Genomic DNA, 55,396 nt, shown 5'->3' on the forward strand with positions numbered 1-55,396 from the left:
CCGGGGTCGCCCAGGCCAGCGTGAGGGTCACGCCGCGGCGGCGCCGGGCGTGTCGCTGCGGCGCCAGCTCGGCGGGACCGGGTGTGCGCCGGACGAGCTCACGACCTCCGAGCTCCTCATGCGACGTCATGAGCGTGCTCACGTTCTTCCACCTCACCTTTCAGGAGCCGCCAGATGTGGTCTTCGAGGGCGCCGAACTCGGCCGCCGAACGCGCGGCGCGGGTGCGCGGCCGGGCGAACGGGACCTCGATGTCGTCGAGGATGCGCCCGGGCCGCGAGGACATGACGACGACGCGGTCGGCCAGCAGCAGTGCCTCGTCGATGGCATGGGTGACGAACAGGATGGTGCGCCGGTGCGCCTCCCACACCCGCAGCAGCTCCTGTTGCAGGACCAGGCGCAGCTGCGCGTCGAGGGCGGCGAACGGCTCGTCCATCAGGAGGATCTCGGGGTTGGCCACGAACGCCCGGGCCAGGGCCACGCGCTGGCGCATGCCGCCGGAAAGCGTGGCCGGGTAGGCGGATTCGAAGCCGGAGACGCCGGCGCGCTCGATCCAGTCGCGGGCCACCTCGTTGGCCCTCGGCCGTGAGACGCCGGCGATGTCGAGCGGGAGCCGCACGTTGGCGAGCACGGTCTTCCAGGGGAAGATGCCGTAGTCCTGGAAGACCATGGAGCACAGCGGCGAATCCGCGTCCGCACGATCGATCACGATCTCGCCGGACGAGGGCGCGGCCAGCCCCGCGACGATCCGCAGCAACGTCGACTTTCCGCAGCCGGACGGGCCGACGATGGCGACGAACTGTCCTCTTTCGACGGTCAGGTCGACCGGGCCCAGCGCGTGGACCGCGTGGCCGCGGGAAACGAACGTCCGCTCGACGCCCGTCGCGCTGATCACGACGTCGGACATGCGGCCTCCTCCTGGTGGGTGTGGTCGAGGATCGTCGGGAAGGGTGCGTTCGCGAGCCACTCCCCCGCGGCCCGGTCGCCGTGCACGCGGTCGGCGAACGCCGTGGCGACCGCGGAGATCGCGGCCGCCGTCGGGCTGTTTTCGGTGTCGTGGCGTGGGATTCCGCCGAGCTGGTGGTCGCCGTCGTGGACCACGGCGAGGTGCTTGAACCGTGAGCGCGCCCGGTCGTACGGCTCGCGGCGCCACTCGACGCCCTCGCCGCGGGCACCGAAGTCACGCGTGCCCGTGACGACCAGCAGGGGCAGCTCGACGTCGTGCCAGGAGTCCGGCGTGAGCCCGCGGTCGCCGCTTCCCTGCGGTGACAACAGGATTCCGCCCGCGACGGCCGGGTGGGTGAAGGTCTCGTGGCCGGACAGGCGCGCGCCCAGGAGGAGCTGGGCGGTGTAGGCGCCGAACGAGTGCCCGGCGAGCAGTACGTGGTCGGGCCTCAGGTTCGGCTTGGCGGCGAGCGCGTCGAGCACCGCGTGCACCCGGCCGACCCGCGACAGCCAGTGTTCCGGGTCGAAAAGCAGTGCGTGCATCCGTTGCTTGGCCACGGGATCCGCGGGCCAGGTTCGTTCGTCCACACCGGACAGGCCGAGCTCCGGACCTGCGAGCTCGAAGGCATCGCGGAACTGCGGGTGCAGCACCGCGTAGCCGTGGGACGCGAGGTGGTGGCCGAAGCCCGCGTACCCGCGGTGGCTCCCGCCCAGCCCGTGACACAGGACGACAACCGGCTTTTCCCCGGTACTGTCCGGTTCTTGCGCGAAAACGGCGACCCGCTGCCCGTCCGCGGTCGCCCATTCGTCGACTTCACCCGTGACGACCCGATGGCGTCCCGGCCGGGCCCACCGGGGGTCCGGGTGCTCGTTGCAGCCCACGCTGGCTCCTAACTAGCGACTTGTTAGTAACGTAATGCTAGTTAGCCGGCGTTGACAAGACTCGTCGCGGAAGTGGCGGGGCGCGAGCACTCTCCGTGGCTGCGCAGTGACCACCGACCGGTCATGGACAACGCCTACCCGGAGCTCGTCGAGGCGCTCGACCGGCGGGGCGGCCCGCGGTTCGTGGCGGACAGGGAGATCGTGGCGTTCGACGGGGACAACACCAGCTTCGCCGCGCTGCAGCCGCGCATCCGCCTCACCACGGCGCAGCGCAAGCAACGGCTGGCGCGCAAGGCCGACCCGTGGCGGGACCTGGCGAAGCGCGCGGGTTCCGCGGAGGCGGCACTGGCTTCGCTGCGCTGACGCGCGCCGGGCGGACAAAACACCTGAGCCACACTGGCACCAGGTGGACAGATCTCGCCGATCGCGCCGACACTGGTGTCATGGTCAGCCCACGGCCAGGCCCGATCCGGTGGCTGCGCTACGTCTACGGCGCGCGGCTCCCCGATGAGTACCGCCCGTGGGTGCTGCACGACGCGACCGCCCGGACCTGGGTGCTGCGGTTCGCGCTCCGCGTGTTCTTCGAGGCACTGCCCTGGCTCACCGCCGGGTTCCTCCTGCTGGTGTTCCTCACGCCGCTGCCGGCGGGTCTGGTGCTGCTCGGGTTGCTGATGGCGCTGGTGCTGGGACTCTTCCTCACCCTCGGCAGCGCCGACGAGCTCGCCGAAGTGCGTCTCGCCAAGCACGGCTTCCCACCGAACACCGGCAAAGAAGTCCGGAAACGTCGCGGCGGTGCCGGAACATGGCCGTGACGCCGTGGCAGGACCCTGTCGCGCCACCGCACCGGCGCTGTGGAGAGCCACTCGGCCGATAAGGCCCAGGTGCCCTGCCGGCGTGGGCCTCGGTCGTCCGCGGGGTGGGCATGGTCTTCATCGCGCTCGTCGCCATCCTCGGCTTCGTCGCCACCGGCTGAGGCGCTACCCGCCGACGGTGACGGTGCGCCGCGCCGGGCCGTTGGCGCTGCGCGGCACGATCGGGACGACGCCGAGAGCACTCAGCACGGCGACGAAACCGTTTTCGATCTGCGTTTCGGTGCTGGGCCAGTAGCCGACGGTTTCGCACATGAACTCGTCGCACTGCTCGGGCGGCGGCCCGGCGCAACCGGTGGCGAGCAAGACGACGGCGGCGGCCGAGGCGGCCAGACGCAAACGTGACACGGCGGAACCCCTTCCCGGGCTCAGACGACGGCAGGCTGCCGGCGGCGGACGATCAGCGTGATCACGGCGATGGCCAGCACGATCGCCACCACGGCCTGGTAGTACCCGGTGATCACGCTGATCAGGGCGCTCACCACGCCGATCACCTCCATGGCCACCCCCAGCGTCGCCGCCCACGCGTGCCACGCCAGGAACGCCGCGGCCACGGCGACGAGCACCGCGATCACGGGGTTCAGCACGAGCACGAGCCACACCGACCCCGGCACGTCCTGGCCGTGGTCGAGGCGTTCGAGCACCGTGAGCAGCTGCACCACCCATATCCCGATCGACGCCACCGCCTGCACGGCCATCACCCACCGCGCGGTCCTGACCTGCCACCCGCCCACGACGCACCCCTCCTCCGGTTGATCACCGGGGACGGTAACCGCGGACGGCGGGAGCCCTCCCGAGCGTGTCCGCTACCTGCCGCCCGACTCCAGCACGTCGGCGAGGTACCGCACCGCCAGCTCCTCGGCCCGGTCACGCCGCTCGACGTCGCCGCGCCAGCGCCGGTACAGCTCGATGCTCGCCAGCACCGCAGCCCCGGCCTCCTTCGTGTCGTACCCGCAGACGGTGGCCCGCAGCTCACGCGCCTCTTCCGGAGCGGCGAACTCCAGCCGGCGCACGCCTCGAGGAGAAATGCCGGCGCGCGCGGCGATCAGCGGCCCCAGGACGGTTTCCCTCAGGAAAGCCAGGAATCCTAGGACGTCGAACAGCTCGCCGCGCCCGAGTTTCGTGGCCGCGTAGTGGACCCACACCCAGAACCGGTCTTCGAGCCACTGTTCGTCCAGCGGCTCCTTGGCGAGGGGCGCGGCGGCGAGGGCCCGGGTCAGCGCACCGTCGCGCTCCCAAAGTATCTTCGGGTCGCTCGTCCGCTCGCCGAAATCGGCCACTCGCACGAACTTGAAGTCCACGTGCAGCAAGCGCGGCCCGGTCAGGGTGATGACCAGCCGCGGCTCGCCGACGTGCTCGCCGGTGAAGCCCGCGACGAGGTCGACCCACGAGCCGATCAACGCGAACCTCTCGGCCATCACCGCGTTGAACGCTTCATCGGAAACGACCACGAGGACGTCGACGTCGGAGTAGACGTCGGGCTCGCCGTGGGCGATCGAGCCGCCGACGGCCACCCCGGCCACGCGTGGGTCGCGGCTGATCTTCGGGAGCACGTCGTCGAGGAACTCGCGGTGCTGCGCGGGAACGGTCATGACCTTCCTTTCGGCAGGAGCAAAGTCGGGCAAAGTAGCACGACACCGCTCCGGCCGGCACGCGAATAAGCGCTCAGCCCTCGTGCAGCGCCTCGACGATGCGGCCGGCCAGCGCCGCCATCTCGGGCGACCCGATGGTCACCACGACGTCGCCCCGCTGCACGCGCCGCACCACCTCCGCACACGCGACGGAGCCCGACCCGGCGTACACCTTGTCCTTCTCCGGCAACGGAATCGCGGCGGTGAGCGCCTCGCCGTCATAACCCGCCGCGACGGTCTCGCCGGGGCCGAACACCGGAAGCACCACCGCCTGGTCCGCCAGGCTCAGCGACTCGGCCATCTCGCCGAGGAACTGCCGCACGCGGTACGCGCGATTGGGCTGGCACACCACGACCAGCCGATGTTCCTGCGCGACCGACCGCAACGCCGTCAGCGAAGCGGCCATCGACGTGTGGTGGCAGGCGTAGTCGTCGTACACCCGAACGCCGCGCGCGACACCACGGAGCTCGAACCGCCTGCGGACGCCCGGAAAACGGCGCAAGCCGCGGGCTGCCCCCGGGATGCCCAGCCGCTGCGCGGTGAGCAGCGCGGCCGCGGAGTTGAGGCCGAGGTGCTTGCCCATCACCGGCACGTGCACCGCGCCGACGAGGGCGCCGTCGAGCACGGCGTCGTAGCGGATCCCCGTGGTCACCGACGAAAGCCCCACCACGACGAGGTCGGCGTCGTTGGCCTCGCCGTAGGTGTACACGGTCCGGCCTTCCGCCCGCAGCGCCGATGCGAGCCGGCGGCACCGCTCGTCGTCTGCGTTGGTCACCACGAAACCGCCGGGGCGCACACGGCGGCAGAAGTCGAGGAACGCCTGCTGCAGCCCCTCGACGTCGCCGTAGGTGTTGAGGTGGTCGGAGTCGATGTTCGTGACCACCGCGACCTCGGGCGTGTAGGCGAAGAACGAGCGGTCACTCTCGTCGGCCTCCACCACGAAGTACTCCCCCGAGCCGACGCCGCCGGAGCCGAGCGTGCGGACGTCGCCGCCGATCACGTACGACGGGTCGGCCCCGCCGGCGCGCAGCGCGACCGTGATCATCGCGGTGGTGGTGGTCTTGCCGTGCGTGCCCGCGACCGCGATCGCCCGGCGCCTCGCCAGCACCGCCGCGAGCGCCTCGGACCGGTGCAGCAGCGGCAGTCCCCGATCGCGAGCCTCGACGAGCTCCACGTGGTCGTCGGGGATCGCGGTGGAGTACACCACGGTGTCGGCGGTCCAGAGGTGCCCGGCCGAGTGCCGGCGGTGCACGGTGGCGCCCAGCTCCTCCAGCAACGCCAGGGCCGGCCGGTCGCCCACCTCGCTGCCGCTCACCGGCACCCCGTGGCGCAGCAGGATCTCCGCGAGGCCCGACATCCCCACCCCGCCGATGCCGATCAGGTACACGTGGCCCAGGTCCCGCACGGTCAGCTCGTTCATCACGCACTCTCTTGTGTCCGGTGAGGACTCCCTGTCCCCGGATTCGAGGGTGCTGCCGGCATGTCCTCGGACCGCGCGCTCTCTGTCGCGGCAAGGCAACAGCCGTGTGCCGATCCGTCAGCGCGGCACTGAGAACGGCTGCCGGTCCGGGTGCCCGGGCGCCGGCTGAGGCGCGGCGAGGACGACGGTCGTGGCGTCGGCGGGCAGCCGCGGACGGTGGCGCTCGACCACGCACGCCGAGGCCAGCGCGTAGCCGGCCGCCGCGAGGAAGAAGCCGCCGAGGCAGTCGCTGGGGCGGTGCCAGCCGACGGTGAGCGTCGAGACGCCGACCGCGACGATCCACGCCACGCCCAGTGGCGCCGCCACGAACCGCCCCACGCGCGGCAGCACGAGCAGCAGCGCGAACACGCTCATCGCCGCCACCGTCACGTGGCCGCTGGGGAAGCTGTTGCTGGTGGAGTGGATGCGCTCGGCCAGGTTCGGCCGGTCGAGGGCGACCTTGAGCAGCTGCGCGAAGCCCGCGACCACCACCATGAGCCCGACGGCCGCCGCCGTGCGCCGGTACGCGCGCCGCAGCAGGCCGATCACCACGACCAGCACGAGCGCGAGGGTGAACAGCACCGGCACCGGGACCTCCAGCGGCAGCGGCACCTCCCCCGACGCGCGGGTGAACGACGGGTCGAACGTCTCCAGGACCCGCTGGTCGGCCTCCTGGCCGGACTCCGTGCGGACCAGCAGCAAGTACGTCACCGCCGTCGCCACGACGAGGAGGACGGCGGCCACCAGCCGCCAGGCGATGCCGAGCACTCGGTTGTTCACCCCGTCCAGCCTGCCAACGCTTCGTCCGCGGTGGGCCCGGGAAATGTCATGGGTCTGCAACAACCGCGCATTGGTTCCGCACGGACCAGTCCCCTGTGGACGGACGGGGCCTTCCTCACCCCACCCGCAGCGTGGTCCCCCGCGGGATCAACGTCGGCGCGAACCGGCGCGTGGTGGCCGGCACCCCGGCGCCCGCGTCGATCAGCAGGTCCACGGCCGCGCCGGCGATCTCCGTGAACGGGACTCGGATCGTGGTGAGCGGCACCGGCAGGCGCGCGGCGAGCGGAATGTCGTTGTACCCCACCACGGACAGCTCCTCGGGCACGCGCACACCGGCGCGCTGCACGGCCGAGAGCAGCCCGACGGCGGTGTTGTCGTTCACGGCGAAGACGGCGGTGGGGCGCGGATCGAGGGCGAGCAGGGCACGCCCGGCGTCCTCGCCGCTCTCCATGCTGAACGTCGAGGGCAGGACCACTGCCGGGAGGCCGGCTTCGCGCAACGCGTCCTCATAACCGGCCCGGCGGCCGAGCGCGCTGGACGCATACGCCGGACCCGCGACCAGGGCGACGCGGCGGTGTCCGAGGTCCAGGAGGTGCCGGGTGGCGAGGTAGCCGCCGAGGCGGTCGTCGCCCACGGCCGCGGCGCTGTCGCCGAACGTGCGCATCGCCAGCACGTGCGGCACCCCGCGCTCCAGCAACTCCTGACAGAAGCCGCCTTCGGTGCGTGCGGTGGTGAGGATCAGGCCGTCGACGCGGCGCCCGAGCAGCATCCGGCCGTTCTCGCGCTCCAGCTCCGGCTCGTCGTGCGAGGTCGCGACCAGCGCGTGGTACCCGCGGCGCGTGCACGCCGTGGCGACCTCCTCGTAGAACATCGCCATCACCGTGTCGGTCAGCCGCGGCACGAGCACGCCGAACGTGTTGGTCTGCTGGCGTCGCAGGTTGGCCGCGACCGGGTTCGGCTCGTAGCCCACGCCCTCGGCGATCTCGCGGATCCGCGCCGCCGACGGGCTGCGGAAGAACCGGTGCTCGGGGTTGAGCGCGCGCGAGACCGTCGACTTGCTGACGCCGGCTGCCAGCGCGACGTCGCTGATCGTCGGGCGGGCCCCCGGCTCCCGGGTGATCTCCGGTGTTCGCTCGCTCATGCGGCTCCTTGACTCTCGGGCAACCCGCAGCCTACCGTTGTGCAACCGATTCCCTCATCGTTTGCACAGCCTGAAACAAGGGAGTGTCATGAAGTCTCTGGATCTGCGCGGCCTCGTCCCGGCGTGCGTCACCCCGTTCACCGAGAGCGGCGACGTCGACCACGAAGCCCTCGCGGTGCACGGGCGCTGGCTCGCCGGCCTGCCGGGCGTCAAGGGCATCGTGTGCAACGGGCACGCCGGCGAAGGCGCGAGCATGACCGAGACCGAGCGCGGCGACGTGGTGAAAACCCTGGTCGACGCCGTGGAGGGCAAGCAGCCCATCATCACCGGCGTGATCAGCGACGGCAGCCGCGTCGCGGGCGAAGAGGCCAAGCGCTACGGCGAGGCGGGCGCGGCGGGCGTGCTGCTCTACCCGGCCCACAGCTGGCTGCGCTTCGGCTTCCAGCCCGGCGCCGCCGCGGACCGCTACCGCATCGTCGGCGAGATCTCCGGCCTGCCGCAGATCCTGTTCCAGTACCCGGACGTGACGAAGGCGAGCTACAACCTCACCGAGCAGCTCAAGATCGCCGAGCTCGACTCCGTGTTCGCGATCAAGAACGGCGTGCGCAACATGCGCCGCTGGGACACCGAGGTCCCGGTGCTGCGCAAGGAGGTTCCCGACCTGCAGATCCTCACCTGCCACGACGAGTACCTGCTGCACACGATGTTCGACGTCGACGGCGCGCTCGTCGGCTACGGCGCGCTGGCGCCCGAGGGCATGTGGGAACTGCTGCAGGCCGGCAAGCGCCGCGACTACCCGGCGGCGCGCGCGGTGCACGACCGGCTGCTGCCGCTCACCAAGGCCGTTTACCACCGCGGTTCGCACATGGAAGGCAGCGTCGCGCTCAAGCTGGGCCTGGTGCAGCGTGGTGTCATCCCCAACGCCTACGTGCGCTCGCCGCTGCTGCCGCTCGCTCCGGAGGCCGACGACGAGGTCGCCGCCGCTCTCGCCCACGCCGGGCTCGGCAAGGTGCTCTGACGCTGCGTTTTCCTTCTCCACCGCTTCGCTTGGGAAGGCACACCAATGACTGCTGTGTCAGCAGAGGCACCACCGAGAACCGGGAACCGCCGGGAGCTGCGGTTCATCCTCGTGTTCGCGTTCCTCGGCTCGTTGTTCGACGGCGCCGAGATCAACCTCGTCGGCTACCCGCTCACCTACTTGTCCGGCTCACTGCACGTGTCCACGGTGGCACTGGTGAGCGTGGCGACGTTCCAGGGCTTCGCCTCGATCGCGGGCGGGTTCCTGTTCGGCTGGCTCGGCGACACCCTCGGTCGCCGCCGCACGTACGCGATCTCCGTGCTCGCGTTCGGCGTCGCCGCCGTGCTCGGCGGGCTGGCGCCGAGCTTCGGGACGTTCCTGGCCACCCGGCTGCTGGCCGGTCTCGGCATGGGCGGCCTGTTCGGCCTGTCGTTCTCGATGTTCACCGAGTGCTGGAAAACCACCCGCCGCGGCACGATGGGTGGCCTGATCCAGTCGATGTACTTCCTCGGCGAGATCGTGACGGTCGGCGTGCTCTACGCGTGCCTGTCCTGGTTCGGCAACGACCTTGGCTGGCGCACCGGCTACGTCGTGATCGGCGTGGTGAGCGTGGTGATCGGGCTCGCGGCCTTCCGGCTGCTGCCGGAGTCGCGCCACTGGCTCGAGTACCAACGGCGGCTGCGCGAGGGCACCGTGCCGCCCGAGCTGCGGCGCACGCGCGTGCCGATCCTGGACGTGTTCCGCTCGAAAGTGGTCTACGGCAGCGTGATCTTCATGGTGCTGTCCACGGCCATGTTCCTCACGACCAACTCCGTCGGCGTGTACCTGTCCACGTACCTGCTGAAGGTGCAGCACCTGCCGCTGGGCACGGCGAGCGGCGTGGTGCTGATCGGGTACGTGTTCACGATCCTCGCCTACTCGGCGACGGGTGCGGTGTCGGACCTGGTGCGGCGCAAGTACGCGTTCCTGGCCGCCTGCGTGTTCGGTGTGGCCGGCTTCGCCTGGTTCCTCGGACAGGTCTTGAGCGGCACAGACCACGTGAGCTCGTCCTTCTGGGGCGACGCCACGTTCTGGGCGCTGATGTGGTCGGCCGCGGCCTGCGGCGGCTTCGGCGTGCTGGGCGTGTGGATGTCGGAGTACTACCCGACGCGCATCCGGTCCACGGGCGCGAACAGCAGCTACTACGTCGGCCGCGGCCTCGGTGCCGGCGTGTACCCGCTTTTCGCGCTGACCCTGGCGGGCGGCGGCATTCCGCTCGCGTTGGCACTGGGCATTCTGGGCCCGTTGGCGGGGATTGTTTTCTCCGCGATAGCGCCGGACCGAACCGGACGCGACATCGTGGCCATCGAATAGGGCAGTGCCGTTCGAGAGAATTGCTGTTTTTCGGATAAAGATGGTTCCGGTGCCCGCCGGGGAATGGCCGGCGGGCACCGGGATCAGCTCACTGGCGCCAGTCGATGATCACCGCGATGCTGCCACCCATGCTCTTGACCCGGACCTGCGGGTTGGCGGCCATGTTGCCCCACGGCACCGTCATCTTGCCGCTCTTGCCGCAGCCGAGGCTGAACCAGCCGCCCTTCGGGTGCTTGGCGTCGAAACCCCAGCCCTGGACGCACGCGGACTGGTTGGTGCCTTCCTGCACGTTCCAGCCGTATCCCGCGCGGAAACCCGCGTGGCCGAGGATCGCGCAGTTCGACTTGCTGACCGGGCCCCACTTCCCGATGATGCCCGACGCCTGGTGCGGGTCGGTGCACGCATTGGCCGGCGCCGCGTTCGCAACGCCAGCGCCGGCCACCAGCGTGCCGGCCGCCGCGACCGCGGCGACGAGCGCACCGATCCGCGAAATCCGCTTCCCCATGTGTTCTGTTCCCTCCAGTAGGAGCGGCAAGATCATCTCGCCGCGAACCGAACGTACAACGGAACAGCCGAGTGGCGCACCTCGAAAGTGGCCATTTAGGAATGACTTAGGGTTGCCGCGAATTCCCTCGCAGAAAATGAATCGCATTCACGCCGGGGTCAGGGCCGCGCGCCCGCGGCTGATCCGCAGCACGTCGGCGAGGACCAGGTCGGCGAGCAGCCGCTCCTCCTCGTCCGGCAGGTCCGGCCGGGAGGGCGGCGGTGCACCGGTGGTCAGCGCCGCGGCGGCGTCGGCGGTGAAGCCGGCCAGCTCGGCCGAACCGGTGCGGCGCTGGAGCATCGCGCCGGCCGACGCCGCGAGGCCGCGCAGGCCTTCCACCGACTCGTCGAGAGCGTCGCGTTGAGTGGAGTCCGGGCCGCGGGTGCCGGGTTCGGGCGCGAGCAGGTCCTGGTGCGTGCGCACGGCCGTGCGGAAGCGCGGGCCGACCTCGCGCGCGTCGCCGCCCGGTTCTCCGCGCAGGCGCGCGGCGACGGATCCGAGCAGCTCGCCCATCGCGGCCGTCGCGTCCGAAAAGCGTTGCGCCACTGGGGGTTTCGGCACGCCCGGCACGGCGGCGAACCCGAACAGCAGCGCGATCGCGACGGCGAGCGCCACCAGCAGCACGTACTCCGCGAGCGTCGCGCCGGGGTCGAGATGCTTGGTCACCGCGTTGACGCTCACGCTCATCAGCACGATGCATCCGTTGAACACCAGGGGCTGCGCCTGCATGAACGGGAACCCGACGAGCAGCGCGACGAGCCCCAGCGGCAGCAGCGCCGAGTGCGGCAGCAGCCACAGCGCGAGCGCGAGCACCACGGCCCCGGCCACCGAGCCGGCCACGCGCTGCCAGACCTTCGCGAGCGTGTCGCGCCATTCGGGCTGCATGATCGCGAACGTCGTCATCAGGAACGACACCGTGAGCGGGTCACCCGGGCGCAACGACGCGATCACGACGGCCAGCAGCATGCCGAGCGCGCACCGGACGGCGTGGCGCAGCTGGGCCGAGCGCCACGACAACGCGCCGGCGGCCTCGCGGCGCAACGCCGTGCGCACGATGTGGCGCGGGAAGTCCACGAGGGACTCGTCGCGCGTCGAGACGGCCTCGCGCACCGCGGCGACCGCCGTCCACAGGTCATCGACGAGCACGCGGGTGTCGCCGGGCAGGCCGATCTCCGGGTCGACGCGCTCGACCTCGGGTACGCCGGCCGGGTCGAGGGTCTTGACGCGGACCGCGTCCGCGAGCTGCGTCAGCGCCGCCTCGACGGCCGCCAGCACCGCGGTGACGGCCGCCGCCTGGTCCGCGTCCAGTACGCGCAGCCGGTCGCGTAGCACCGCAGCTGTGCCGTGGCAGCGCAGACCCGCCGCGACCACACGCGCCTGCCAGCGCAGCGGCCGGTCGGCCAGCCACAGCCGAACGGCGCGTTCGGCGCTCTCGCGGTCCGGTCCGCCCAGCGCGTCGGCGAGCGCGGCGCGCGTCGGCTTGCCCGGGTCACCCAGGCCCGTCAGCAGCCGCAGCACGAACACCACGCCGATGGCCAGCGCGGGCGCGCCGAGGATCTGTCCGACGCTCGCCGCGCCCGTGAGCTGGAAGCCGTAGCCGAACACCGACGACATCCCGAGCCCTGGGCCCACGGTCACGTACCGCGCGCCCAGGGCCGGCAGCAGCGCCGCGCAGAACACCACGAGCACGAGCAGCGCGATCGCCGCGGCGTGCGACACCTGCCCGAGCAGCCGAGGCCCCGCCGCGCCGATCATCACCGCCGGCGCGAACGCCGCCAGCAGCTTGAGGTCCGGCAGCAGCGGGCCGCCGTTGGCCGCGATGAAGCAGAACAACGCGGTCAGCCCGGCGAGGATCATCGTGCCACCGAGGCCGAGCACCGCCCCGAGCCCGGCCGTGCCGCCGACCACCGCCAGGATCACGACGAGCAAACCGCCGCCGCGCGCCAGAACGTTCACCCGCACCTCACCGTCTTCGCGCTTCTTCCCGCGGAAGCCTCGCACCCCGGCAGCGGCGGCGCCACTCCCGGTCCGAGTCCTTTGTGGCTGAGTCCTTTGTGGATCCGGACCGGGAGCGCTCAGGCGGTGATCGTGGCCAGCAGCTCCGCCGCGCGGGTGCGGAAGGTCTCGACGTTGGCGAGCTTGATGTCCTCGTAGCCCCGCACGACGTCGGGCAGCGCGGCGAGCTCCTCGAACGCGTCGGCGGTCTTCGGGGTGAGGTGGGCGAGCCCGCGCTCCACGAGGTGCTGGTACTCCCCCGGCAGAGCCCGCTCGACGCGGCGGACCTTCGCGTAACCGAACACATCGGCCCGGGTGCCGCGCAGGCGGCGGGCACCCTTCAGCGTGCGGAAGGCCACCGTGGCGGTGCGGCCGCGCAGGCGGATCTTGCGCTTCATGCCCATCGCGCGCAGCACCGGCGGGTGCAGCAGCACGGCGACGTCGGCGTCCGCGCCGAACTCCGCCGCCCGCCGCGCCTGCTCGACCGGGTCCAGGTGCAGGCGCGCGACCTCGTACTCGTCCTTGTACGCCAGCAGTTTGTGCAGCCCGCGCGCGTACGCGGCGGCGATGCGGGCCCCCGTGTCGGCGTCCGTGCGCTCGGCCGCCTCCGCGGCCAGCTCCCGGACCTGGGTGGCGTAGCGGCGCGCGAGCGTCTCGTCCTGGAAACCGATCAGGTCGGCGACGCGCGGCGCCAGCACCTGCTCGAAGTCGCCGGCGGCGATCGTCGCGGCCACGGCGTCCACCGCCACTTCCGCGGCGGCCGGGGAAATCGCGGCGGCCCGCACGGCGGCCGGGTCGACGACCGCGGCGCGGCCCCAGCGGAACGCCGCCAGCGTCTTCTCCACGGCGGTGCCGTTGAGCCGGATCGCCGCCTCGATCGCGTCGGCCGAGATCGGCACCACGCCGTGCTGGTAGGCCGCGCCGACGAGCAGCATGTTGGCCGGCATGTGGTCGCCGAAGAGCTCCTCGGCCAGCTCGTTCGCGTCGAGCGCCACGAGGTCGCGGGTCACGGCGCTGATCTTCTCCAGCGCGTCGTCGTTCGAACCGGGCAGCACCACGCGGTGGGTGACCATCGCGGCCGTGGGCACCAGCGCCGTGTTGACCACGGCGACGGTGTGGCCCGCCCGCGCGGTGGCGAGGTTGCCCGCGTCGGCCGCGCCGAGCAGGTCGAATCCCACGAGCACGTCGGCGGTCGCGCGCGAGGCCCGCAGCGAACCGGTCACGGGCGACTTGGAGATCCGGATGTCAGAGACGACCGGGCCGCCCTTCTGCGCCAGGCCGGTCTGCTCCAGGCCGGCGGCGAACCGGCCGTCGAGGTGCGCGGCCATTTGCAGCACCGCCGAGATCGTGACCACGCCTGTGCCGCCGATGCCGGGCATCCGCATCAGCACGGTGTCCACTTCGGACAGCCGAGCCGCCGGTTCCGCCAGCGCCACGGGGAGCTCGGGTACCTCGCGGCGCGGTTTCTTCGTGCCGGGCGTCACGAGCAGGAACGACGGGCAGTCGCCCTTGAGGCAGGTGAAGTCGCTGTTGCACGAGGACTGGTGGATGCGCGTCTTGGCCCCGAACTCCGTCTCGACCGGCCGCACCGACAGGCAGGTGGACACGTCGCCGCAGTCGCCGCAGCCCTCGCACACTCGCTCGTTGACGACCACGCGCTCGGCCGGCGTCGGCAGCTGGCCGCGCTTGCGCAGCCGGCGTTCCTCGGCCGCGCACCGGTCGTCGTGGATCAGCACGGTGACGCCGTCGGTCGCGGCCAGCTCCGCCTCGACCTCGGCGAAGTCGTCGCGGTGGCGCACCGACGCGATCGGGTCGAGCGACACGCCGCGGTAGTCGGCCGGGCTTTCGGTCGTGATCACGATCCGCCGCACGCCCTCCACAGCCAGCAGGCGCGTGATGGAGGGGACGTCGAGGCGGCCCTCGGCGCGCTGGCCGCCGGTCATGGCGACCGCGTCGTTGTAGAGCAGCTTGTACGTCATGGTCGCGCCGCCGGCCACGGCCGCGCGGATGGCGAGCGAGCCGGAGTGGTGGAACGTGCCGTCGCCGAGGTTCTGCACGAAGTGGCGGTCGTCGGTGAACGGCGCGAGGCCGAGCCACTGCGCGCCCTCGCCGCCCATCTGCGTGAGGCCGATCTGGTGGCCGCGGCCCGCGCCGTCGATGGCCACCATCGCGTGGCAGCCGATGCCGACGCCCACGAGCGTGTCGTCGCCCGTACGCGTGGAGACGTTGTGCGGGCAGCCGGAGCAGAAGAACGGCGTACGCGGTGCGGTGGCGGTGGGCAGCGCGATGCGCGGCGGGCGCGGCGGCGTGATCGCGTCCAGGTGCACGGCGGCGGTGCGCGGCAGCCGGTCCGGGCCGACGACGGCTTCGATGCGCTTGACCAGCGCCTTCGCCACGTCTTCCGCGACGAGCTGACCCCGGCCGGTGAGCAGCGGCCGGCCGGTCTCGTCGCGGCGGCCGACCACGTTGGGCGCCCCCGGGCGGTGGTAGAGCGCCTCCTTGAGGTGGCCTTCGAGGAACGGCACCTTGTCCTCGACCACGAGCACCTCGTCGAGGCCCTCGGTGAGCTCGGCCAGCACGTCGGCGTCGAGGGGGTAGGGCATGGCGAGGCGGATCAGTCGCAGGCCGAGCGCCTCCATGGCGGCCTCGTCGAGCCCCAGGTCCTGCAGCGCGCGCTGCACCACGGCGTAGCCGGTGCCCGACGCGAGCACCCCGAGCTTGGCCGCGCGGGCGGTGAAGGTGACGCGGTTGAGGCCGGTCGCGCGGGCGTACGCGCGGGCCAGGTCGAGGCGGCGGGTGAACATATCGTGCTCGGCGTCGAGCGCGGGCGCGCCGACCAGCGCGCGCCCGGTCGGGCGCAGGGTCTCGGGCGGCATCGGGATGCCGTGGGCCAGCGTGTGCATGTCGACCGTGGCCGACGCGTCGGCGATGTCCGCGACGATCTTCAGACCGGTCCACAGCCCGCTCGCCCGCGAGAGCGCCACCGCGTGCAGGCCGAACTCGATGATCTCGGCGACGCTGCCGGGCGCGAGCAGCGGCATGGCCAGGCTCTGCGCCATCGGCTCGCACGAGCTGGGCACCGTCGAGGACTTGCACGCCGGGTCGTCGCCGATCCACGCCACCGCGCCGCCGAGCGAGGCGGTGCCGGCGAGCGTGCCGTGGCGGATCGCGTCGGCCGCGCGGTCCAGGCCCGGGTTCTTGCCGTACCAGAAGCCAGTGACGCCGGCGTGACGGCGGCCGGGGACGTTGCCGAGCAGCTGCGTGCCGGCGACGGCGGTCGCGGCCAGCTCCTCGTTCACCCCGGGCCGGAACACGACACCGGCCGGGTCGAGGAACTTCTTGGCGCGCCCGAGCTCTTGATCCAGCCCGCCGAGCGGGGAACCCTGGTAGCCGGAGACGAACACGCGCGTGTCGAGGCCGCGGGCCTCGTCGAGCCGGCGCTGCTCGAGCGTGAGCCGCACGAGCGCCTGGACGCCGGAGATCAACGCTCGCCCATGGTCGGCGACGTACTTGTCGTCCAGCGAAACCGGTTCGGTGAGCACGTGGGCGCTCCTCTCGCAGGGGCGTGGCAGGGCCCGGGTGGGGCACGGTGGATGGGGCACGGCGGGATGGAACACGGTGGCGTGGGACACAGGAGAAACCTCAGCCTCTCACGGCGCAAGATCGGTGCGCGGCCTGGCCACGATGACGCAACTATGTAACGTGGACCTGGTATCCACTTTAATTTCTTGCCAGGAGGCGACATGGCCGGCGTCGACGACATCGACCTGCGCCTCGTGGAGTTCCTCCGCCTCGACGGCCGGCGCTCGTATGCGGACATGGCCGCCGAAGTCGGACTTTCCCTGCCCGCGGTGAAGCGCCGCGTCGACCGCCTGCAGGCCGCCGGCGTGATCACCGGCTTCACCGCGCAGATCGACTACACCAAGCTGGGCTGGAACATCGAGGCCTTCACCGAGCTGCGCTACACGGGCCGCACCCGGCCCCCGGACATCGAGCGCCTCGCGCGCGACCTGCCGGAGGTCCGGGCGGTGTACCTCATCGCCGGCGACCCGGACGCCCTGTGCCACATCCGCGCCCGCGACGTGACCCACCTGCGCCAGGTGATCGACGCGATCCGGGTGTCGGGCGGGGTGGTGGGCACGAAGACGTTCATCACGCTGGGCAGCTCGACGGAGGCCGCGGAAGCCGGCTGATCTCCGGGCGGCGGTATAGGTCGTTATACGGAAAACACCTTGCGAGCCACGGCCAGTCGCCGCGATCGTGGACGGCGTGGTGGAGATCCGGGAACTGACGGCGGACGACTGGCGCGCGTGGCGGGCCCTGCGGCTCAGCGCGCTCGCCGAGGCGCCGCACGCGTTCGGCGCGCGGCTCGCCGACTGGCAGGGCGAGGGCGACACCGAGGCTCGCTGGCGCGGACGGCTCACGGACCTGCCGTTCAACGTGCTCGCGGCCGTAGGCGGGCGCGACGCGGGCATGGCGAGCGGCACGACCCCCGACGACGACGGTGTGGTGGACCTGCACTCGATGTACGTGGCACCGTCCGCACGCGGCCACGGCGTCGGCGAGGCGCTCGTCGAGGCCGTCGCGCAGTGGGCCGAGAGCCAGAGCGCGCACTCCGTGCGGCTGCAGGTCTTCGAGGACAACGCGGCGGCGATCGCGCTCTACCGCCGGTGCGGGTTCCTCGAAGAAAGCACGGTGCACTACCGGCGGTTGGCGCTGAAGATGGTGCGCGGCCTCAGGCACCCGTCACGTTCAGCATGATCGAGTAGATCGACGTCGTCGCACAGACGTACAGGATGTTGCGCTTCGGGCCGCCGAAGACCAGGTTCGCCACGGGTTCGGGGACCTTGAGGCCGCCGAGCAGCGTGCCGTCGGGGGCGAAGCAGTCGACGCCGCCGCCGGTGGCCGCCCAGAGGCGGCCCTGGTCGTCGAGGCGCAGCCCGTCGAAGTTGCCTTGGCGGCAGTGCGCGATCTCGGCTCCACCGGTCAAGACTCCGCGCGAGGTCACGTCGAAGCGGCGCAGGTGGCCGCGTTTCGTGTCGACGACGTAGAGCTGTGAGCCGTCGCGGGAGAACGCCAGGCCGTTGGGCCGCTCGAAGTCGTCGGCCACGACGGTGACCGAGCCCGACGGGTCGATGCGGTAGACGTGGTCGCCGCCGATCTCGCTCTCGGCGCGGAAACCCTCGTAGTCACTGGAGATCCCGTAGCGGGGATCGGTGAACCAGATCGCGCCGTCGGCCGCCTCGACGAGGTCGTTGGGGCTGTTGAACCGCTTGCCCTCGAAGCGGTCTGCGAGCACGGTGATCGAGCCGTCGTGCTCGGTGCGGGTGACCCGGCGCGGGCCCTGCTCGCACGTGAGCAGCCGGCCCTGGCGGTCGCGCGAGTTGCCGTTCGAGTAGCCCGCGGGGTGGCGGAACACGCCCACCGCGCCGGTCGTCTCGTCCCAGCGCAGCATCCGGTCGTTGGGGATGTCGCTCCACACCAGTGAGCGCGCCGCCGGGAAGTACACCGCGCCTTCGGCCCAGCGGCAGCCGTCGTAGAGCCGCTCCAGCCGCGAATCACCGTCGACGCGCGCGAACCGCTCGTCGAACCTCTCGAACTCCGCTTCGACGTACATCTGCCCCCAGCCGCCGGTTTCCGGCCTGGAGCCTACTCAGCCGACGGGCAGAACGCCCTCCAGCGAACCCAGGTCCGACACCTCCCGCGGCCCGCCCAGCAACCCCGTCACCGCGACGCACCGCGCGGCCACCAGGGCCGCGTCGGTGTCGGCGTGCTCGTCCAGCGCCAGCACGTCCTGCGCCGTCGGGAAGCGTTCCAGGCGCAGGCCGTCGGCGGCCGGTTTGATCATCAGGCCGGACGAGCCCACGCGGCCGAGCCGGGCCCAGCGCACGCCGCGCAGGTCGGCGAGGTCGACGTCGGGCACGTTGACGTTCAGCACGGTCCGCTTGGGCGCGTGGGCCACCAGCCAGTCGAGCACGGCGACGCCCACCGCTGCCGCCGTGTCGAAGCGCGCGCCGGGGCGGTCGCCGCAGCTCACGGCGAGGGCGGAGCGGCCGGCGGTCGACGCGGTGAGCGCCGCGCCGACGGTGCTGGAGTGCAGCACGGAGCGGCCGGTGTTGTGGCCGTCGTTGATGCCCGCGACCACCACGTCGGGCGGCGGGCCGAGCGCGCCGAAACAGGCCGCGAGCACGGCGAACGCCGGCGGCGCGGACACGCGGTGCGCCGGCACGCCGTCGAGGCCGGGCAGCGCGTGCGGCTCGCACGCGACGATCGTGCCGTGGTCGATGGCACCCAGCGACGTGCCGCTGCCGCTGCTGTCCCCCGCGGGCGCGGCCACGACGAGGTCGTGCCCCGCGTCCCGCAGAGCGTGGGCCAGCGCGAGCAGGCCCGGGGCTTCGATGCCGTCGTCGTTCGTGAGCAGTACCCGCACAGTCGCCCGCTCCCGGTTCGTCGGAGTGTTCGGATCGCTAGATTGTGACCACACGTTCGCTGTTGTGTCCACGCCCAAGTCGGACAAGGTGAACCTGTCCAGCCAAGATACCCACGTATCCCCCTTGACCAGAAGCCCCCGGGTCCGCATTATGTGATCTGCACGTCACAAATTGGCCGCGAGGAGTGACCCGTGAACGTCGAAGTCGACCCGGTGCTGTGCGAGAGCCACGGGCAGTGCGAGTTCGCCGCGCCCGAGGTGTTCAGCCTCGACGATGAAGCGGTGCTGCACATCGACCACGGGCCGGTCGCGAGCCTGCGCGAAGCGGTGCACCGCGCGGCCCGCGCCTGCCCGACCCGCGCGATCCGGATCGCGGAGTAGCCCGTGCGGATCGTGGTCGCGGGAGCGGGGCTCGCCGGCTGGCGGGCCGCCGAAGCGCTGCGCGCCGAGGGGTTCCGCGGCGAGATCGTGGTGGCCGGCGCCGAAGCGCACCGGCCCTACGACCGGCCGCCGCTGTCCAAGGGATTGCTCACCGGCGCCACCGGAGAAACCGCGCTCGCGCTGTCCGACAGCGACACAGCCGACACCGAAGTCACCTGGCGCCTCGGCAACCCCGTCGCCGCCTTGCGCGGCCGCACCGTCGTCCTCGAAGACGGCGAAGAGCTCGACTTCACGGGTCTCGTGATCGCCACCGGCTCGAACCCCGTGATCCCCGCCGGCCTCAACCGCCCGCCCGGCGTGCACGTCCTGCGCACGCTCGACGACGCCCGCGCCCTCCGAGCCGACCTCACCGGCCGCGTCCTCGTGCTCGGCGCGGGCTTCATCGGCTGCGAGCTCGCCTCGACGTGCCGCGACCTCGGCCTCCCCGTGGCCGTCGCCGACCCGCTCCCCCACCCGCTGATCCGCGTGCTCGGCGAAGACGTCGCCCGGCGCGTCGAGCGCCTGCACCGCGAGCGCGGCGTGCGCTGGCTGCTCGGCACCCAGGTCGTGAAGTTCCTCGGCCGGGACCGCGTGACCGGCGCGGTGCTGTCCGACGGCCGCGTGGTGCGCGCCGACGTGGTCGTCATCGCCACCGGCGTCCGCCCGGCCACCGGCTGGCTCGCCGGCAGCGGCATCGACGTGTCCGGTGGCGTCCGCTGCGACGAGTACCTGCGCGTACTCGACGAATCCGGCGCCGTCGTGCCGGACGTCGTGGCCGCGGGCGACGTCGCCTGCTGGACGCACCCGCTGCTCGGTGCGCCGGTGCGCGTGGAGCACTGGACCACCGCGGCGCTCGGCGGCGCCGCGGCCGCGCGCACGCTGCTGCACGGGCCGCAGGCGCCGTTCGACGCCGTGCCCTCGTTCTGGTCCGACCAGTGCGGCCTGCGCATCCAGGGCGTCGGCCTGCCCGGCCGCGGCGAGCACGTGGAGCTCGTGCACGGCAACCTCGCCGGGGACAAGTTCGTCGCGCGCTACTCGACGGACGGCCGGCACGTCGGCTCCGTCGCTTTCGGACTGCCCAAGCAACTCGCCCTCGAACGGCGGCGGCTCACGTCCGCCTGAGCCACCGCACAGCAAGAAAACCCACCACTACCACTCAACTGCCCAACTCAAAGACGAGGAGAGGTCTCCATGACCCAGTGGCCCATCTACGACGACGCGTCGGCGGTCTTCCCGATCTACTCGCGCGCCAACATCGGCGAGATCTTCCCCGATCCGATCAGCCCGCTCAACGCGTCGGCGGGCTTCCAGGCGAACCTCTCGCCCGGCTGGGACGACGCGTTCGTCGCGTGCGGGGTGTGGGACCACGCCACCTACGACTCCGCCGTGCAGCACAACGTGCTCCCCGCGTTCGGTAGCTACCTCTACATCAACATGTCCCTGATGCGCCTGTTCGGCGTGCGCGTGCCCGGCATGACGCCGGAAGCGGTGGACCTGCAGTACTTCGGCGACATGCCGGGGATCCCCTCCTACGAAAGCGAAAAGCGCGATTTCGACGAGAACCCCGAGTTCGAGGCCACGGCCGGGCAGTGGCTGGCCGAGCAGGTCCTCGGCGCCAAGGACCTCGCGGCCTACGACGCCGACCGCCGCACCGTCGAGGACATCCGCAAGAACCGCCCCGCCATCGCCGACCTGGGCAACCAGGAGCTGCGCGAACGGATCACCTCGTTCGGCGACGTGCTGCGGCCGCTGCTGAGCCGCCACATCGAGGCGAGCCTCAAGGCCGGCGTCGGCCTGGGTGCCGTCGCGCAGTTCACGGAGGCGATCGGTCAGCCGGAGCTCGCGCTGACGCTCGTGGCCGGCATCGGCGACATCGACTCGACCGGCCCGTCCACCGGGATGTGGGCGCTCTCGCGCCTGGCCCGCACCGGCGCGGTGGCCGCGTTGTTCGACGAGGGCCAGGACGGCCTGGTCGAGCGCCTGCGCGCGAGCGGCGACCCCGAGGTCGTGGCGTTCACGCGCCAGCTCGACGAGTTCCTGACGGCGTGGGACTTCCGCGGCCCGTCGGAGTGGGAGATCCGCGCGAAGACCTGGGGCGTCAAGCCTTCGCTCGCCCTGTCCACTGTGGACCGCATGCGTCAGGCCGACGACTCCGCGGCGCCCGCGGTGAAGAACGCCGAACGCGTCGAGCAGCGTGAAGCGGCGTCGGCCGGCGTGCGCGCCGCGCTGGCGGGCAACGACGAGGCATTGGGCCAGTTCGAGGCCGTGCTGCACGCGGCCGCGCTGTGGCTGCGGGGCCGGGAACGCGGCCGCACGTCGTGCGCCATGGTCATGCACGAGCTGCGCCTGCCCGCGCTCGAGCTGGGCCGCCGCTTCACCGCCGAAGGGCACCTGGAGCGCCCCGAGCAGATCTTCATGCTGTTCGCCGGCGAGCTCGACGGGTTCCTGGACGACCCGGCGAGCTTCAGCACGACGCTGCGCGACCGCGAAGCGGCGTACCTGGACCTGTTCGACCGCGAGCCGCCGTTCGTGGTCGTGGGCCAGCCGGAGCCGGTGGAGAACTGGCCGCGCCGCTCGGGCCGTGAGGTGCAGCCTGCCGTCGCCGGCGAGGTCATCCAGGGCGTGCCCGGCTGCAACGGCTCGACCCGCGGGCGCGCCCGCGTGGTCACGAACGCCGACGACCCGTCGGCCCTGGAGCCCGGCGAGATCCTGGTGGCCCCGCTGACCGACCCGTCGTGGACGCCGCTGTTCGTGCCGGCCGCCGCGGTGGTCGTGGACGTCGGCGCGCCGTTCTCCCACGCCGCGATCGTGAGCCGCGAGCTCGGCATCCCGTGCGTGGTTTCGGCGACGGCCGCGTCGGCCCGGATCCCGGACGGCGCCCTCATCGAGGTCGACGGCACCACCGGCACCGTCACGGTGCTGGAAGTCTAGTCCCAGTAAGGGAAAGGGCCTGCACTCCGCGTGGGGTGCAGGCCCTTTTCCGTGGGGGGCGAAGCGGTTCAGAAGGTCAGCCTTCGTCGGCGGCCGAGCGTTCCCGGCCCGCGCTGAGCAGGAGGTCCTGGTGCAGTTCCATCCAGATGTCGTGGTACGAGTCGGCCATCGGCCGGGCGAACGCCGCGGTCTCCCCCGCGCGCACGCGCCGCAGCGCCCCGGCGAGGCGCACCGGGTAGGTGCCGAACCGGCCGGCGGACGCGGTGAGCTCGTCGAGCAGGCCGGTCACGTTCGCGTTCACCTCCGCCAGCGACTCGGCCACTCCGGCGTCGTACGCGGCGTCGGAGTGGTCGTTCGGCTCGCCGGACGGGCGCAGCTGCCAGGCCGAGCACACGCGCTTGAACTCGCCGTTCACGGGCAGAAAAGCTTCGTAGGCCGCGGAAAGCGCCTCGGTGGAGTCCGCGACGTCGGCCGCGAGCAGCTCCGGGTGCGCGGCCCGTCCGGCCGGGGTCGGCATGGTCCCGGCGAGCCGGCCTTCCCGGCGCACGGCGAGCCCGTCCGCGACCAGCGCGGCGACCTCGGCGGCCACCTCGTCCGCGGGCAGGCCCGTGAGCGCCTGCAGCACGGGGTCGGGGGCCAGGCCCTTCACGCGCAACGCGTGGAGCACGAGGAACCGCGCTCGGGTGGACGTCGTCATGGGTCACGCTCCTTCGCCGGTTTCACCGGAGTCGCCGGACAGGATTCGGTCACGCAGCAGGGTTTTGTTCAGCTTGCCCGTCGGCAGCCGGGGCAGGCTCACCACGAACTCCACGCGGCGGGGCGCCTTGAACCCGGCCAGCCGCTCGCGGCAGTACTCGATCAACTCGGCCCCGCTCACGGCGCCGGCCGGCTCGACCACGGCCGTGACGCCCTCGCCGAACTCGGGGTCCGGCAGGCCGATCACGGCGGCGTCGGCCACCGCGGGGTGCGTGAGCAGGGTGTCCTCGACCTCGGTCGGGTAGACGTTCACGCCGCCGGAGATGATCGTGTGCCCCTCGCGGCCGACGAGGTAGAGGAACCCGTCCTCGTCGAGGCTGCCGAGGTCACCGACGCTGCGCAGGTCGGCGCCCGCGTCGCCGGCGTTGCGGTAGGCCGAGCCGCCCGGCGCGAACCACACCTTCCCGACGGTGCCCGCCGGGACCTCACGCCCGCCGTCGTCGGTCACGTGCACGCTGCCGGACAACGGTTTCCCCACCGTGCCCGGATGCGCCAGCGCATCGTGCGGGCCGACGTAGGTGTGGCCGTAGCCCTCGGACGCGCCGTAGTACTCGTGCAGGATCGGCCCCCACCAGTCCATCACCGCCGTCTTCACCTCGGGCGGGCACGGCGCGCCGGAGGTGAACGCGACGCGGTGGCTGCTCAGGTCGTGGCGCGAGCGAGCTTCCGGCGAAAGACGCAGCAGCCGCAGCAGCATCGTGGGCACCCACTGCGAGTGCGTCACGCCGTGGGCCGCGATCGCCGCGAGCGAGCCCTCCGCGTCGAAGCGGTCGAGGCACACCACGGTGCCGCCGAGCGAGAGCGTGATGAGCTGGAAGGTGAACGGGGCGGCGTGGTAGTTCGGCGCCGGCGAGAGGAACACGGTGTCGGCGGCCAGCTCCAGCTTCGCCGCGAGTCCCGCGTGGCGGGCGGGCGCGTCGGCCGGGTGCACACCGAGCAGCTGCTGGCGGAACGCCTTGGGCCGCCCGGTGCTGCCACCGCTGTAGAGCACCCGCGCGCCGAGCAGCTCGCCGTCGATCGGCGCCTCGGGCAGACCGGCCACGGCGTCGCCGAGGAACTCCGGCTCGCCGCCGGGGTCCACGGACAGCAGCAGCGCCGGCTTGCCGACCTCGCGCAGGGCTTCGGCGACGACGTCGGCGCAGCGGGCGCTGGTGACGATCGCGCACGAGGCGCCGTCGCCCACCGCCTCCGCGAGCAGCGGGCCGAGCTCGCCGCTGCGCAGGTGCCAGTTCACCGGGGTCACGTAGAGTCCGGAGCGCATGCCCGCGGCGACGAGCACCGGCCACTCCAGCCGGTTCTCGAGCACGAGCAGCAGCGTGCCGCCGGGGCCGATCCCCCGCTCGCGCAGCACGTGCGCGACCTGGTTGGAGCGGGCCTCGAGCTCGGCGTAGGTGAGGCTCTCGCCGCTCGGCGCCATCACGTACGCCCGGGCACCGGGCCGCTCGCGCGCAATCGGGGCGGGGTACACGCCATCGACCTCCTTCTCGATTGTTTGTGAATGCTATGTCACGAACGAGCGCCACCGCAACGCTCTTGCTTAGCTCTTCCGTTCTCCGACGCGATGTGATGTAGTGATTGAGCGTTCGCAATCCAGCAAGGCGCGACAGAAGGGACAGCGGTGTCCGAACAGACGTCCGGCGCGACAGCCGTCGACCTCATGGATCTGGACCTGTTCGCATCGGGCTCCGACCACGAGGCGTTCCGCGAGCTGCGTGAGCACGATCCGCTGCACTGGAACGACGAACCCGGCGGCCGTGGATTCTGGTCGGTGACGCGGTACGCGGACATCAAGCGCATCGCCGCCGACCACGAGAGCTTCTCCTCCGCCGAAGGGACGCAGATCCCGGACCGCCGCGCCGAGGGGCACGGCGAACCCAGCATCCACAACATGGACCCGCCGCGCCACGGGGCGCTGCGCAAGCTCGTGGTGCCGCACGTGCGGCCCGCGAAGGTCCGCCCGCTCGAGGGCGACATCGTCACGGTCATCGACGAACTGCTCGACACCGCGCTGGCCCAGGGCGGCACGTTCGACTTCGTGCATACGGTGGCCGCCCAGCTGCCGCTGTTGGTGATCGGCCGCCTGCTCGGCGCGCCGCCCGAGGCGTGCCCGCACATGCAGCGCTGGACCAACCAGATGGCGTCCGACGACCCGGAGTACAGCACGGGCCCGGAGACCGCCGCCCGGGCGCGCGACGAGATCTTCTCGTACTTCCACGAGCTGGAGGCGCAACGGCGGGCGACCCCGGCCGAGGACCTGGTGAGCGTGCTCGCCCACGCCGCGCCGGGCGGCGAGCCGCTCAACCGCGGCCAGCTCGACGCGTACTACCTGCTGCTCATGGTCGCCGGCAACGAGACCACGCGGAACCTGCTCACAGGCGGGATGATCGCGTTCGGCGCGTTCCCGGATCAGTGGGCCGCGCTACGCGCCGACGCGGACCGGATCCCGGGTGCGGTCGAAGAAATGGTGCGCTGGGTGTCGCCGGTGCTGTGCATGCGCCGGACCGCGACGCGCGACGTCGAGCTGCACGGCCGCACGATCCAGGCCGGGCAGAAAGTGGTGCTGTGGTTCGCCTCGGGCAACCGCGACGAGACGGTGTTCGCCGCGCCCGACGAGTTCCGCGCCGAGCGCACGCCCAACGAGCACCTCGGCTTCGGCTGGGGCGTGCACGCCTGCCTCGGCGCGCACCTCGCGCGGCTGGAGGCGCAGCTGTTCCTGCGGCGCCTGCGTGAGCGCAGCCTGCGCGTGGACGTGCAGGCCCCGCCGGAACGCTTGCGCAGCAACTTCTTCCGCGGCGTGAAGCGGCTGCCGGTGCGGCTGGTGAGCGACCGTGGCTGAGCAGTGGCTGGGGCGCGCGGCCTGCCTCGTCGGCGGTGAGTGGCGGACGCCCGACGGCCCCGCGATCCCCGTCGTCGACCCGTACACCGAGCAGCCCATCGGCGAGACGGCCGAAGCCGGCCCTGGTCTCACCGCCGAGGCCGTCGCTGCGGCGGAGGCGGCGCTCCCGGCGTGGGAACGGACCGGCCCGGCCGATCGTGCGGACCTGCTCGACCGGCTGGCCGACCTGCTGGAAGCTCGCTCGGGCGAGCTGGCGGCGCTGATCACGCGCGAGATGGGCATGCCCGCCACGCTCGCGACGGCGAGCCAGGGCGATCTGCCGCCGCGGGTGCTGCGCGCGTTCGCCACGGCCACGCGGGCATTCGGCTGGACCGAGAAGATCGACGGCGCCCAGCTGCACCGCGTGCCGCTCGGCGTGGTCGGCGCGATCACGCCGTGGAACATGCCCGCGCACCAGATCATCGCGAAGGTCGGCGCCGCGCTCGCCGCGGGCAACACCGTAGTGCTCAAGCCGAGTGAGGCCACGCCGTTCGACGCGAACCTCATCGCGGCCGCCGCGCTGGAAGCGGGCTTCCCGCCGGGGGTGTTCTCGGTCGTGCAAGGCACCGGGCCGGTCACCGGTGAGGCGCTCGTGGCCGATCCGCGCGTGGCCCACGTGACCTTCACCGGCAGCGTCCCGGCCGGGCAGGCGGTCGCCGCGCTCGCCGCCGGGCACACCGCGTCGACCACGCTGGAGCTGGGCGGGAAGTCGGCCGCGGTGCTGCTGCCGGACGCGGATCTGGCGCGCGCCGTTCCGGCGGCGGTGAAGAGCGGGCTCGTGAACTCGGGCCAGGCGTGCAATGCGACCACGCGGATCGTGGTGCCGCGCAGCACGCTCGCCGACGTCGAAGCCCTCGTCATCGACGCGCTCGACGCCGTGGTCGCCGGCGACCCGCGTGACCCGGCCACCACGTTCGGGCCGCTGGCCTCGGCTCGCCAGCGCGACCGGGTGCGCCACCTGCTCGACACCGCCGGCGACGACCGCGCGGTGACGCCACCACTGCAACTGCTGCCCTCGCACGGGTTCTTCGTCGGCCCGCGCGTCTACTTCGGACTCGACGCCCGGCATCCGCTGGTGCGCCAGGAGGTGTTCGGTCCCGTGCTCGTCGTGCAGTCCTACACCGACGAGGCGGATGCCACCGCGGTCGCGAACGACAGCGACTTCGGCCTGTCCGCCGAGGTCTGGTCGGCCGACCCCGACCGGGCCGAGAGCTTCGCGCGGACGCTGCGCGTGGGCCAGGTCAAGATCAACGGCGTGCGCACCCGCGAACGCCCCGGCGTGCCGTTCGGCGGCCGGAAGTCCTCCGGCTACGGCCGGGAGCTCGGCGCCGAGGGCATCGCCGACCTCACCGCGGTGCAGGCGGTGCTGCGATGACGCGCCGGATCCTCGTGACGGGCGCCGCGTCCGGCGTCGGCCTCGCGCTGGCCCGGCAGCTGACCGACGACGGCGTGGCCGTGATCGGCGTCGACCGCGCCGAGATCCCCGTGCCCGTCGACCGGGCTCTGCGGGTGGACCTCACCGACTTCGCCGCCGTGCGCGAGGTCGCGGCGAGCGTCACCGAGCTGGACGGCATCGCGAACGTCGCCGGAGTGCCCGGCACCGCGCCCGCCGCCACGGTGCTCGCGGTGAACGTGGTCGGCACCCGCGTGCTCACCGACGCACTGCTGCCGCGGCTGGCCGAGGGCGGCGCCGTGGTGACGGTGGCGTCCATCGCCGCCCACCGCAACACTCTCCCGGCCGAAGCCCTCGACCGGCTGTGCACTGTGGACAGTGACGCCGCGCTGGCGGACTGGCTCGCGGAGTACCCGTTGTCGGGCGCTGCCGCCTACGACACGTCGAAAGCCGCGCTCGTCGCGTGGAGCGCGCGGCTGGCCGCCCGGCTGCTGCCGCGCGCCCGCGCGGTGAGCGTGAGCCCCGGCCCCGTGGACACGCCGATCCTGGCCGACTTCCGCGAGTCGATGGGCGCCGAGTCGATCGACCGCGCGGGCGCGGTGGTCGGGCGGCACGGGTTACCCGGCGAAATTGCCGCAGCGGCCGCGTTCCTGCTCAGCCCCGCGGCCTCCTGGGTCAACGGCATCGACCTGCCCGTCGAAGGCGGCCTGGCCGCCGCGCGCACGCACCTGGCCGCGGCGCCCCTAGCCGGCACCGCCGAGCCCAGCACCGAAAGGACCACCCGGTGACCACCACGGCGCCTCCCGAGTCGACCGAGACCGTGCTCCCCCTCGACGGCACGCGCCCGCTGGGCCGCGACCTCGTGGGCGGCAAGGCCCACAGCCTCAACCGGATGCGTTCGCTCGGCCTGCCGGTGCCGCCGGCGTTCGCGATCACCGTGGACGTCTGCACCGCCTACCACGCGGGCGGCACGCTGCCCGACGACGTCTGGGCGCGGGTCCTCGACCACCTGGCGCACCTGGAGGCGCGGACCGGCCGCCGCTTCGGCGGACCGGGCTGGCCGCTGCTGGTCTCCGTGCGCTCCGGCGCCGCCCGCAGCATGCCCGGGATGATGGACACCGTCCTCAACCTCGGCCTGACGCGGGAGCTGCGCGACGCTCTGGCCGAGCAGTCGGGCGACCCCGCGTGGGCAGCCGACACCTGGGAGCGGTTCGAGCGCTCGTACTCCGGCATCGTCGGCGGCCCGCCGCCCGAGGACCCACGCGAGCAGCTGCGCGCGGCGATCGGCGCCGTGTTCCGCTCGTGGTTCTCGCCGCGCGCGGTGAGCTACCGCGAGCACCACGGCATCACCGATCTCGGCGGCACGGCCGTGACCGTGCAGGCCATGGCGTTCGGCAACCGCGACGCCGAGTCCGGCACCGGCGTGCTGTTCAGCCGCGACCCCGGCACCGGTGAGCCCGGCGTCTACGGTGAGTGGCTGGCCCGCGCGCAGGGCGAGGACGTCGTGTCCGGCGAACGCACCCCGGCGCGGCTCGACGAGCTGGCGCGCACGCAGCCGGGCAACCACCGTGAGCTGCTTCGCCTGGCCGGGGTGCTGGAGCGCGAGTACCGCGACATGGTCGACGTGGAGTTCACGATCGAGTCCGGCACGCTCTACGTGCTGCAGGCCCGGGCCGGCAAACGCACGCCCGGCGCGGCGGCGCGCATCGCCGTGGACCTCGTCGGCGAAGGCCTGATCGACACCGACACGGCGCTCACGCGCGTGACCCCGGCCCAGGCCACGCAGCTGCTGGAGACGGCCGGCGCGGCCGAGGGCGTCGAGCTGGCCCGCGGCACCGGCGCGGGACCCGGCCTCGGCGTGGGCCAGGTCGTGACCGACCCTGACGAAGCGCTGGACGCCGCCGACGAGGGGACCGCGGTGGTGCTCGTGCGGCCGTTCACTTCCCCGGAGGACGTGCCGGCGATGTTCGCCGCGGTCGCCGTCGTGACTGAGCACGGCGGGTCGACTTCCCACGCGGCGCTCGTGTGCCGCGAGGCGGGCATCCCGTGCGTGGTCGGCTGCGGCGACGGCACCCTCGACGCGCTGCGCGGGCGGGTCGTGACCGTCGACGGCACGACCGGCGCGGTGCTCGACGGCGACCGGGCGAGCGGAGCGGGGAAGACCTCCGACGGACCCGCGGCGACGCTCACGGAGTGGGCCGCCGCGCGGACCGGCGGCGACGGCGCGCTGCCCGAGCTGCTCGCGCTGGTGCACAGTACTGATCCGGCCAAAAAGTAGGCCGACCCCCCCGCGCGGCACGTAACCGTTGCCGCGAAGCCATTCGGCCGTGACTGTGGTCGGATTAGTAACGATCGGCACAGTAAGGTCGGCGGACGCGAATGACCGGTTGGGTGAGCAGAAGATGAGCAGTAGCACGCAGGAAACGACCAGCGAGGACCGGGCGGAGGCCGCGCGCGTGCGCGTCCGCGAGCTGATCGCCGCGCTGCAGCCCGACACCGTGGACAAGCGCCCCAACAAACGCGGCGCGCAGACCCGGGACAAGCTCGTCCAGGCCGCCACGGCGTGTTTCTCCGAGTACGGCTACACGCGCACCCGCGTCTCGGACATCACCAACCGGGCCGACACCGCGCAGGGCAACTTCTACCGCCACTTCACCAGCCTCGACGACATCTTCCTCGCGGCCCTGCAGCCGGCACTGGAAGAGCTCGCCGCCGCGTCGGCCACCGCGCCGCGCTCCGGCGACGAACAGCACCACCTGGTGGAGCAGACCATCGCGTACCTGCACTCGTATGCGCGCAACCGCCACCTCCTGCGCGTGATGCGTGAAGCCGCGGCGGCGAGCGAGAACGAGGGGTTCCTGAAGCTGTGGCTGCAGGTGCGCTCCGGGTTCGTGCACCGCACCGAACGCTGGCTGCGACGGCTGCACGAGAGCGGCGTGATCGAGGAAACCGACTACGAACTGCACGCCGAGGCGCTCGGGTCGATGATCGAGCAGATGGCCTACGTCCACATCGGACTCCTGCCCGTCACCCCGCGCCCCGAGCGCATCCAGGACCTCGGCGAGGTGATCGGCCAGATCTGGTACCGATCTCTGGCTGTATCTTCTGCCCCGGCTTCGCCGGGGCGCGCGAGATCGCTTTAAGCCGGCTTCTTCCCTCCCGATTTTCGCGCGGCCCAGGGGCCGCGCGAAAATCGCTCAGTCCAGAAGCCGGCGCGATCTCGCGGGTGGGTTGCGCCACTGCGGGTGAACTCGCCATGCCATGCCATGCCCGGCACTTGCCCGACCCGGCCCGGCCCGACCCGGCCCGGCCCGGCCCGCCGCGGTCGGTGAGGTCGCCCGCGCGCGGTGCGCTCCCGGCGGTGGCCGGGAGCGGCCCGGCCTTTCGGCTGCCGGCGAGCGCCGCGAGCGGTGAAGCTCCGCGCGGCTCTCCTGTCCACCGGCTGGACGGATTCGGAGCCCGGCCCGAGGATGGGGCGATGACCGGAGTCCTCACCCGTCGCGTGGGCGAGCTGCTGCGCGCGGACGGTCCGTTCGCGCTGCGGATCGTGGTGACGGCGGCCGTGGCGTGGCAGATCTGCGTGTGGCTGGGTGCGCGGCAGCCGCCGGTGTACGCGGTGATCGTGCCACTGGTGTCCATGCGGGACGCCCCGTATTCGACGTTCAACGTGTCCCTGGCGCGCCTGGCCGGCGTGGTGTGCGGGCTGTCGATCGGGATCCTCGTGCTGCGCGTGGTCCAGCCCTCCGCCGGGGCGCTCGCACTCGTGCTGGCCCTGGCACTCGCCGTGGGCATCGTGCTGCGGATCGGCGGCACGCTCAACATCCAGGTCGCCGTCTCGGCGCTGCTGGTGTTCGCCAGCACCGACCCGGACTCCTACGCGGTGTCGCGCCTGTGGGAAACGGCCGTCGGCGCCGGGGTCACCGTAGTGCTCGCACCCCTGCTGCTGCCCGCGAACCCGGCCCGCACGTTCGTGAAAGAACTCCACGAGACCGCGGCCGAGCTGGCGCAGAACATCCGGGCGCCGGCCAGTGAAGAAGCGGTGCGAGCGATCGAGACCCGCGCCCGCGCGTTGCCCGGAAAGCTCGCCCTGGCGCGGACAGCCGTGCGTTCCCACCCGTGGTGGCGCCGCACCGAGACCGACCATCTCGCCGCCCTCGTGCCCCTCGCCCGCACCGCCGCCGACATCGGCACCCTCGTGCGCATCCACTTCGAGGACACCACTGAACTCACCGCCCGCGGCGAACCGACCGACACGTCCGAAGTCGCGGGCCCCCTCTCCGACGCCGTGACCGCCGTCCTCAACGGCACGCCCGACCCGTCGGCCCTGGCCACCGCCGAAGCCGCCATCCTGCACAACGTCGAAACCGACGGCACCCGCCTCGGCGCGGTCGCTCGCCGACCGCTGCGGCGCATCGCCGCCCTCCTGCGCGAGCTGTAATTTGGCCCCGGCTCCGCCGGGGCGTGCGAGATCGCCTTTGAGCCGGCGATCTCGCGGTGGGGGTCGGTGGGGTGTCGAACACCTACTGTGCCGGCGGTTGAGCAGGCTGCGAGAACCCCAGGAACTCCTGCTGTTCACGGTCGTAACGCTGTGTGAGGCCGTTGCCGTAGCGCTCCCACCAGTTCTGGGTGTGCCCGCCCTGCGTGGTGGTCGTGGCGCCGTAGACCTGGCGGTCGTACTCGATGCGGGCGTCGTGGAAGTCCTGTTGGAACTGCTCGGGGGTGAGGCCCTGGATGTGCTGGACGGCAGCCGGGTCGAGGGTGCCCGCGCTGCGGACGATGTCGGCGCCGCCCATGTGGTTGAGGATGGCGCGCACGCCGCCGCCGCCGCGCATGTGCGCGCCGGACATCACGGCGGCCTGGGTGCCGGGGTCGGTGAAGTCGAGGGCGCCGGCCGTGCGGGCGTTGGCCGACATGAGGCGCGCGACGACGGCGTGTTCCTCGGCGCTGCCGATGCCGTACTGGTTGCGCGCGGCCATGATCTCGTCGTAGCCGTTGTGCATGTTCTGGCGGAAGCCGTAGACCTCGGGCACGCCGCCCTGCTCGCCGGTCGCGCCTTCCGACCGCATGATCGAGTCGACGACGCGGTCGTCCAGCTGCGTCGGAGCGGCGGCCGGTGCGGCAGCCGGTGCGGCCGCGCCACCACCAGCAGCAGCCTGGGTACCGCCACCAAGCCCCTGCGCCACGGCCGTGTCGGCGTCGGTGTACCCCTGCACCGCCGACTGCACCTTGCCGCTGACTTCGCCGATGAGGTTCACAAACTTGCCGAGCGAGGAGACCAGCTGCGACTGCAGCGTCGAGTTCGCCGCGGCCACCCCGCTGCCGATCCCGGCGAACGAGAGCGCGTCGATCACGAGTGACTCGAGGTCGCGCGTCGAGGACAACGCCGAGGAGCCCAGGCTCTCCACGTTTTTCACGATCGACGACACTTCGGGCGAGCTCACCCGGTAGCTTCCCGCTGTCATGCCTGCTCCGTCCGACTCGGTTGCTTTCCCGTCGAGAATTCCCCACCGACCGCGCCGGGCACACGGTCGAATTACCCACTCGCGGACCCCGCCCGTATCGAATCGGACCCGGGTGGGTATTTGTGGCATATGGAGGCGGACGAAACCCGGCACGAGCGGGTCGACGAGGAGATCGAGCGGCTGGACGAGAGGCTGTGGTCGATCGCCCGCGCGCTGCACGTCGACCCCGAGCCGGCGAACGCCGAGCACGAGGCCGTCCACGCGCTGACCGGCGAGCTGGCCGAGGCGGGCTTCGCCGTCGAGCACGGCGTGGCGGACCTGCCCACGGCGTTCACCGCGCGCCACGGCGAAACCCGGCCGTGCGTGGCGCTGCTGCTGGAGTACGACGCGGTGCCCGGCCTCGGGCACGCGAGCGGGCGCAACCTCGTCGCGGCCGCCGGCCTCGGGGCCGCGCTTGCCGCGCGGGCCGTCACCGGCGACGAACGCGGCTCGATCCTCGTCGTCGGCTGCCCCGCCGCGGAACCGGCCACGGGCAAGGCCGCCCTCGCCGCCGCCGGGGTGTTCGACGACGTCGACGCGGCACTGGTTTTTCACCCCGGCACGCACTCCTGGACGTGGGCGCCGCTGACCGCCCGTACCGATGTGCGAGTGACCGTGCACGGCCGCGCCGCGCACCCGACCGCCGTACCGCGCCGCGGTGTCGACGCGGTGGCCACGCTCGTGCAGACCTTCACCGCCGTCGCGGCACTGCAGTCGCGGCTGCCCGCCGGCTTCCACGTGCAGGGCATCATCACGCGCGGCGGCGAGTCCACCGCCGTCGTGCCCGACCTGGCCGAGGCGTGGTTCGGGCTGTCCGCGCCGACCACCGCCGCGCTCGAAAAACTGGTGTCCGACGTGACGGCGTGCGCCGAGGGCTCGGCCCTGGCCACGGGCGCGAAAGCCGAAACCGACCGGCTCGGCGCCGGCTGCGCGAACTTCCGCGACAACCCCGTGCTGTCGGCCCACTTCGCCCGCCACCTCGCCGCGCGCGGCATCCACGCGACGCCGCCGGACCCGGGTGTGTTCCCCGGCTCCTCCGACGTCGGCGACGTCAGCCTGAAGGTGCCCACGATCCACCCCTTCGTCGCGATCCTCGACCCCGGCCACGCCGAGCGCACGCCGGAGTTCGCCGCGGCGGCCGCGTCCCCGCGGGCCCGTTCGGTGCTCCTCGCGGCGGCCGCGGCGCTCGGCAGGACCACTGTGGACCTGCTGGCGCACCCGGCGCTGGTGAGCCAGGCGTGGGATTGCTTCGCCGACCAGGCCCGCGCCGAGCGCACGGGCTGACCCCGACACGGACTCGGAAAGGACCACCATGGCCGACGTGCTCACCTTCGGGATCGAAGAAGAGTTCCTCGTCGTCGACGCCCGGGGACGCCCGGTGCACGCGGCCGAAGCCGTGCTGGACTCGGCCGGCGACAGCGGCGTGGGAGATCTCCAGCAGGAGCTCACCAAGTCGCAGGCCGAGACCGCGACCGGCATCTGCGTGACCGGCGACGAAGCCGGCGAGCAGCTGCGGGCGATGCGCACCTCGCTCGCCCGCGCGGCCGACCGGCGCGGGCTGCGGATCCTCCCCTGCGCGAGCCCGCCCGTCTCCGCCGGTGAGCTCCCGGCCATCACCGCGACCCCGCGCTACCGGCGGATGGCCGCGCACTTCGGCGCCACCGCGCGCACCACGCTCACCTGCGGCTGCCACGTCCACGTCGCCGTGCCCGACCCGGAGGCGGGCACGCGAGTGCTCGGGCACGTGCGGCCGTGGCTGCCCGCGCTGCTCACCGTCACGGCCAACTCGGCGATCGCGGACGGCATCGACACCGAGTACTGCAGCTGGCGCAACCAGGAATGGGCGCGCTGGCCCTCGGCCGGGCCCCCGCCGCGTTTCGCCTCGCACGCCGACTACGAGGGCGTCGTGGACGCGTGGCTGCGCGCGGGCGCGATCCTCGACCGCGGGATGGTCTACTGGGACGTGCGCCTCTCGGAGGAGCAGCCGACGATCGAGTTCCGCGTCGCCGATGTCGCCGCCACCGCCGAAGAGGCCACGCTGCTCGCCGTGCTGTGCCGCGCGCTCGTGGCCACGGTGCTCGACGCCGGCGATCCCCCGCACCTGTCCAACGAGGTGCTGCGCGGCCAGCTCTGGCGCGCCGCCCGCGAAGGCGTCATGGGCCATTGCCCCAACCCGGCCACCGGCGACCTGCTGCCTGCGGTGGAGGTGCTCAAACGGCTGGCCGAGTTCTGCGCGCCCGCGCTCCGTTCTGCCGGGGACACCGAGTTCGTCCGCGAAGGCCTCGCGCGGCTCGCTCGCGACGGCGGCGGAGCCGACCGCCAGCGCCGGCTCTTCGCCGAGCGGGAGAACGCCGCCGACGTCGTCGACCAGTTCGCCGTGGGCGCCGCAGAACCGAGACCGGCAACGGCCTGACCCGCCCGGACGGTGGTCGCGCCCACACACGGTTACGATGAGTGTTCAGCTTTCAAGTCCCGCCCCAGTCCCCGGCCCCAGAGGAAAGGCAGCGACATGCCTGTCGAGCCTCGGTTCGCCGGCCCGGTGCGGGTGCTGCTCGTCGAGGACCACGACATGGTGGCCCAGGCTCTCGAGCTCGCCCTGCAACGCTCCCCGGCGATTTCCGTGGTCGGACGCGCCAGCTCGCGCGAGGCCGCGACAGCCGACACGGCCCGGCTGCGGCCGGACGTCGTGGTGCTCGACCGGCGTCTGCCCGACGGCGACGCCGTGGCCGCGATCGGCGACCTCGCCGCGCTGGGCTCGCGCGTCCTCGTCCTCACCGGCGACGCCACCGCGGCCGTCGCCGCGCGCGTGGCCGAGGCCGGCGGCCAGGGGCTGCTGCTCAAGTCCGCGCCGCTCGATCAGCTGGAGTCGGCCGTGCAGCGCGTCGCCGAGGGCGAGGTCGTGTTCGACGCCGCCCTCCTGCCCGGCGTGCTCGACCGGCTCACCGGCCGGGCCCGCGGCAACGGCTCGGCGCTGACCGCGCGCGAGCGCGAGACGCTGCAGCTGCTCGCGGAAGGCGCCAGCACGGAGGAGATCGGCGACCGCCTCGGCGTCACCCGCAACACCACGCGCAACCACGTGCAGCGCGTGCTGGAGAAGCTCGGCGCGCGCTCGAAGCTCGAAGCGGTCGCCCTCGCACGGCGTGAGGGCCTGCTCGATTGATGCACCTGCGTCAGTGACGCGGTGTTGATCTGCGTCTGCCACCCGATGGGCGTTTCGCGCAGAGTGGCGACGTGGAGGTCCCTGCGCCCGTCGATGCCGAGTGCGCGCTGCCCGAGTCGGTGGCCGGTCTCGCGCTCGCGCGCGACTTCACCCGGGCGACTCTGACCGGCTGGGGTTTCGGCGCCGTGGCCGAGGACGCCCTGCTGATCGTGACCGAGCTGGCCACCAACGCCGTGCAGCACGGCGAGGGGAAACCCGTGCTGCGGCTCAAGTACGGCGACGCCGTGGTGCGGCTCGAAGTCGCCGACGAAAGCCCGGCGCTGCCCGCGACCCGTCCGCCCGGCCCGGACGGCGGGTGGGGCCTGCGACTGGTGCAGGAGCTCTCACTCGAGTGGGGCGTCGCGCCCTGCGCACGAGGGAAGGTCGTCTGGTGTGAACTGGGCCGCACTCCTCGCGCGTGAGCCAAAAGCTGCTCCGCTGACGTGGATGGGGCAGAGTTGGGGCATGGACGAACCCGCCGGCGACGACCTCGGCATGCTGGTGCGCGGCGTTCTCGACTACGCGATCTTCATGCTCGACCCGACCGGCCGCGTCGTCAGCTGGAACGCGGGCGCCGAACGCATCAAGGGCTACCGGGCCGAGGAGATCATCGGGCAGCACTTCTCCGTGTTCTACCCGCCGGAGGAGATCGCCGCGCGCAAGCCCGAACGCGAGCTCGAAACCGCGCTCGCCGAAGGCCGGCTCGAAGACGAAGGCTGGCGCCTGCGCAAGGACGGCACCCGGTTCTGGGCCAACGTCGTCATCACCGCCCTGTTCGACGACGAGGGAAACCACCGCGGCTTCGGCAAGGTCACCCGCGACATGACCGAACGCCGTGCCGCCGAACAAGCCCTGCGCGAGAGCGAGGAGCGCTTCCGCCTGCTGGTGCAGGACGTGGTCGACTACGGCATCTTCATGCTCGACACGAGCGGCCACATCATCAGCTGGAACGCCGGCGCCCAGCGCATCAAGGGCTACCGCGCCCACGAGATCATCGGCCGGCACTTCTCCGTGTTCTACCCCGCCGAGGACATCGCCGCCCGCAAACCCGAACGCGAACTCGAAACCGCGCTCGCCGAAGGGCGGCTCGAAGACGAAGGCTGGCGCCTGCGCAAGGACGGCACCCGGTTCTGGGCCAACGTCGTCATCACCGCCCTGTTCGACGACACCGGAACCCATCGCGGCTTCGGCAAAGTCACCCGCGACATGACCGAACACCGCACCGCCGAACAAGCCCTGGTTCAGCGGCGCCGGCTGGTCGGGCACCTCGTGGACGCCCAGGAGGTGGAACGGCGGCGCATCGCGTGGGACGTGCACGACGATTCGATCCAGTCGATGGTCGCCGTCGGCATGCGGTTGCAGCTGCTGGCCGACCGGCTGCCCGAGGAGCACCGCGAGGGCGTGCACGCGCTCGACGAGTCGGTGCGCGCGGCGGTGGGCCGGCTGCGCACGCTCGTCTCCCGGCTGCGTCCGCCGGACCTGGACCGCCACGGGCTCGTGGTCGCGCTCACCGGTCACCTCGAAGAGATCCTGCCCGGCTGGGGGCTGGCGTACACGCTGCACCAAGGCCTCACGGCCGAGCCCACCTCGGAAGCCGCCGTGACGGGGTACCGGATCTGCCAGGAAGCGCTCACCAACGTGCACAAGCACGCCCGCGCGTCGCGAGTGGAGGTTTCGTTGTCCACAGTAGACAGGGGCACGCTGTTCCGCGTGACCGACGACGGGGTCGGCACCGCCGTCACCGGTACCGACCCCGGCCGCGACCACTTCGGGCTGATCGAGATGCGTGAACGCGCCGAGTCGGCCCACGGCTGGTGGTCGATGTCCAGCGAACCCGGTGAAGGGACGACCGTGGAGTTCTGGCTGCCGAGTGCCCCGGACGAGCAGCGGTGACCGGCCCCCTGCGCGTCGTGATCAGCGACGACGACGACATGATCCGCGACGCCCTGCGCGAGGTGCTCGACGACCAGCCCGACATCGAGGTCGTCGGAGTCGGGCGCGACGCCGAAGACGCGATCACGCTCGCCGAGCGCCACCGGCCCGCCGTCGCGGTGCTCGACGTGCGCATGCCCGGCGGAGGCGGGGCCCACGCCGCGCGTGAGATCGCGGCCCGCTGCCCGGGGACGGCGGTGCTCGCGTTCTCCGCCTACTCCGACCACGCGTCCATGGCCTCCATGGAGAGCGCGGGCGCCGTCGAGTACCTCGCGAAGGGTGTGCCGAACCGCGAGATCGTCGCGGCGGTGCGGCGGCTGGCCGGACGGTAGCCGCGCGCTCACGAGGGGTTCCGGTCGCCGGGACCGGCGTGCGTCCGATCGGAGCCACTTTGCGCCGGATCGCCCGTGTGGCAGGAAATTCACCCGAAAGTGGGGTGTGACGCGACCCGGAACCGGGTAGCCGATGCTCGCCCCTGGGCGATCCCCTTCCCCGGCGACAGAGAGGGTGTCCGTCGTGAGCAGCTTCGTGGATGCGGACCTCGGCGTGGACCACGGCTTCGACCGCGCGTTGCGCGGCTACCTCGCCCGGGTCGCCGCCGCGGTCGGCGTAGGACTGGAGTCCTGCACGGTCGACCTCGACGTGCCCGTCTCGGCCTACGTCGCCCTCGACCGGCGGCTCGAGCGGTTCCCCGACCGGGACCTGGCGCTGCTGTGGGACGAGGTGCACGGCTGGTCGGCGGCGATCGAGGCCTCGTGCGGGGAGGACCTGATCGTGCTGGCCTACCTCGATGGTGACGACGTGCTCGCCGCGCCCGCCGCCGTCGAGCGCTTCCTGGGGGCGCTGCGCACGGCCGACCACTCCCTCGGCCGCCCCGACCCGCGCAAGCTGCGCCGCGCGGGTGGGCACGACGAGCTGCTGGAACGCCTGGCCTGACGCGGGGCGATGCGTCGGCGTGGGCGAAAGCGGGTAGTCCCCGGTCGGGAAAGGAGCGCGTCATGGCACCGAAACGGCCCGTCTGGAGCGGCTCGCTGACCCTCGGCCTGGTGACGGTGCCGGTGCGGCTCTACAGCGCGATCGAGGACCACACCGTGCACTTCCGCCAGTTCGAGCGCGGCACGAGCGACCGCATCCGCTACCGGCGGGTGAACGAGCGCACCGGCGACGAGGTGGAGCTGGCCGAGATCGTGAAGGGCTACGAGCTCGACGACGGCGACTACGTGCTGGTCGAGCCCGAGGAGCTCGACGACATCGCCCCCGGGCGCAGCAAGTCGCTCGACGTGGAGGCGTTCGCCGACCTCGCCGACATCGACCCGATGTTCTTCGACCGCACCTACTGGCTCGCACCCGCGGGCTCCGACTACGACAAGCCGTACTCGCTCCTGCTGGCGGCGATGGCGAAGACGGACAAGGCGGGCGTGGCCAAGTTCGTGCTGCGCGGGCGCGAGTACCTGGCGCTCGTGCGGGCCGGCGACGGGGTGATGCTGCTCGACACGCTGCACTTCGCCGCGGACCTGCGGGACCGGGAGAAGTCGCTGCCGGACCTGCCGGAGAAGGCGCCGGCGCGCGGCAAGGAGTTCGACATGGCCGTGGACCTCATCGAGGCCCTGACGGAGAACTGGCGGCCCGAGGACTACCGCGACACGTTCACCGACCGCGTCCACGAGCTGATCGAGGCCAAGCGCAAGGGCGACAAGGTCACGCCGGCCACCGAAGCCGCGGAGCCGACGAAGGTGGTCGACCTGTTCGAGGCCCTGCAGCGCAGCGTGAAGAACGGGAAGCCGCGCGGCAAGAAGGAGAAGGGGCCGCAGCTCGCGGACCTCACGAAGGCCGAGCTCGACGAGCTGGCCAAGGAACGCGAGATCAAGGGCCGCTCGAAGATGAAGCGCGCGGATCTGGAACGGGCGCTGGAAGAAGCGTCCTGACCGTCCTCGGAGGACACCGGGAGTTACCGGGGTTGCGCGAGCAGCCAGTCGAGCGCGGTGGGCAGCGCGTTGAGCACCGAGATGTGCCCGTCGCGGGGCCGCAGCCACAGCTGGGCGTCGGGCAGGTGGGCCAGCAGGTGCTGTGCGTGCGACGCGGGGACCACGCGGTCGGCACCGCCTTGCACCAGCAGGACCGGCGTGCGCACGTCGGCGAGCTCGAAGCCCCAGCCGGACGCGTAGGCGACGTCGTCGTCGACCTCTCCGTCGTGGCCCGCGCCGCCGGCTTCCCCGGCGTCTGCGCCGAGCGGTCCCCACGCGCCTTCCAGCGCCGCCCAGTCGGTCGCGACGAAGCTCTCCGGGTCGAACTCGTGCGTGAGCGCGTGGGCCATCCGTGCTTCGCGGCCTTCGCGGGCCGCGCGCAGCGAAGTCGGGTCGGCCATGCCGGCGAACCAGTCGAAGTCCTCGGTGTACGGCGCGACCCCGGCCAGTGCCACGGCCGCGGTGACGCGGTCCGGCAGCTGCGCGGCGGCCGCCAGCGCGTGCGACCCGCCGCCCGAAGCGCCGACCACCGCGAAGCGGCCGAGACCCAGCGCGTCGGCTGCCAGGCGCACGTCCTCGGCCGCGGACCCGATGGTGCGGCCCGGCACCGTGCTCGACCCGCCGTAGCCCGGGCGGCCGTAGGAGACGACCCGGATCCCGCGGGCGTCCGCGGCCTGCAGGACCGGTGCCAGCAGCGCTCCGGTCTGCGGCGTGCCGTGGAGCCAGACCACCGTGAGGGCGTCGCCGCGGCCGCTGTCGTGCACGCGCAGCACGCGGTCGCCGGCGAGGGTCAGATCGTGTGAGGTCCCCATGCGCCGCGACTCTAGCGGCCCGCGCGCGTGAGGGAACGGCGTTCACGGGGTACCTCGCGAGGTATGGACTCAGACGCGCACCCCGACCTCCGGCTCGACGACACCGCGGCCGAGCACCTCGAACCCGACCGCGCGACGCTGGACGCGGTCGGCAAGATCACCGAGGCGCTGGAGACCGTCGAGATCGCTCGCGGCCACCTCTACGAGTTCCACCAGCTCACCGGCGCCGCGGACCGCAAGCTCGCCGACGGCATCACCATGCTGCGCGACGCGGGCCACGCCACGCACGCCGACCGGCTCACCGAGCACCTGCTGGGCCGCAATGTGCTGCACGGGCGCTGGACGTTCCAGATCGTCGAGGAGTACGACACCACGTACTACCGGGCGTTCCACGACCACGAGACGCGCGTGCGCGAGCTCACCCGCGGCGTCCGCCACCTCGCCGAGGCCCGTGTGAAGCGCGAGAGCCGCACGCCCGGGCTGCCGGGCCACGAAGCCACCCCGAACTCCTCGGACTGAGCCACCGTCTCGAACCCCCACCGCGCGAACCCACCGCTTGAACCTGCAGCGCCTCGGAAACGACGCGGCACAAGCCTTCCCGCTAAGGTTTCGGTGAACCGACCGCGCGAGTGGAGGCACCAGGATGAGCAACGTCGAGACCGAGCCACCCGTCCTGGACTGCGGGGACGACGCGGCCGGCCACGGCGGGGTCGAAGTGCTCGGCGCGCGGGACGTGCCGCTGGGCGGGCCGCGCGCGATGAAGGTGCGCCGCACGCTGCCGCAGCGCAAGCGTTCGCTCGTCGGCGCCTGGTGTTTCGCCGACCACTACGGGCCCGACGACCCGCGCACGACCGGCGGCATGTCCGTCGGCTCGCACCCGCACACCGGCCTGCAGACGGTGAGCTGGCTGTTCGCCGGCGAGATCGAGCACCGCGACAGCCTCGGGTCCCACGCGATGATCCGCCCGGGCGAGCTGAACCTCATGACCGGCGGCCACGGCATCTGCCACTCCGAGGTGTCGACGCCGGAGACCACCACGCTGCACGGCGTGCAGCTGTGGGTCGCGCTGCCCGACGCCCACCGCCACGCCGGGCGCGACTTCCAGCACTACGCCCCGCCCGCCACCGACCTCGGCGGCGCCACCGCGCGCGTTTTCCTCGGCACACTCGCCGGTGAGACGTCACCGGTCAAGACGTTCACGCCATTGCTCGGCGCGGAGCTGGTCCTGGAGCCCGGCGCTCGTGTGACGCTCGACGTCGACCGCGAGTACGAACACGGCGTGCTCGTCGACACCGGCGAGGTCACCTTCGCCGGTTCGGCCCTGCACAGCACCGACCTCGGTTACCTGGGCACCGGCCGCGCCACCCTCGAGCTCGCGAACACCGGCGAAGGCCGGGCGCGCGTGATGCTGCTCGGCGGGCCGCCGTTCGGCGAGGAGATCGTGATGTGGTGGAACTTCGTGGCCCGCACGCACGAGGAGATCGTGGAGTACCGCGAAGCTTGGCAGGCCCAGTTACCGCAGTTCGGCGCCATCCCCGAGGTGCCGGGCGACCCCGCGCGGCTGCCCGCGCCGGTCCTGCCCAACGTGCGGATCAAGCCGCGCCGCAACCCCTGACGAGCGCCGCGAAGATCCGGTCCACGTCCTCGCGCCCGGTCCGCCAGTTGCTGAACGCGGCCCGCAGCGCGGGCACGCCCGCGTAGACCGTCGGCGTCACGAACGTCTCGCCCTCGGCGGCGACGGCGCGCACCACGGCGTCGATGCGCTCCTGCGTCGGATTCTCGGCCAGCGTGAAGCACACGACGTTGAGCCGCACCGGCGCGAGCAGCCGCCACTGCGGCGTCTCCGCCAGGCGGTCGCCGAGGTCCCGGGCGTGCGCGACGCAGCGTTCCACGATCTCCCGCTGCCCGGCCCGGCCGTACGCGGCGAGCGTGCACCACGCGGCCAGCGCCCGCAGCCGCCGTGACGATTCGGGCGTGCGGTGCACGAAGTCCGGGTTGTCGCCCGGGTGGCCGAGGTACGCCGCCGAGTTCTGGAACACGCGCACCTGCAGGTCGAGCCGGCGGCTGAACTGGATCGCCGAGTCGTAGGGCACGTTGAGCCACTTGTGCAGGTCGACGCACACCGAGTCGGCCAGCTCCAGCCCTTCGACGAGCCCCGCGTGCTCGGGCGAGAGCGCGGCGAACCCGCCGAACGCGGCGTCGACGTGCAGCCAGAACGGGTACTTCGCCTTGAGCGCCGCGATCGCCCGCAGGTCGTCGAAGTCGACGGTGTTCACCGTGCCCGCGTTGGCGATCACAATTGCGGGCCGCCCGCCCAGCTCGGCGAGCTCCCGGTCCAGCGCCTCGACGTCCACGGCCTCCCGCTCGGGCTGCACGGTCACCGGCCGCAGGGCCGAGCGGCCCAGGCCCAGCACGGACATCGCCTTGAGCGCACTGGAGTGCGGTGACCCGCTGAGCACCTCGACCGGGCCGAGTGCGGCAACCCCGGCGTCGGCGACCGTGACGCCGAGCCGCTCCCCCAGCCACTCGCGCCCGATCGCCAGACCGACCACATTGGACATCGTCGCGCCGGACACGAACGCGCCGCTGAACTCGGACCCCAGCCCGAACAGCTTCGTGAGCCAGCCGACCGTCTCGCGTTCGAGGTCCGAAGCCGAGGAATCCAGCGACGACACGGGGTTCTGGTCCGCCGCGGCCGTGAGCCAGTCGCCGGCCACCGCCGCGGGGGTCGCGCCACCCGTGACGAAGCCCAGGTACCGCGGCCCGGCGCTCGCGGCAAACCCTGGCGCCCAGCGGCGCCCGAACTCCGCGAGCGCGGCCCGCGCGCCCACCCCGTCCTCCGGCAGCTCGGCGGGCTCGAACGTCCCCGGCGGCACAGCCACCGGACGGTCCGCCACCCCCGCGAGCAGCTCGCCGGCCTGCTCACGCGCGGCATCGAGCAGCGCGGGCAGGCCGTCGAGGTCTTCGGCCAGCTTCGAGTACACAGCCACCTCCTGCGGCGACCCTAGCCGCGCGCGGCCACGCCCGTCGCAGGCCAATCCTCCGGAACTGGTCCGCTCAGCGGCTCAGGCGCGTCCGTGCCCGCCCCGGGTCGAAGTTCACCTTCCGCAGCGGACCGGCGACCAGCAGCACCAGCGCCACGGCCGATACGCCCGCCAGCACCAGAGCGGCCACGAACTGCGCCGACTCCGACGTGGCCGAGGCCAGCACCGCGAAACCGGCGAGCACCACGACCGTCGGGCCCGCCAGCGCCGCCACCGTGGCCGGCACCGGGACCCGCCGCCCGTCGGGCCGCCGGGCCGAGACGACCGCCGCGCCGGCACACACCACGGCGGCCACGAGGAGGCAGCCGCCCACGGTGTCGGAAAGCCGGTGCCAGCCGAGCGCGACGGTCGCCGCGGCGACCCAGGCGACGCCGAGTGAACCCACGGCGAGCACCCAGGTGCGCATCCGTGCGGGCAGCACCACCGCCAGCGCGAACAGCACCGCCGTCGCCGCGCTGACGTGCCCGCTCGGGAAGCTGTTGTGGCTCGCGACCGCGTAACCATCGAGGGTGGCGGGCCGGTCGAGCACGTAGATCTTGAGCAGCTGCGCGGCGACCAGCGGGGTCGCGAGCAGCACCAGCGCCGTCACGCCCAGGGCGAACCGGCGCCGCACCAACGCCAGCGCGAGGACCAGCACGGCGACCGCGCCGAGCAGCACCACGAGGTCCACGTCGCGCAACGGCACCGCCCAGTCCACAGTGGACGGGTCGGTGGCCTGTGCGCTGTGCACCACGCCGTTCTCCGCCTCCTGGCCCGCCGCCGTGCGCACGAAGAGCAGGTACGCCACGAGGAACGCGACCGCGCAGCCCACCGCGCTCGTGACGAGCAGCACGGTGCGCGACGGTGTCCGCGCCTCGATCGCGTGGCGCGGGGAGCCGGACGGGGTGATCGGGGGTGCCTCGGGGAACGTCACTGCCATGGACCCGAGTCTCGGCGCGAGATTTAGCGGTCGGGTCAGTGCCGTGTCATGGTTTTGCTACAAGATCGCCCCGGTTCGCCCCACACTGCGGTTTTCCGAATAATGGCCGGGGTGGCAGAGGTGTTGGTGGTCGAGGACGACGCGGCCGTACGGGAAGGACTCCAGCTGGCCCTGCGCAGGCAGGGCCACGTGGTGCACACCGCCGGTTCGGGCGAGGCGGGGCTGGACCTGGTCCGCAAGAACCTGCCCGACATCGTGGTGCTCGACCTGATGCTGCCCGGGATGGACGGGTTCGAGACGTGCCGCCGGATGCGCGCGCTGGGCGAGGTGCCCATCATCATGCTGACCGCGCGCAGCGACGACTTCGACGTGGTCGCGGGCCTGGAGGCCGGCGCCGACGACTACGTGGTGAAGCCGGTGCAACCGCGCGTGCTCGACGCGCGGATTCGCGCCGTGCTGCGTCGCGCGGTCGGCGATCACGACGCGCGCGCGGGCGAGGTCGAACGCCACGGCGAGCTGGTGATCGACCGCGCCGGCATGCTCGTGAAGAAGCGCGGTGAGCAGGTGGCACTCACGCCGACCGAGCTCAAGCTGCTGCTCGAGATCTCCCGCACGCCGGGCCAGGTGTACAGCCGCCGGCAGCTGCTCACCGCGGTGTGGGACCACGACTACCTCGGCGACTCCCGCCTGGTCGACGCCTGTGTGCAGCGGCTGCGGTCCAAGATCGAGGACGTGCCGGCGCGGCCCGACCACGTCCAGACCGTGCGGGGCTTCGGCTACCGGTTCGGCCGCTCGTGAGGCGTCCGCGGCTGCGGCCGTGGCTCTCGGGGCTGCGGCCCCGGCTGGTGCTGTCCTTCGCGGCGATGACCCTGGTCGGCGCGGCCGCCGCGGCCGGCGCCAGCTACGTGACGGCCCGTACGACGATCCTGCAGGGCGTGCAGGACCCGGCCATGGTCCAGCTGCGCGACCAGGTGACCGCGTACCTGCCGCAGATGACGCTGCCGCCGGACCAGCGCCAGCTCGACAACCTCGCCGACAACCTCAAGGGCACCACCGTCGCGGTCTACCGGGACCTGCGTTCGCGGTCGGGGCTCGACCCCTCGGAGCTGCCCGCCGACCTGCGCGAGGAGGTCGCCGCCGGCGGCACGATCCAGTTCAAGCGGGTGATCAAGGGCGACACCCCGCTTCTGATGGTCGGGATGCCGGTGCTGCAGCGCGGCGACAACGGGGTGGCGCACACGGGCGTCGAGGTCTACTCGATGGTGTCGCTGGCCGCCCAGCAGACCGCGATCGACCAGCTGGCCACCCGCGCGTGGCAGACGGCCGCGCTGGCGCTGCCGATCGCCGTCGCGCTGGCGCTGCTGGCCGCCCGGCAGGTGCTGCGCCCGGTGCGCGCGCTGAACACCGCGGCGCGCAAGCTCGGCCACGGGCAGCTCGACGTCCGCCTGCGCGCCAAGGGTTCCGACGAGCTGGCCCAGCTCGTGACCACTTTCAACAGCACCGCGGCAGAGCTCGAACGCACCGTCGGCACGCTGCGGGAGATGGAAGCCGACGCGCGCCGCTTCGTCGCCGACGTCTCCCACGAGCTGCGCACCCCGCTGGCCGCGATGAACGCGGTGACCGACGTGCTCGACGAGGACGCCGAGCAGCTGCCCGCAGACACCGCCGTCGCCGCGCGCCTGGTGTCGACCGAAACGCGCCGGTTGACCCGGCTCGTGCAGGACCTGGTGGAGATCTCGCGGTTCGACGCCGGGCGCGCCGAGCTGCGGCTGGAGGCGTGGGACGTGGCGCAGGGCGTGACCGACAGCCTCGCTGCGCGCGGCTGGACCGCCGCCGACGGGATCGTCACCGACCTGCCGGCCGGCGTCGTCGCGACCGTCGACCCGCGCCGGCTCGACATCGTGGTCGCGAACCTCGTCGGCAACGCCCTGCGCCACGGCGAACCGCCGGTCGAGGTGCACCTGGCCGCCGACGCGCACACCGTGACGCTGGAGGTCACCGACCACGGTCCCGGCATCCCCGAGGCCGTGCTGCCCCACGTGTTCGATCGCTTCACCAAGGCCGACTCGGCGCGGGCGCGCTCGGAGGGCAGCGGGCTCGGCCTGTCCATCGCGCGGGAGAACGCCCGGCTGCACGGCGGCGACGTCGAGGCCGCCAACACCGGTTCCGGCGCGCGGTTCACCCTGTGGCTGCCCCGCCACCCCCGGCCCGGAGAGGCGCGATGAAGAAGCTCGTGACCGCGCTCGCCGTGCTCCTGCTCGTGAGCGCGTGCGGCATCCAGCCCACCGTCGTCGTGCCCGCCGGCCCCGCCCCGACCGCGGTCGGCCCCGGCGCCCGTGCGAACCAGCTGACGCTCTACTTCCTGGTCGACGGCCAGCTCGCCCCCGTCGTGCGCAGCTGGGGCAGCCCGGTGTCGCCGGAGCTGGCGGTGAACGAGCTGTTCCAGGGCCCCAGCCCGGTCGAGCAGAAGAGCGGGTATTACTCGCTCCTGTTCCCCGGCGACGGCCAGGTCACGATCGACACCAGCAGCGTGCCGCCGACGGTGTCCATCCCGTTCTCGATCAAGCCGCTCTACCTCGGCGTGGACCAAGTGGTCTGCACCACCGTCGCCGCGATGTCGGCGGCGGGGCTGCCCGTGGACCTGCGCGGCGTTTCGGTGGTCACGCCCGATTCACGCATCGGTCCGACGCTCTGCACCTTCTGAGCCGCTGACAGAAGCCGGTCAGGCGGGGTAGGCGCGCAGGGCCCGCGCGCCGGCCAGCGAACGCGCCCACCACTCCAGCTGATCGAGCAGCTTCTTCACCGCCGCACCGGTGGTTTCGGCGTCGGTGGGGCTGCCGGACTCGTCGAACCGGCCGTGGGCGCCGTGGAAGCTCACGGTGTCGCGGATGGTCACCGCGTGCAGCTCGGCGAAGACCGGACGCAGGTGCTCCACCGCGCGCAGGCCGCCGGAAAGTCCGCCGTACGCCACGAAAGCGACCGGTTTGGCCTGCCACTCCGAGCGGAACCAGTCGATTGCGTTCTTGAGCGGCGCCGGGTAGCTGTGGTTGTACTCCGGCGTGATCACGACGAACGCGTCGGCCGCGGCGAGCCGGGCCGCGAGGCGCCCGACCTCCGGCGCGGGCTCGGACCCGAACGCGGGAAACGCCAGTGGCAGAGCCAGATCGGCGCAGTCGACCACGTCCACCTCGAACCCGCCGTGCGCGGCGGCCTCGCGGGTGAACCAGTTCGCGACCGTCGGCGCGAACCGTCCTTCCCGGACACTGCCGACGATCACGGCAACCCGGACGGGAACTTCCGACACGATTGTTCTCCTCGAATCACCGTGCGGGACCGGGTGTCCCGCACGGAACCGAGTCTGGAACTTCAAGCTCACTTGAAGTCAAGCTATCCTCGCCTGCATGACCAAGACGGAGCTGCCCGAGCTGACCGTGGGCGAGCTGGCGCACCGCACCGGGGTGCCCGCCTCGGCCCTGCGCTTCTACGAGGACGAGAAGCTGATCCGCAGCAGGCGCACGGCGGGCAACCAGCGCCGTTACCGCCGCGACACGCTGCGACGTGTCACGTTCATCCGGATGTCGCAGCGGGTGGGCATGCCGTTGTCGCAGATCCGCGAGGTCCTCGCGCTGCTGCCGGACGACCGCACCCCCACCCGCGCCGACTGGGCCCGCATCTCCCACTGCTGGCGCGAGGACCTCGACGAGCGCATCCGGCAGCTGGAGCAGCTGCGCGACCAGCTCACCGACTGCATCGGCTGCGGCTGCATGTCGCTCACCAAGTGCCGGCTCGCGAACCCCGGAGACCGCCTCGGGCGCGAAGGCCCGGGGCCGAGGCGGCTCCCGGACCACCGCGGGGACGGCTACCCGTGACGCTCAGCCCAGCACGAGGCCGCGCACGTAGGCGGCCTGCCCGGCGTGCTGCAGGTCGTCCGAAAGCACGCTGATCAGCCGCACGCCCAGCGTCACGGGCGGGTCCCAGCGCTCGTCGACGACGGCGTCGAGCGCCGTGCCCTCGAGGCCGCCGACCCACGCCACGGTGTGCTCGTGCACGGCGTCGTAGTAGCCGGTCAGCAGCTTGGGGTCGTCGATCTGCACGGCGGCGACGTCGTCGCTGCTGTGCGCGTACCCCGTGTCCGCCGGCGGGAAGGGCAGGCCGAAGCGGCGGTGCCAGTCCTGCGCGGTCCAGATCTGCCCGGTGCCCGCGACGTCGGCCACGTGGTCGTCCTGCACGCGCGTGAGGTGCCAGACGAGCCAGGCGATCGAGTTGGCGCCCGGCCCGGGCCGGGCGACGAGCTGGTCGCCGGTCAGGCCGTCGACCGACTGGTGCACGACCTCCTGGATCCGGCCGAAGCCGTCCACGAGCAGATCGGCCACGTTCATCCGTAGTCCTCCTCGGTTCGTTCCTGCCTGCTACCCCGATCATGCCGCACGCAAACCGCCGCGCCGCCACCGAATTCCGGCGGTCTGGCGCGGCGGCGGGCCGGCCCGGCGGTCCGGCTACGCTCCGAGCAGCTGGTCGAAGAACGAGCGGTAGCGGCGCAGCGCGATCCGCAGGTCCTCCGTGGCGGGCTCGCCGTCGCGCCACTGCGCTTCCAGCTCACCCTTGTGCTCGGCGAAGGTCTCGGCCAGCGAGCTGATCACGGAGGCGACGAGCTCGTCGGCGTCACGCACGGCGCGGCGGGGGTCGTCGACGAAGTCGGTCTGCACCTCCTGCCAGCGGTTGCGGAAGCGGTCGACGTCGCCGCCTTCGAACAGCGGCGGAGCGCCGTCGGTGCGGGCGCCCCAGTCCGCGGAACTTCTGTCCGCGGCACGGTCGTCCACGTCACCGATGTCCCTCGCACCGGTGTCCACATCGGACACTTCGCGCGAGCGTTCTCCGGGAAGGTCCCGACGTTCGTCGGCGCGGGGCTTTTCGGCGGCACCCGCCAGATCGGCGGTGCTCAGTCCCCGGGTCTCCTGGTCGGTCATGTCAGCGGTCTCCGTTCCGTTCGTGGGCGCCGCGGTGGTTGCCGCCGCGCGCGGCGGTGTGCTCGCGGCGGCGCTCGACGGTGTCCTCGTCGGTGCGGCTGTCGGCACGGGTGTCCGTGCGGCTTCCGGCGCCGGTGTCATCGGTCAGCAGGTCCTCGAACACGGTGCGGTAGTGCACCATCGCCGAGCGCAGTTCCTCTGTGGACAGTGCTGTCTCCGAGTGGCGGCGGTGCGTCTCGTGCGCCGCGCGGTAGTGTTCCAGCGTGCGCGAGTGGCGCACGGACAAGTCGGAAAGCTGCTGGTCGTAGCCCTCGGTCGGGTAGCCGCGCTCGGACATCACGGCCACGAGCAGGTCGTCGGCCTCGTCGAGCGCGCCGGCGGGCTGGTCCACGAACTTCTCCTGGATCAGCGCCCAGTGCTGGGCGTAGCGCTCGCGCGCCGAGGCCGAGAGCGGCCGGATGTCGAGGTCGCGGTGGCGGCGTTCGCGTTCGGCCAGCTCCCGTTGCGCCGCACGCGGGCTGTCGCTCTCCTCGACCGCGCGCGAGTACTCGGAACCGAACTGCTGCTGCAGTCGTTTTCGCTGCCGTTCCTGGACGACGAGCCACGCGACGGCGCCGATCACCACGACGGCGACCACCACGATCACGACAATGAGCCAAGTGGGCATCGCACGAACTCCTTCACGGATTTTGTCGAGCCCCCCGTACCGGTCGGATGCCCGCCGCTGCCCGGGCGAAACGCGAATGCCGCCGGATGAACGGCGTTTTCGGCCGAGTGGCGGAGCGCGAGCCGCCGGATGAGGTACGGTTCGGACATCAGGGCGAAACCCGGCGGACGGGAGGACGGCGCGTGGACACCACCGTGCGGCTCGCTTCCGGCGCGCTCCGCGTCGTGTCCGGCTTCGACACCGTCGCCGGCGTCCCCATCCCCGGCTGGGCCGGCACGCTGTTGGCCGTGGTGTGCATCATCGCGGCGCTCGCGGTCCTGCTGCTGATCGTGCGCAACCGGCGGCGCTGAGCCGTTTCGCGGCTGCTCAGCGGAGGTAGTTGCTGACCTCGATGAGGTTCTCGTCCGGGTCACGGAAGTAGACGCTGCGGATGTCGCCCGTGGCACCGGTGCGCTCCACCGGTCCCTCCTCGATCGGCACGCCCGCCCGGCGCAGTTCTTCGATCACGGCGTCGAGCGCGTTTTCGGTGATGAGGCACAGGTCCGCGCTGCCCGGCGTCGGGCGAAGTGCCTTGGGTTCGAACTCGTGGCCCGCCTGGTGCAGGTTGATCTTGCTGGTGCCGAAGGCCAGTGCCTTGCGCCCGCCCTTGAACGTCACCTCCGCCATGCCGAGCACCCGCGTGTAGAAGGCCACTGTGGCCTCGACGTCGGCGACAGTGAGCACGAGGTGGTCCAGACGGTCGATGCGCATCGGGTGTCCCCTTTTCGACGGGCGGGTCAGGCGCGGGTGAAGCGGGTCGTGATCACGTGGTCCTTCGCCGGGCCGGCGACCACCCACTCCTGGCGCCAGTGATCGGCGTCGAACACGCGGTACTCGCCGCGGTAGAGGTCGTCGCGGCACGGGTGGTCGGTGCTCCACCGACCGGTGGCCAGGTCGAGGTCGTGGAAGAACCCGCCGTGGTCGAAGTGCACGGCGGCGCGCGCGCCGTCGGGGTGGTAGAGCAGGGTGCGGCTCACCGGGCCGGTGTAGCCGGCCAGCCGCAGCTCGCCGGTCTCGTAGTAGACGAGGACGCCGTCGCGGGCACTGTCTCGGGTGAACGTCGCGGTGCCGGTGACCTCGCCCATCGGCTCGCCGTCGGCGGCCACGATGTCGCGCGAGAGCCGCCAGGTGCCGGCGAAGTGCGCGGCGAGGTCGGTGATCGCGAAGTCCACCCCGCCATTCTGCGCCCGCGCGTGCGACGTGACGCGGTGGCGGGGCGGGGATCACACACAGCGTGACCGGTGCGGTGCGAGCGGGACACTCGTGCCGGAAACGCGCCGAGGCGCCCGGGGTGGCACCGCGGTGTCGGTCCCGGCGCCTAGAATCGGCCGGGTGGCTCACCCCGACCAGGCCCAGCGCTCCCCCGCCGCCGAGACCCTGCAGCGCGTGTTCGGTTACGACGCGTTCCGCGGTGATCAGGCGGACATCGTCGAAACCGTGATCTCCGGCGGAGACGCGCTGGTGCTGATGCCCACCGGCGGCGGGAAATCGCTGTGCTACCAGATCCCCTCGCTCGTGCGGCCCGGCGTCGGCGTGGTGATCTCGCCACTGATCGCGTTGATGCAGGACCAGGTCGACGCGCTGCGCAACCTCGGCGTGCGCGCGGGATTCCTCAACTCCACGCAGGATTTCGGCGAGCGCCAGCGCGTCGAAGAGGCGTTCGTCGCAGGTGAGCTCGACCTGCTCTACCTGGCGCCGGAACGGCTCTCGGTCGAGTCGACCGTGCGGCTGCTCGACCGCGGGAAGATCGCGCTGTTCGCGATCGACGAGGCGCACTGCGTGTCGCAGTGGGGCCACGACTTCCGGCCCGACTACCTGATGCTGTCGTCGCTGCACGAGCGCTGGCCGGACGTGCCGCGCATCGCGCTCACCGCCACGGCCACCGAGACCACGCACAAGGAGATCTCCGCGCGGCTCAACCTCGACGGCGCGCGCCACTTCGTCGCGAGCTTCGACCGGCCGAACATCCAGTACCGCATCGTCGGCAAGAACTCGCCGCAGAAGCAGCTGCTCGAGCTGCTGCGCACCGAGCACAAGGGCGACGCGGGGATCGTCTACTGCCTCTCGCGCGCGTCGGTGGAGAAGACGGCGGAGTTCCTGGTGCAGAACGGAATCCGCGCGGTGCCCTACCACGCGGGGCTCGACAAGCGCACCCGCGCGGAGAACCAGTCGCGGTTCCTGCGCGAGGACGGGCTCGTGGTGGTGGCCACCATCGCGTTCGGCATGGGCATCGACAAGCCGGACGTGCGGTTCGTCGCGCACCTCGACCTGCCGAAGTCCGTGGAGGGCTACTACCAGGAGACGGGCCGCGCGGGCCGAGACGGGCTGCCGTCCACGGCGTGGCTCGCCTACGGGCTGCAGGACGTGATGCAGCAGCGCAAGATGATCGAGAACGGCGAGGGCGACGAGGCCCACCGCCGCCGGCAGGCCGCGCACCTCAACGCCATGCTGGCGCTGTGCGAGACCGTCGAATGCCGCCGCACGCAGATCCTCGCCTACTTCGGCCAGACCGGCCAACCCTGCGGCAACTGCGACACCTGCCTCGCCCCACCCGAACGCTTCGACGGCACCATCCCGGCGCAGAAGCTGCTCTCCACCGTCGTGCGGCTGCGCAACGAACGGCGCCAGAAGTTCGGCGCCGGCCAGATCATCGACATCCTGCTCGGCAAGACGACCCCGAAGGTCACCCAGTTCCAGCACGACACACTCAAGGTTTTCGGCATCGGCACCGAACTGCGCGAGCAGGAGTGGCGCGCGGTCGTCCGGCAGCTCCTGGCGCAGAACCTCCTTGCCGTGGAAGGGGACTACGGCTCTCTGGTCCTGACCGACGGCAGCGCCTCGGTGCTCAACGGCTCACGCACCGTGTCCCTGCGGCGCGAACCGGAGCGCCCGGCCCGCGCCGCGCGTACTTCCCGCCGCGGCACCGCCCCGGCCGTGGAAATGCCCGCGGAGGCCGCACCACTGTTCGAACGCCTCCGCGCCTGGCGCGCCGCCACGGCCAAGGACCAGGGCGTCCCCGCCTACGTGATCTTCCACGACGCCACGCTGCGCCAGATCGCCGCCGAACGCCCCGGCTCGCTCTCCGACCTGGGCACCGTCAGCGGCGTCGGCGAGGCCAAGCTGGCGAAGTACGGCGAGAGCGTGCTGGCCGCGTTGGCGGAGGAATAGGGGCCGCGGGCTGGGAAGCCGGCGATGAAGGCGCACTCTGGCGGGCATCGCCGCCGGTCTCGCGCGGCGGCAGCGAGCGATCGGGTTCGCCGTCCTCAGCTGGACGAAGCCGAAGCGGCGCCCGGCCGCGGCGGTGGCCCGCAGGTGGTTCGAGAACGCACCCCCGAACGTCAGCAGGCGGTCGTGACCTGGTCTGCCGCCGCGGCCGGTTCCGGTGACCGGCGTTCACCAGGTGAGCATACGGTCGCTTCGGCACCCGCCGGCTCACCTCGCGTCGGTCAGTGGCCCGGCTTCGGCTTGGTCACGTCGGAGACCTTCTGGGTCACGCCGTTGATCTTCGCGTGGTACTTGCCCTTGGTCTTCTGGTCGACGAATTGGGCGGCCTTGCCCACGGCCTGGTTGACCTTCTCGGGGTTCTTCTTCGCGTACGACGTGACGGCACCGGCCGCGCCGGCCAGTACGGCGAGTCGTTTGAGCATTGCCATGGAGTCCTCCCGCGGGTTTCTCGTCATCCCCTCAACGCTGCGATGAGTACCCGGAGTTCCCCGATTCGAACATTCCGGGCGCGGGCGCGCCGAAATCCCCGCGACCCACGACGTCTGACCAGGCATGATCGGCCCCATGCGAGATCTCGCGGCGCTCCCGAAGGCGCACCTGCACGTCCACCTCGAGAGCACCGTGCGGCCGGCGACGCTGCGCGAGCTGGCCGACGCCAACGACGTGCCGCTGCCGGGTGCGGCACGGGCGTTCACCGGGTTCCGCGACTTCGCCGACTACAACTCCCTCATCCGTGCCTGCCTGCGCACGCCGGAGGACTTCGAGCGCGTCGCCCGGGAGTTCTGCGTGGACGAAGCCGCGCAGGGCACGCGGTACGCCGAGGTGACGTTCACGGCCGCGTCGCACGGCGAACGGCTGGGGGATCTGGAGATGCCGCTCGACTCAGTCCTCAAAGGACTGTCCGAAGGAGACGTCGAGACCCGCGTCCTCCTCGATCACTCGCGCCGCCGGTCCGTCGAACGCGCCGAGCGCACGCTGCGGCTCGCCCTGGCCCACGACGAGGTGGTCGGCCTCGGCATGGCGGGCGAGGAACGCCACTCGCTCGCTCCCTTCGCCGGCGTCTTCGCCAAGGCGCGCGAAGCCGGGCTCCACCTCGTGCACCACGCGGGCGAGGACGCCGGGCCCGCGAGCATCCGCGAAGCCCTCGACGTCGGCCGCGCCGAGCGCCTGGGCCACGGCATCCGCGTGCTCGACGACCCCGAGCTGGTGGCCGAGGTCCGAGACCGCGCGATCGCGCTCGAGGTGTGCCCGACCTCCAACGTCGTCCTCGGCCTGGTGCCGGCCCTGGCGAAGCACCCGCTCCCCTGCCTCGTCGCCGCGGGCCTCGCCGTCACGCTGAACACCGACGTCCCCTCGGTCACGCACACCACGCTGACCGACGAGTACACCACCGCGCGCGACACGTTCGGCTACGACGACACCGCTCTCGCGGCCCTCGCCGAAACCGCCGTCACGGCGTCGTTCGCGCCGGAGGAGACGAAAACCGCGCTGCGCAAGGAGATCGCCGCGTGGCTCACACCGGCAGCAGGCGCGTGACCAGCGTGCTCAGCTGCTGCACGTTGCGGCACTCGTGCATTTCCACAAGCTCCGCGTACGCCAGCGCCGCCGAGTCGCCGGTGGACCACAGGGCGCGACGCTCGGGGTTGAGCCAGTAGACGTGCCGCGCGCGATCGCGGATGGCACGGACGGCGTCGAGGTTGGGGTCGC

General features: G+C 72.4%; 60 protein-coding genes (2 of these 60 cut by a window edge). 32 read left to right on the forward strand and 28 right to left on the reverse strand.

Going from position 1 to position 55,396, the window contains the following annotated elements; genetic code table 11:
• The 3 genes in view from AB0H62_RS14190 to AB0H62_RS14200 are tightly spaced (each overlapping or abutting the next) and all read right to left on the reverse strand, a layout consistent with a single transcriptional unit that may run on beyond the window.
• Positions 1-142 carry the beginning of an ABC transporter permease gene (locus AB0H62_RS14190; protein WP_220242137.1) on the reverse strand. It extends 728 nt beyond the left edge of the window, so only the first 142 of its 870 coding nucleotides appear in the window; it begins with the start codon at positions 140-142; the stop codon falls past the left edge of the window.
• Complete coding sequence (locus tag AB0H62_RS14195; protein WP_360586274.1) at positions 117-905, reverse strand: ABC transporter ATP-binding protein; 789 nt, start codon at positions 903-905, stop codon at positions 117-119. Before AB0H62_RS14195 ends, AB0H62_RS14190 begins: the two co-directional genes overlap by 26 nt.
• Entirely contained in the window at positions 890-1,825 is a 936-nt protein-coding gene (locus AB0H62_RS14200; protein WP_220242139.1) for a dienelactone hydrolase family protein, read from the reverse strand. Before AB0H62_RS14200 ends, AB0H62_RS14195 begins: the two co-directional genes overlap by 16 nt.
• A gap of 123 nt (positions 1,826-1,948) precedes the next feature.
• Between AB0H62_RS14200 and AB0H62_RS14205 the strand changes: the two genes are divergently transcribed.
• Complete coding sequence (locus tag AB0H62_RS14205; RefSeq protein WP_360586277.1) at positions 1,949-2,188, forward strand: hypothetical protein; 240 nt, start codon at positions 1,949-1,951, stop codon at positions 2,186-2,188.
• Between the two features lie 80 nt (positions 2,189-2,268).
• A complete protein-coding gene (locus AB0H62_RS14210) occupies positions 2,269-2,637 on the forward strand; it encodes a DUF5313 family protein (RefSeq protein WP_220242140.1) in 369 nt (122 codons plus the stop codon).
• 165 nt (positions 2,638-2,802) lie between these two features.
• On the opposite strand, the gene AB0H62_RS14215 is transcribed toward AB0H62_RS14210, so the two are convergent.
• From AB0H62_RS14215 to AB0H62_RS14240, 6 genes are all read right to left on the reverse strand, one after another.
• Entirely contained in the window at positions 2,803-3,042 is a 240-nt protein-coding gene (locus AB0H62_RS14215; protein WP_220242141.1) for a hypothetical protein, read from the reverse strand.
• Positions 3,043-3,062: 20 nt separating this feature from the next.
• Entirely contained in the window at positions 3,063-3,428 is a 366-nt protein-coding gene (locus AB0H62_RS14220; protein ID WP_360586279.1) for a hypothetical protein, read from the reverse strand.
• 72 nt (positions 3,429-3,500) lie between these two features.
• Positions 3,501-4,286 carry a nucleotidyltransferase domain-containing protein gene (locus AB0H62_RS14225; RefSeq protein WP_360586281.1) on the reverse strand — a complete coding sequence of 262 codons (786 nt, stop codon included), beginning with the start codon at positions 4,284-4,286 and terminating at the stop codon, positions 3,501-3,503.
• Positions 4,287-4,359: 73 nt separating this feature from the next.
• Positions 4,360-5,745: a UDP-N-acetylmuramate--L-alanine ligase gene (gene murC, locus AB0H62_RS14230; protein ID WP_220242144.1), complete on the reverse strand. Its 1,386-nt coding sequence runs from the start codon at positions 5,743-5,745 to the stop codon at positions 4,360-4,362.
• A gap of 117 nt (positions 5,746-5,862) precedes the next feature.
• Positions 5,863-6,564 (reverse strand): phosphatase PAP2 family protein, encoded by a 702-nt coding sequence (locus AB0H62_RS14235; protein ID WP_360586284.1) that lies wholly within the window; start codon positions 6,562-6,564, stop codon positions 5,863-5,865.
• A 115-nt stretch (positions 6,565-6,679) separates the two neighbouring features.
• Entirely contained in the window at positions 6,680-7,705 is a 1,026-nt protein-coding gene (locus AB0H62_RS14240; protein ID WP_220242146.1) for a LacI family DNA-binding transcriptional regulator, read from the reverse strand.
• Positions 7,706-7,793: 88 nt separating this feature from the next.
• On the opposite strand from AB0H62_RS14240, the gene AB0H62_RS14245 reads away from it, so the two are divergent.
• Together AB0H62_RS14245 and AB0H62_RS14250 are read left to right on the forward strand one after the other, a co-directional pair.
• Positions 7,794-8,723 (forward strand): dihydrodipicolinate synthase family protein, encoded by a 930-nt coding sequence (locus AB0H62_RS14245; RefSeq protein WP_354869614.1) that lies wholly within the window; start codon positions 7,794-7,796, stop codon positions 8,721-8,723.
• A 45-nt stretch (positions 8,724-8,768) separates the two neighbouring features.
• The gene (locus tag AB0H62_RS14250) at positions 8,769-10,076 is read left to right on the forward strand and encodes an MFS transporter (RefSeq protein WP_360586286.1); all 1,308 of its coding nucleotides are present in this window, start codon (positions 8,769-8,771) and stop codon (positions 10,074-10,076) included.
• 88 nt (positions 10,077-10,164) lie between these two features.
• On the opposite strand, the gene AB0H62_RS14255 is transcribed toward AB0H62_RS14250, so the two are convergent.
• From AB0H62_RS14255 to AB0H62_RS14265, 3 genes are all read right to left on the reverse strand, one after another.
• Positions 10,165-10,581, reverse strand: coding sequence for a hypothetical protein (locus AB0H62_RS14255; protein ID WP_360586288.1), 417 nt, complete (start codon positions 10,579-10,581; stop codon positions 10,165-10,167).
• Positions 10,582-10,728: 147 nt separating this feature from the next.
• A complete protein-coding gene (locus AB0H62_RS14260; protein ID WP_360586290.1) occupies positions 10,729-12,576 on the reverse strand; it encodes an FUSC family protein in 1,848 nt (615 codons plus the stop codon).
• Between the two features lie 119 nt (positions 12,577-12,695).
• Positions 12,696-16,187 (reverse strand): indolepyruvate ferredoxin oxidoreductase family protein, encoded by a 3,492-nt coding sequence (locus AB0H62_RS14265; protein WP_360586647.1) that lies wholly within the window; start codon positions 16,185-16,187, stop codon positions 12,696-12,698.
• A gap of 171 nt (positions 16,188-16,358) precedes the next feature.
• Between AB0H62_RS14265 and AB0H62_RS14270 the strand changes: the two genes are divergently transcribed.
• Positions 16,359-16,808, forward strand: a complete 450-nt coding sequence (locus tag AB0H62_RS14270) for an Lrp/AsnC family transcriptional regulator (RefSeq protein ID WP_220242150.1) — start codon at positions 16,359-16,361, stop codon at positions 16,806-16,808.
• Positions 16,809-16,884: 76 nt separating this feature from the next.
• Positions 16,885-17,376 carry a GNAT family N-acetyltransferase gene (locus AB0H62_RS14275; RefSeq protein ID WP_360586293.1) on the forward strand — a complete coding sequence of 164 codons (492 nt, stop codon included), beginning with the start codon at positions 16,885-16,887 and terminating at the stop codon, positions 17,374-17,376.
• On the opposite strand, the gene AB0H62_RS14280 is transcribed toward AB0H62_RS14275, so the two are convergent.
• Positions 17,351-18,232, reverse strand: a complete 882-nt coding sequence (locus tag AB0H62_RS14280; RefSeq protein WP_220242152.1) for an SMP-30/gluconolactonase/LRE family protein — start codon at positions 18,230-18,232, stop codon at positions 17,351-17,353. The two genes, AB0H62_RS14275 and AB0H62_RS14280, sit on opposite strands and share 26 nt — an antisense overlap.
• Positions 18,233-18,268: 36 nt before the next feature.
• The gene (locus AB0H62_RS14285) at positions 18,269-19,045 is read right to left on the reverse strand and encodes a 5'/3'-nucleotidase SurE (RefSeq protein ID WP_220242153.1); all 777 of its coding nucleotides are present in this window, start codon (positions 19,043-19,045) and stop codon (positions 18,269-18,271) included.
• A 192-nt stretch (positions 19,046-19,237) separates the two neighbouring features.
• Here AB0H62_RS14285 and AB0H62_RS14290 point away from each other — a divergent pair, with 192 nt between their 5' ends.
• The 3 genes from AB0H62_RS14290 (at position 19,238) to AB0H62_RS14300 (ending at position 22,396) form a co-directional block, all read left to right on the forward strand.
• Complete coding sequence (locus tag AB0H62_RS14290; protein WP_360586295.1) at positions 19,238-19,426, forward strand: ferredoxin; 189 nt, start codon at positions 19,238-19,240, stop codon at positions 19,424-19,426.
• Positions 19,427-19,429: 3 nt separating this feature from the next.
• Positions 19,430-20,587, forward strand: a complete 1,158-nt coding sequence (locus AB0H62_RS14295; RefSeq protein ID WP_220242155.1) for an FAD-dependent oxidoreductase — start codon at positions 19,430-19,432, stop codon at positions 20,585-20,587.
• Positions 20,588-20,656: 69 nt separating this feature from the next.
• The gene (locus tag AB0H62_RS14300; RefSeq protein WP_220242156.1) at positions 20,657-22,396 is read left to right on the forward strand and encodes a PEP-utilizing enzyme; all 1,740 of its coding nucleotides are present in this window, start codon (positions 20,657-20,659) and stop codon (positions 22,394-22,396) included.
• 76 nt (positions 22,397-22,472) lie between these two features.
• On the opposite strand, the gene AB0H62_RS14305 is transcribed toward AB0H62_RS14300, so the two are convergent.
• Positions 22,473-23,093, reverse strand: coding sequence for a MarR family transcriptional regulator (locus tag AB0H62_RS14305; RefSeq protein WP_360586298.1), 621 nt, complete (start codon positions 23,091-23,093; stop codon positions 22,473-22,475).
• 3 nt (positions 23,094-23,096) lie between these two features.
• Positions 23,097-24,620, reverse strand: coding sequence for an AMP-binding protein (locus AB0H62_RS14310; protein WP_360586300.1), 1,524 nt, complete (start codon positions 24,618-24,620; stop codon positions 23,097-23,099).
• Between the two features lie 150 nt (positions 24,621-24,770).
• Between AB0H62_RS14310 and AB0H62_RS14315 the strand changes: the two genes are divergently transcribed.
• The 6 genes from AB0H62_RS14315 (at position 24,771) to AB0H62_RS14340 (ending at position 31,858) form a co-directional block, all read left to right on the forward strand.
• Positions 24,771-25,988 carry a cytochrome P450 gene (locus AB0H62_RS14315; protein ID WP_360586302.1) on the forward strand — a complete coding sequence of 406 codons (1,218 nt, stop codon included), beginning with the start codon at positions 24,771-24,773 and terminating at the stop codon, positions 25,986-25,988.
• Positions 25,981-27,402, forward strand: a complete 1,422-nt coding sequence (locus AB0H62_RS14320) for an aldehyde dehydrogenase family protein (RefSeq protein WP_360586304.1) — start codon at positions 25,981-25,983, stop codon at positions 27,400-27,402. The genes AB0H62_RS14315 and AB0H62_RS14320 overlap by 8 nt, the downstream gene beginning before the upstream one ends.
• Positions 27,399-28,208, forward strand: a complete 810-nt coding sequence (locus AB0H62_RS14325; protein ID WP_360586306.1) for an SDR family oxidoreductase — start codon at positions 27,399-27,401, stop codon at positions 28,206-28,208. Before AB0H62_RS14320 ends, AB0H62_RS14325 begins: the two co-directional genes overlap by 4 nt.
• Positions 28,205-29,698, forward strand: a complete 1,494-nt coding sequence (locus AB0H62_RS14330; RefSeq protein WP_220242160.1) for a pyruvate, phosphate dikinase — start codon at positions 28,205-28,207, stop codon at positions 29,696-29,698. The genes AB0H62_RS14325 and AB0H62_RS14330 overlap by 4 nt, the downstream gene beginning before the upstream one ends.
• 124 nt (positions 29,699-29,822) lie before the next feature.
• Complete coding sequence (locus tag AB0H62_RS14335) at positions 29,823-30,563, forward strand: TetR/AcrR family transcriptional regulator (protein WP_360586308.1); 741 nt, start codon at positions 29,823-29,825, stop codon at positions 30,561-30,563.
• 335 nt (positions 30,564-30,898) lie between these two features.
• Positions 30,899-31,858: an aromatic acid exporter family protein gene (locus tag AB0H62_RS14340; protein ID WP_220242162.1), complete on the forward strand. Its 960-nt coding sequence runs from the start codon at positions 30,899-30,901 to the stop codon at positions 31,856-31,858.
• An 82-nt stretch (positions 31,859-31,940) separates the two neighbouring features.
• Here the strand turns inward: AB0H62_RS14340 and AB0H62_RS14345 are convergent, their stop codons facing one another.
• Positions 31,941-32,882, reverse strand: coding sequence for a hypothetical protein (locus tag AB0H62_RS14345; RefSeq protein WP_360586310.1), 942 nt, complete (start codon positions 32,880-32,882; stop codon positions 31,941-31,943).
• Between the two features lie 129 nt (positions 32,883-33,011).
• Here AB0H62_RS14345 and AB0H62_RS14350 point away from each other — a divergent pair, with 129 nt between their 5' ends.
• The 8 genes from AB0H62_RS14350 to AB0H62_RS14385 all read left to right on the forward strand — a co-directional run bounded on the left by AB0H62_RS14350 (position 33,012) and on the right by AB0H62_RS14385 (position 39,977).
• Positions 33,012-34,205, forward strand: coding sequence for a peptidase dimerization domain-containing protein (locus AB0H62_RS14350; RefSeq protein ID WP_360586312.1), 1,194 nt, complete (start codon positions 33,012-33,014; stop codon positions 34,203-34,205).
• A gap of 28 nt (positions 34,206-34,233) precedes the next feature.
• Positions 34,234-35,334 (forward strand): glutamate--cysteine ligase, encoded by a 1,101-nt coding sequence (locus AB0H62_RS14355; protein ID WP_360586314.1) that lies wholly within the window; start codon positions 34,234-34,236, stop codon positions 35,332-35,334.
• Positions 35,335-35,430: 96 nt separating this feature from the next.
• Positions 35,431-36,081, forward strand: a complete 651-nt coding sequence (locus tag AB0H62_RS14360) for a response regulator transcription factor (protein WP_360586316.1) — start codon at positions 35,431-35,433, stop codon at positions 36,079-36,081.
• Between the two features lie 71 nt (positions 36,082-36,152).
• Entirely contained in the window at positions 36,153-36,542 is a 390-nt protein-coding gene (locus AB0H62_RS14365; protein ID WP_220242167.1) for an ATP-binding protein, read from the forward strand.
• Between the two features lie 43 nt (positions 36,543-36,585).
• Positions 36,586-38,013 carry a PAS domain S-box protein gene (locus AB0H62_RS14370; RefSeq protein ID WP_360586318.1) on the forward strand — a complete coding sequence of 476 codons (1,428 nt, stop codon included), beginning with the start codon at positions 36,586-36,588 and terminating at the stop codon, positions 38,011-38,013.
• Complete coding sequence (locus AB0H62_RS14375; protein ID WP_255638189.1) at positions 38,010-38,384, forward strand: response regulator transcription factor; 375 nt, start codon at positions 38,010-38,012, stop codon at positions 38,382-38,384. The genes AB0H62_RS14370 and AB0H62_RS14375 overlap by 4 nt, the downstream gene beginning before the upstream one ends.
• Positions 38,385-38,568: 184 nt before the next feature.
• Positions 38,569-38,988, forward strand: a complete 420-nt coding sequence (locus AB0H62_RS14380; RefSeq protein WP_360586321.1) for a DUF6292 family protein — start codon at positions 38,569-38,571, stop codon at positions 38,986-38,988.
• A 62-nt stretch (positions 38,989-39,050) separates the two neighbouring features.
• Positions 39,051-39,977 carry a Ku protein gene (locus tag AB0H62_RS14385; RefSeq protein WP_360586323.1) on the forward strand — a complete coding sequence of 309 codons (927 nt, stop codon included), beginning with the start codon at positions 39,051-39,053 and terminating at the stop codon, positions 39,975-39,977.
• Positions 39,978-40,000: 23 nt separating this feature from the next.
• Here AB0H62_RS14385 and AB0H62_RS14390 read toward each other — a convergent pair whose 3' ends face one another.
• Entirely contained in the window at positions 40,001-40,828 is an 828-nt protein-coding gene (locus tag AB0H62_RS14390; RefSeq protein WP_360586325.1) for an alpha/beta hydrolase, read from the reverse strand.
• 63 nt (positions 40,829-40,891) lie between these two features.
• Between AB0H62_RS14390 and AB0H62_RS14395 the strand changes: the two genes are divergently transcribed.
• Both AB0H62_RS14395 and AB0H62_RS14400 read left to right on the forward strand, forming a co-directional pair.
• A complete protein-coding gene (locus AB0H62_RS14395) occupies positions 40,892-41,347 on the forward strand; it encodes a hypothetical protein (RefSeq protein ID WP_220242172.1) in 456 nt (151 codons plus the stop codon).
• A gap of 124 nt (positions 41,348-41,471) precedes the next feature.
• Positions 41,472-42,443: a pirin family protein gene (locus AB0H62_RS14400; protein WP_360586326.1), complete on the forward strand. Its 972-nt coding sequence runs from the start codon at positions 41,472-41,474 to the stop codon at positions 42,441-42,443.
• On the opposite strand, the gene AB0H62_RS14405 is transcribed toward AB0H62_RS14400, so the two are convergent.
• Complete coding sequence (locus AB0H62_RS14405; RefSeq protein ID WP_360586328.1) at positions 42,421-43,812, reverse strand: pyridoxal-dependent decarboxylase; 1,392 nt, start codon at positions 43,810-43,812, stop codon at positions 42,421-42,423. The genes AB0H62_RS14400 and AB0H62_RS14405 overlap by 23 nt on opposite strands.
• 73 nt (positions 43,813-43,885) lie before the next feature.
• Entirely contained in the window at positions 43,886-44,791 is a 906-nt protein-coding gene (locus tag AB0H62_RS14410; protein ID WP_360586330.1) for a phosphatase PAP2 family protein, read from the reverse strand.
• A 111-nt stretch (positions 44,792-44,902) separates the two neighbouring features.
• On the opposite strand from AB0H62_RS14410, the gene AB0H62_RS14415 reads away from it, so the two are divergent.
• From AB0H62_RS14415 to AB0H62_RS14425, 3 genes are read left to right on the forward strand one after another with little or no spacing between them, the layout of a single operon-like run.
• Positions 44,903-45,589 carry a response regulator transcription factor gene (locus AB0H62_RS14415; RefSeq protein WP_304504300.1) on the forward strand — a complete coding sequence of 229 codons (687 nt, stop codon included), beginning with the start codon at positions 44,903-44,905 and terminating at the stop codon, positions 45,587-45,589.
• Complete coding sequence (locus AB0H62_RS14420; protein ID WP_360586333.1) at positions 45,586-47,016, forward strand: HAMP domain-containing sensor histidine kinase; 1,431 nt, start codon at positions 45,586-45,588, stop codon at positions 47,014-47,016. Before AB0H62_RS14415 ends, AB0H62_RS14420 begins: the two co-directional genes overlap by 4 nt.
• Entirely contained in the window at positions 47,013-47,495 is a 483-nt protein-coding gene (locus tag AB0H62_RS14425) for a hypothetical protein (RefSeq protein WP_220242177.1), read from the forward strand. The genes AB0H62_RS14420 and AB0H62_RS14425 overlap by 4 nt, the downstream gene beginning before the upstream one ends.
• Positions 47,496-47,513: 18 nt before the next feature.
• Here AB0H62_RS14425 and AB0H62_RS14430 read toward each other — a convergent pair whose 3' ends face one another.
• On the reverse strand, positions 47,514-48,095 hold the full coding sequence (locus tag AB0H62_RS14430; RefSeq protein WP_220242178.1) for an NAD(P)H-dependent oxidoreductase: 582 nt from the start codon (positions 48,093-48,095) through the stop codon (positions 47,514-47,516).
• Positions 48,096-48,192: 97 nt separating this feature from the next.
• Between AB0H62_RS14430 and soxR the strand changes: the two genes are divergently transcribed.
• Complete coding sequence (gene soxR, locus AB0H62_RS14435; protein ID WP_220242179.1) at positions 48,193-48,660, forward strand: redox-sensitive transcriptional activator SoxR; 468 nt, start codon at positions 48,193-48,195, stop codon at positions 48,658-48,660.
• A gap of 3 nt (positions 48,661-48,663) precedes the next feature.
• On the opposite strand, the gene AB0H62_RS14440 is transcribed toward soxR, so the two are convergent.
• From AB0H62_RS14440 to AB0H62_RS14450, 3 genes are all read right to left on the reverse strand, one after another.
• On the reverse strand, positions 48,664-49,170 hold the full coding sequence (locus AB0H62_RS14440; RefSeq protein WP_220242180.1) for a DUF664 domain-containing protein: 507 nt from the start codon (positions 49,168-49,170) through the stop codon (positions 48,664-48,666).
• A 117-nt stretch (positions 49,171-49,287) separates the two neighbouring features.
• Positions 49,288-49,758: a hypothetical protein gene (locus tag AB0H62_RS14445; RefSeq protein WP_360586336.1), complete on the reverse strand. Its 471-nt coding sequence runs from the start codon at positions 49,756-49,758 to the stop codon at positions 49,288-49,290.
• Between the two features lies 1 nt (position 49,759).
• Positions 49,760-50,425, reverse strand: coding sequence for a hypothetical protein (locus tag AB0H62_RS14450; protein ID WP_255638193.1), 666 nt, complete (start codon positions 50,423-50,425; stop codon positions 49,760-49,762).
• Positions 50,426-50,607: 182 nt separating this feature from the next.
• Between AB0H62_RS14450 and AB0H62_RS14455 the strand changes: the two genes are divergently transcribed.
• Complete coding sequence (locus AB0H62_RS14455; RefSeq protein ID WP_220242181.1) at positions 50,608-50,775, forward strand: hypothetical protein; 168 nt, start codon at positions 50,608-50,610, stop codon at positions 50,773-50,775.
• Positions 50,776-50,791: 16 nt separating this feature from the next.
• Here AB0H62_RS14455 and AB0H62_RS14460 read toward each other — a convergent pair whose 3' ends face one another.
• Together AB0H62_RS14460 and AB0H62_RS14465 are read right to left on the reverse strand one after the other, a co-directional pair.
• Positions 50,792-51,175 carry a VOC family protein gene (locus AB0H62_RS14460; RefSeq protein ID WP_360586339.1) on the reverse strand — a complete coding sequence of 128 codons (384 nt, stop codon included), beginning with the start codon at positions 51,173-51,175 and terminating at the stop codon, positions 50,792-50,794.
• A 26-nt stretch (positions 51,176-51,201) separates the two neighbouring features.
• Complete coding sequence (locus tag AB0H62_RS14465) at positions 51,202-51,636, reverse strand: DUF6314 family protein (RefSeq protein ID WP_220242183.1); 435 nt, start codon at positions 51,634-51,636, stop codon at positions 51,202-51,204.
• A gap of 160 nt (positions 51,637-51,796) precedes the next feature.
• On the opposite strand from AB0H62_RS14465, the gene recQ reads away from it, so the two are divergent.
• Positions 51,797-53,632, forward strand: coding sequence for a DNA helicase RecQ (gene recQ, locus AB0H62_RS14470; RefSeq protein ID WP_360586341.1), 1,836 nt, complete (start codon positions 51,797-51,799; stop codon positions 53,630-53,632).
• 278 nt (positions 53,633-53,910) lie between these two features.
• Here recQ and AB0H62_RS14475 read toward each other — a convergent pair whose 3' ends face one another.
• On the reverse strand, positions 53,911-54,117 hold the full coding sequence (locus AB0H62_RS14475) for an antitoxin (protein ID WP_220247869.1): 207 nt from the start codon (positions 54,115-54,117) through the stop codon (positions 53,911-53,913).
• Between the two features lie 136 nt (positions 54,118-54,253).
• Between AB0H62_RS14475 and add the strand changes: the two genes are divergently transcribed.
• Positions 54,254-55,225, forward strand: a complete 972-nt coding sequence (add, locus tag AB0H62_RS14480) for an adenosine deaminase (protein ID WP_360586343.1) — start codon at positions 54,254-54,256, stop codon at positions 55,223-55,225.
• On the opposite strand, the gene AB0H62_RS14485 is transcribed toward add, so the two are convergent.
• Positions 55,203-55,396 carry the 3' portion of a VWA domain-containing protein gene (locus AB0H62_RS14485; RefSeq protein WP_220242186.1) on the reverse strand. It continues 1,189 nt past the right edge of the window, so the window shows 194 of its 1,383 coding nt (coding positions 1,190-1,383); its start codon lies beyond the right edge, outside the window; it ends in the stop codon at positions 55,203-55,205. The genes add and AB0H62_RS14485 overlap by 23 nt on opposite strands.

Origin of the sequence: Amycolatopsis sp. NPDC050768, from assembly GCF_040654155.1 — a bacterium.
In the GTDB taxonomy this organism is placed as follows: Bacteria; Actinomycetota; Actinomycetes; order Mycobacteriales; family Pseudonocardiaceae; genus Amycolatopsis.

Bases quoted from the DNA above. Each gene is read 5' to 3' on its own strand.
- AB0H62_RS14440 (WP_220242180.1), bottom strand. From the start codon at position 49,170: ATGAACGTGGCCGATCTGCTCGTGGACGGCTTCGGCCGGATCCAGGAG.
- AB0H62_RS14305 (WP_360586298.1), bottom strand. From the start codon at position 23,093: ATGACGACGTCCACCCGAGCGCGGTTCCTCGTGCTCCACGCGTTGCGC.
- AB0H62_RS14255 (WP_360586288.1), bottom strand. From the start codon at position 10,581: ATGGGGAAGCGGATTTCGCGGATCGGTGCGCTCGTCGCCGCGGTCGCG.
- AB0H62_RS14340 (WP_220242162.1), top strand. From the start codon at position 30,899: ATGACCGGAGTCCTCACCCGTCGCGTGGGCGAGCTGCTGCGCGCGGAC.
- AB0H62_RS14410 (WP_360586330.1), bottom strand. From the start codon at position 44,791: ATGGCAGTGACGTTCCCCGAGGCACCCCCGATCACCCCGTCCGGCTCC.
- AB0H62_RS14355 (WP_360586314.1), top strand. From the start codon at position 34,234: ATGGCCGACGTGCTCACCTTCGGGATCGAAGAAGAGTTCCTCGTCGTC.
- AB0H62_RS14475 (WP_220247869.1), bottom strand. From the start codon at position 54,117: ATGGCAATGCTCAAACGACTCGCCGTACTGGCCGGCGCGGCCGGTGCC.
- AB0H62_RS14245 (WP_354869614.1), top strand. From the start codon at position 7,794: ATGAAGTCTCTGGATCTGCGCGGCCTCGTCCCGGCGTGCGTCACCCCG.
- AB0H62_RS14325 (WP_360586306.1), top strand. From the start codon at position 27,399: ATGACGCGCCGGATCCTCGTGACGGGCGCCGCGTCCGGCGTCGGCCTC.
- AB0H62_RS14195 (WP_360586274.1), bottom strand. From the start codon at position 905: ATGTCCGACGTCGTGATCAGCGCGACGGGCGTCGAGCGGACGTTCGTT.
- AB0H62_RS14335 (WP_360586308.1), top strand. From the start codon at position 29,823: ATGAGCAGTAGCACGCAGGAAACGACCAGCGAGGACCGGGCGGAGGCC.
- AB0H62_RS14300 (WP_220242156.1), top strand. From the start codon at position 20,657: ATGACCCAGTGGCCCATCTACGACGACGCGTCGGCGGTCTTCCCGATC.
- soxR (WP_220242179.1), top strand. From the start codon at position 48,193: ATGACCAAGACGGAGCTGCCCGAGCTGACCGTGGGCGAGCTGGCGCAC.
- AB0H62_RS14395 (WP_220242172.1), top strand. From the start codon at position 40,892: ATGGACTCAGACGCGCACCCCGACCTCCGGCTCGACGACACCGCGGCC.
- AB0H62_RS14225 (WP_360586281.1), bottom strand. From the start codon at position 4,286: ATGACCGTTCCCGCGCAGCACCGCGAGTTCCTCGACGACGTGCTCCCG.
- AB0H62_RS14460 (WP_360586339.1), bottom strand. From the start codon at position 51,175: ATGCGCATCGACCGTCTGGACCACCTCGTGCTCACTGTCGCCGACGTC.
- AB0H62_RS14345 (WP_360586310.1), bottom strand. From the start codon at position 32,882: ATGACAGCGGGAAGCTACCGGGTGAGCTCGCCCGAAGTGTCGTCGATC.
- murC (WP_220242144.1), bottom strand. From the start codon at position 5,745: ATGAACGAGCTGACCGTGCGGGACCTGGGCCACGTGTACCTGATCGGC.
- AB0H62_RS14205 (WP_360586277.1), top strand. From the start codon at position 1,949: ATGGACAACGCCTACCCGGAGCTCGTCGAGGCGCTCGACCGGCGGGGC.
- AB0H62_RS14210 (WP_220242140.1), top strand. From the start codon at position 2,269: ATGGTCAGCCCACGGCCAGGCCCGATCCGGTGGCTGCGCTACGTCTAC.
- AB0H62_RS14385 (WP_360586323.1), top strand. From the start codon at position 39,051: ATGGCACCGAAACGGCCCGTCTGGAGCGGCTCGCTGACCCTCGGCCTG.
- AB0H62_RS14370 (WP_360586318.1), top strand. From the start codon at position 36,586: ATGGACGAACCCGCCGGCGACGACCTCGGCATGCTGGTGCGCGGCGTT.
- AB0H62_RS14450 (WP_255638193.1), bottom strand. From the start codon at position 50,425: ATGCCCACTTGGCTCATTGTCGTGATCGTGGTGGTCGCCGTCGTGGTG.
- AB0H62_RS14280 (WP_220242152.1), bottom strand. From the start codon at position 18,232: ATGTACGTCGAAGCGGAGTTCGAGAGGTTCGACGAGCGGTTCGCGCGC.
- AB0H62_RS14400 (WP_360586326.1), top strand. From the start codon at position 41,472: ATGAGCAACGTCGAGACCGAGCCACCCGTCCTGGACTGCGGGGACGAC.
- AB0H62_RS14425 (WP_220242177.1), top strand. From the start codon at position 47,013: ATGAAGAAGCTCGTGACCGCGCTCGCCGTGCTCCTGCTCGTGAGCGCG.
- AB0H62_RS14445 (WP_360586336.1), bottom strand. From the start codon at position 49,758: ATGACCGACCAGGAGACCCGGGGACTGAGCACCGCCGATCTGGCGGGT.
- AB0H62_RS14240 (WP_220242146.1), bottom strand. From the start codon at position 7,705: ATGAGCGAGCGAACACCGGAGATCACCCGGGAGCCGGGGGCCCGCCCG.
- AB0H62_RS14250 (WP_360586286.1), top strand. From the start codon at position 8,769: ATGACTGCTGTGTCAGCAGAGGCACCACCGAGAACCGGGAACCGCCGG.
- AB0H62_RS14360 (WP_360586316.1), top strand. From the start codon at position 35,431: ATGCCTGTCGAGCCTCGGTTCGCCGGCCCGGTGCGGGTGCTGCTCGTC.
- AB0H62_RS14350 (WP_360586312.1), top strand. From the start codon at position 33,012: ATGGAGGCGGACGAAACCCGGCACGAGCGGGTCGACGAGGAGATCGAG.
- add (WP_360586343.1), top strand. From the start codon at position 54,254: ATGCGAGATCTCGCGGCGCTCCCGAAGGCGCACCTGCACGTCCACCTC.
- AB0H62_RS14390 (WP_360586325.1), bottom strand. From the start codon at position 40,828: ATGGGGACCTCACACGATCTGACCCTCGCCGGCGACCGCGTGCTGCGC.
- AB0H62_RS14270 (WP_220242150.1), top strand. From the start codon at position 16,359: ATGGCCGGCGTCGACGACATCGACCTGCGCCTCGTGGAGTTCCTCCGC.